The 55,358-nt window shown below is 63.4% G+C and carries 57 protein-coding genes (2 of these 57 running past the window's edge); 37 read left to right on the top strand and 20 right to left on the bottom strand.

The window, feature by feature from the left end:
* The 19 genes from rplX to MHM97_RS15540 form a co-directional block, all read left to right on the top strand.
* Positions 1-223, top strand: partial view of a 50S ribosomal protein L24 gene (rplX, locus tag MHM97_RS15630; RefSeq protein WP_239323296.1) — the 3' portion only. 83 nt of this gene lie to the left of the window's left edge; only the last 223 of its 306 coding nucleotides appear in the window; its start codon lies beyond the left edge, outside the window; the stop codon is at positions 221-223.
* Positions 223-786, top strand: a complete 564-nt coding sequence (rplE, locus tag MHM97_RS15625) for a 50S ribosomal protein L5 (protein ID WP_239323295.1) — start codon at positions 223-225, stop codon at positions 784-786. Before rplX ends, rplE begins: the two co-directional genes overlap by 1 nt.
* Before the next feature lie 19 nt (positions 787-805).
* Positions 806-1,111, top strand: coding sequence for a 30S ribosomal protein S14 (gene rpsN, locus MHM97_RS15620; RefSeq protein ID WP_239323294.1), 306 nt, complete (start codon positions 806-808; stop codon positions 1,109-1,111).
* A 12-nt stretch (positions 1,112-1,123) separates the two neighbouring features.
* Positions 1,124-1,516: a 30S ribosomal protein S8 gene (gene rpsH / locus MHM97_RS15615; protein WP_239323293.1), complete on the top strand. Its 393-nt coding sequence runs from the start codon at positions 1,124-1,126 to the stop codon at positions 1,514-1,516.
* Positions 1,517-1,531: 15 nt separating this feature from the next.
* A complete protein-coding gene (rplF, locus tag MHM97_RS15610; RefSeq protein WP_239323292.1) occupies positions 1,532-2,065 on the top strand; it encodes a 50S ribosomal protein L6 in 534 nt (177 codons plus the stop codon).
* 11 nt (positions 2,066-2,076) lie between these two features.
* On the top strand, positions 2,077-2,436 hold the full coding sequence (gene rplR / locus MHM97_RS15605; protein ID WP_239323291.1) for a 50S ribosomal protein L18: 360 nt from the start codon (positions 2,077-2,079) through the stop codon (positions 2,434-2,436).
* Positions 2,437-2,602: 166 nt separating this feature from the next.
* Entirely contained in the window at positions 2,603-3,181 is a 579-nt protein-coding gene (rpsE, locus tag MHM97_RS15600) for a 30S ribosomal protein S5 (RefSeq protein WP_239323290.1), read from the top strand.
* A 12-nt stretch (positions 3,182-3,193) separates the two neighbouring features.
* Positions 3,194-3,382 (top strand): 50S ribosomal protein L30, encoded by a 189-nt coding sequence (rpmD, locus tag MHM97_RS15595; RefSeq protein ID WP_239323289.1) that lies wholly within the window; start codon positions 3,194-3,196, stop codon positions 3,380-3,382.
* A 166-nt stretch (positions 3,383-3,548) separates the two neighbouring features.
* Positions 3,549-3,929, top strand: coding sequence for a COG4315 family predicted lipoprotein (locus MHM97_RS15590; RefSeq protein WP_239323288.1), 381 nt, complete (start codon positions 3,549-3,551; stop codon positions 3,927-3,929).
* Between the two features lie 265 nt (positions 3,930-4,194).
* Positions 4,195-4,410 carry a DUF1127 domain-containing protein gene (locus MHM97_RS15585; RefSeq protein WP_239323287.1) on the top strand — a complete coding sequence of 72 codons (216 nt, stop codon included), beginning with the start codon at positions 4,195-4,197 and terminating at the stop codon, positions 4,408-4,410.
* Positions 4,411-4,842: 432 nt separating this feature from the next.
* Positions 4,843-5,265 carry a hypothetical protein gene (locus tag MHM97_RS15580; RefSeq protein WP_239323286.1) on the top strand — a complete coding sequence of 141 codons (423 nt, stop codon included), beginning with the start codon at positions 4,843-4,845 and terminating at the stop codon, positions 5,263-5,265.
* Positions 5,266-5,645: 380 nt separating this feature from the next.
* Positions 5,646-6,116 carry a 50S ribosomal protein L15 gene (gene rplO, locus MHM97_RS15575; RefSeq protein WP_239323285.1) on the top strand — a complete coding sequence of 157 codons (471 nt, stop codon included), beginning with the start codon at positions 5,646-5,648 and terminating at the stop codon, positions 6,114-6,116.
* A 110-nt stretch (positions 6,117-6,226) separates the two neighbouring features.
* Positions 6,227-7,591: a preprotein translocase subunit SecY gene (gene secY / locus MHM97_RS15570; RefSeq protein ID WP_239323284.1), complete on the top strand. Its 1,365-nt coding sequence runs from the start codon at positions 6,227-6,229 to the stop codon at positions 7,589-7,591.
* Positions 7,588-8,169, top strand: coding sequence for an adenylate kinase (locus MHM97_RS15565; RefSeq protein ID WP_239323283.1), 582 nt, complete (start codon positions 7,588-7,590; stop codon positions 8,167-8,169). The genes secY and MHM97_RS15565 overlap by 4 nt, the downstream gene beginning before the upstream one ends.
* Positions 8,170-8,488: 319 nt before the next feature.
* The gene (gene rpsM / locus MHM97_RS15560; RefSeq protein ID WP_011537626.1) at positions 8,489-8,857 is read left to right on the top strand and encodes a 30S ribosomal protein S13; all 369 of its coding nucleotides are present in this window, start codon (positions 8,489-8,491) and stop codon (positions 8,855-8,857) included.
* Positions 8,858-8,872: 15 nt separating this feature from the next.
* Positions 8,873-9,262: a 30S ribosomal protein S11 gene (rpsK, locus tag MHM97_RS15555; RefSeq protein ID WP_239323282.1), complete on the top strand. Its 390-nt coding sequence runs from the start codon at positions 8,873-8,875 to the stop codon at positions 9,260-9,262.
* Positions 9,263-9,375: 113 nt separating this feature from the next.
* A complete protein-coding gene (locus tag MHM97_RS15550) occupies positions 9,376-10,392 on the top strand; it encodes a DNA-directed RNA polymerase subunit alpha (protein ID WP_005621805.1) in 1,017 nt (338 codons plus the stop codon).
* A gap of 183 nt (positions 10,393-10,575) precedes the next feature.
* Positions 10,576-11,001, top strand: a complete 426-nt coding sequence (gene rplQ, locus MHM97_RS15545) for a 50S ribosomal protein L17 (RefSeq protein WP_239323281.1) — start codon at positions 10,576-10,578, stop codon at positions 10,999-11,001.
* A gap of 135 nt (positions 11,002-11,136) precedes the next feature.
* Complete coding sequence (locus tag MHM97_RS15540) at positions 11,137-12,042, top strand: hypothetical protein (protein ID WP_239323280.1); 906 nt, start codon at positions 11,137-11,139, stop codon at positions 12,040-12,042.
* 23 nt (positions 12,043-12,065) lie between these two features.
* Here the strand turns inward: MHM97_RS15540 and MHM97_RS15535 are convergent, their stop codons facing one another.
* From MHM97_RS15535 to MHM97_RS15525, 3 genes are all read right to left on the bottom strand, one after another.
* Positions 12,066-12,404, bottom strand: a complete 339-nt coding sequence (locus MHM97_RS15535; RefSeq protein WP_239323279.1) for a zinc ribbon domain-containing protein YjdM — start codon at positions 12,402-12,404, stop codon at positions 12,066-12,068.
* A gap of 8 nt (positions 12,405-12,412) precedes the next feature.
* Positions 12,413-13,528, bottom strand: a complete 1,116-nt coding sequence (locus MHM97_RS15530) for a glycine cleavage T C-terminal barrel domain-containing protein (protein ID WP_239323278.1) — start codon at positions 13,526-13,528, stop codon at positions 12,413-12,415.
* 85 nt (positions 13,529-13,613) lie between these two features.
* A complete protein-coding gene (locus tag MHM97_RS15525) occupies positions 13,614-14,513 on the bottom strand; it encodes an NAD-dependent epimerase/dehydratase family protein (protein ID WP_239323277.1) in 900 nt (299 codons plus the stop codon).
* Between the two features lie 139 nt (positions 14,514-14,652).
* On the opposite strand from MHM97_RS15525, the gene MHM97_RS15520 reads away from it, so the two are divergent.
* Positions 14,653-15,306, top strand: coding sequence for a YitT family protein (locus MHM97_RS15520; protein WP_239323276.1), 654 nt, complete (start codon positions 14,653-14,655; stop codon positions 15,304-15,306).
* On the opposite strand, the gene MHM97_RS15515 is transcribed toward MHM97_RS15520, so the two are convergent.
* On the bottom strand, positions 15,293-16,690 hold the full coding sequence (locus MHM97_RS15515; protein ID WP_239323318.1) for an MATE family efflux transporter: 1,398 nt from the start codon (positions 16,688-16,690) through the stop codon (positions 15,293-15,295). The genes MHM97_RS15520 and MHM97_RS15515 overlap by 14 nt on opposite strands.
* Before the next feature lie 330 nt (positions 16,691-17,020).
* Here MHM97_RS15515 and MHM97_RS15510 point away from each other — a divergent pair, with 330 nt between their 5' ends.
* The 3 genes from MHM97_RS15510 to MHM97_RS15500 all read left to right on the top strand — a co-directional run bounded on the left by MHM97_RS15510 (position 17,021) and on the right by MHM97_RS15500 (position 21,040).
* A complete protein-coding gene (locus tag MHM97_RS15510) occupies positions 17,021-18,115 on the top strand; it encodes a 3-deoxy-7-phosphoheptulonate synthase (RefSeq protein WP_239323275.1) in 1,095 nt (364 codons plus the stop codon).
* A 191-nt stretch (positions 18,116-18,306) separates the two neighbouring features.
* Positions 18,307-19,704: a trypsin-like peptidase domain-containing protein gene (locus MHM97_RS15505; RefSeq protein WP_239323274.1), complete on the top strand. Its 1,398-nt coding sequence runs from the start codon at positions 18,307-18,309 to the stop codon at positions 19,702-19,704.
* A 4-nt stretch (positions 19,705-19,708) separates the two neighbouring features.
* Entirely contained in the window at positions 19,709-21,040 is a 1,332-nt protein-coding gene (locus MHM97_RS15500; RefSeq protein WP_239323273.1) for a replication-associated recombination protein A, read from the top strand.
* A gap of 65 nt (positions 21,041-21,105) precedes the next feature.
* Here the strand turns inward: MHM97_RS15500 and MHM97_RS15495 are convergent, their stop codons facing one another.
* Positions 21,106-22,485 (bottom strand): multicopper oxidase family protein, encoded by a 1,380-nt coding sequence (locus MHM97_RS15495; protein WP_239323272.1) that lies wholly within the window; start codon positions 22,483-22,485, stop codon positions 21,106-21,108.
* Between the two features lie 201 nt (positions 22,486-22,686).
* On the opposite strand from MHM97_RS15495, the gene crcB reads away from it, so the two are divergent.
* The 8 genes from crcB (at position 22,687) to MHM97_RS15455 (ending at position 30,434) form a co-directional block, all read left to right on the top strand.
* Complete coding sequence (gene crcB, locus MHM97_RS15490) at positions 22,687-23,067, top strand: fluoride efflux transporter CrcB (RefSeq protein WP_239323271.1); 381 nt, start codon at positions 22,687-22,689, stop codon at positions 23,065-23,067.
* Entirely contained in the window at positions 23,064-24,110 is a 1,047-nt protein-coding gene (locus tag MHM97_RS15485; RefSeq protein WP_126136200.1) for an RluA family pseudouridine synthase, read from the top strand. The genes crcB and MHM97_RS15485 overlap by 4 nt, the downstream gene beginning before the upstream one ends.
* A complete protein-coding gene (locus tag MHM97_RS15480) occupies positions 24,107-24,775 on the top strand; it encodes an HAD-IA family hydrolase (protein ID WP_239323270.1) in 669 nt (222 codons plus the stop codon). Before MHM97_RS15485 ends, MHM97_RS15480 begins: the two co-directional genes overlap by 4 nt.
* A gap of 42 nt (positions 24,776-24,817) precedes the next feature.
* On the top strand, positions 24,818-25,522 hold the full coding sequence (locus MHM97_RS15475; RefSeq protein WP_239323269.1) for an ATP12 family chaperone protein: 705 nt from the start codon (positions 24,818-24,820) through the stop codon (positions 25,520-25,522).
* Positions 25,523-25,900: 378 nt separating this feature from the next.
* Positions 25,901-26,917, top strand: coding sequence for an amino acid ABC transporter substrate-binding protein (locus MHM97_RS15470; RefSeq protein ID WP_239323268.1), 1,017 nt, complete (start codon positions 25,901-25,903; stop codon positions 26,915-26,917).
* A 135-nt stretch (positions 26,918-27,052) separates the two neighbouring features.
* Positions 27,053-28,321: an amino acid ABC transporter permease gene (locus MHM97_RS15465; RefSeq protein ID WP_239323267.1), complete on the top strand. Its 1,269-nt coding sequence runs from the start codon at positions 27,053-27,055 to the stop codon at positions 28,319-28,321.
* A gap of 1 nt (position 28,322) precedes the next feature.
* Entirely contained in the window at positions 28,323-29,630 is a 1,308-nt protein-coding gene (locus tag MHM97_RS15460) for an amino acid ABC transporter permease (RefSeq protein WP_239323266.1), read from the top strand.
* 12 nt (positions 29,631-29,642) lie between these two features.
* Entirely contained in the window at positions 29,643-30,434 is a 792-nt protein-coding gene (locus MHM97_RS15455) for an amino acid ABC transporter ATP-binding protein (RefSeq protein ID WP_065322992.1), read from the top strand.
* A gap of 237 nt (positions 30,435-30,671) precedes the next feature.
* Here the strand turns inward: MHM97_RS15455 and MHM97_RS15450 are convergent, their stop codons facing one another.
* From MHM97_RS15450 to argB, 4 genes are all read right to left on the bottom strand, one after another.
* Complete coding sequence (locus tag MHM97_RS15450; protein ID WP_239323265.1) at positions 30,672-31,097, bottom strand: GNAT family N-acetyltransferase; 426 nt, start codon at positions 31,095-31,097, stop codon at positions 30,672-30,674.
* 224 nt (positions 31,098-31,321) lie between these two features.
* On the bottom strand, positions 31,322-31,819 hold the full coding sequence (locus MHM97_RS15445) for a SixA phosphatase family protein (RefSeq protein ID WP_239323264.1): 498 nt from the start codon (positions 31,817-31,819) through the stop codon (positions 31,322-31,324).
* Complete coding sequence (locus MHM97_RS15440) at positions 31,816-32,517, bottom strand: ferredoxin (RefSeq protein WP_239323263.1); 702 nt, start codon at positions 32,515-32,517, stop codon at positions 31,816-31,818. The genes MHM97_RS15445 and MHM97_RS15440 overlap by 4 nt, the downstream gene beginning before the upstream one ends.
* Positions 32,518-32,599: 82 nt before the next feature.
* The gene (gene argB / locus MHM97_RS15435) at positions 32,600-33,460 is read right to left on the bottom strand and encodes an acetylglutamate kinase (RefSeq protein WP_239323262.1); all 861 of its coding nucleotides are present in this window, start codon (positions 33,458-33,460) and stop codon (positions 32,600-32,602) included.
* A gap of 175 nt (positions 33,461-33,635) precedes the next feature.
* Here argB and MHM97_RS15430 point away from each other — a divergent pair, with 175 nt between their 5' ends.
* Positions 33,636-34,367 carry an SDR family NAD(P)-dependent oxidoreductase gene (locus MHM97_RS15430; RefSeq protein ID WP_239323261.1) on the top strand — a complete coding sequence of 244 codons (732 nt, stop codon included), beginning with the start codon at positions 33,636-33,638 and terminating at the stop codon, positions 34,365-34,367.
* A gap of 46 nt (positions 34,368-34,413) precedes the next feature.
* On the opposite strand, the gene MHM97_RS15425 is transcribed toward MHM97_RS15430, so the two are convergent.
* From MHM97_RS15425 to MHM97_RS15400, 6 genes are all read right to left on the bottom strand, one after another.
* Positions 34,414-35,826 (bottom strand): PepSY-associated TM helix domain-containing protein, encoded by a 1,413-nt coding sequence (locus MHM97_RS15425; RefSeq protein ID WP_239323260.1) that lies wholly within the window; start codon positions 35,824-35,826, stop codon positions 34,414-34,416.
* A gap of 68 nt (positions 35,827-35,894) precedes the next feature.
* Complete coding sequence (locus MHM97_RS15420; protein WP_239323259.1) at positions 35,895-36,245, bottom strand: DUF2946 family protein; 351 nt, start codon at positions 36,243-36,245, stop codon at positions 35,895-35,897.
* 16 nt (positions 36,246-36,261) lie between these two features.
* Positions 36,262-36,912, bottom strand: coding sequence for a ribosome biogenesis GTP-binding protein YihA/YsxC (gene yihA, locus MHM97_RS15415; RefSeq protein ID WP_239323258.1), 651 nt, complete (start codon positions 36,910-36,912; stop codon positions 36,262-36,264).
* A complete protein-coding gene (locus MHM97_RS15410) occupies positions 36,912-37,649 on the bottom strand; it encodes an MOSC domain-containing protein (protein WP_255729732.1) in 738 nt (245 codons plus the stop codon). Before MHM97_RS15410 ends, yihA begins: the two co-directional genes overlap by 1 nt.
* Positions 37,646-39,478 (bottom strand): membrane protein insertase YidC, encoded by a 1,833-nt coding sequence (yidC, locus tag MHM97_RS15405; RefSeq protein WP_239323257.1) that lies wholly within the window; start codon positions 39,476-39,478, stop codon positions 37,646-37,648. The genes MHM97_RS15410 and yidC overlap by 4 nt, the downstream gene beginning before the upstream one ends.
* A gap of 153 nt (positions 39,479-39,631) precedes the next feature.
* The gene (locus tag MHM97_RS15400; protein WP_239323256.1) at positions 39,632-41,176 is read right to left on the bottom strand and encodes a putative bifunctional diguanylate cyclase/phosphodiesterase; all 1,545 of its coding nucleotides are present in this window, start codon (positions 41,174-41,176) and stop codon (positions 39,632-39,634) included.
* A gap of 407 nt (positions 41,177-41,583) precedes the next feature.
* On the opposite strand from MHM97_RS15400, the gene ttcA reads away from it, so the two are divergent.
* The 5 genes from ttcA (at position 41,584) to MHM97_RS15375 (ending at position 48,357) form a co-directional block, all read left to right on the top strand.
* Positions 41,584-42,495 (top strand): tRNA 2-thiocytidine(32) synthetase TtcA, encoded by a 912-nt coding sequence (gene ttcA / locus MHM97_RS15395; RefSeq protein ID WP_239323255.1) that lies wholly within the window; start codon positions 41,584-41,586, stop codon positions 42,493-42,495.
* Positions 42,496-42,740: 245 nt separating this feature from the next.
* Positions 42,741-43,295 carry an ImuA family protein gene (locus MHM97_RS15390; protein ID WP_239323254.1) on the top strand — a complete coding sequence of 185 codons (555 nt, stop codon included), beginning with the start codon at positions 42,741-42,743 and terminating at the stop codon, positions 43,293-43,295.
* The gene (locus MHM97_RS15385; protein ID WP_239323253.1) at positions 43,237-44,715 is read left to right on the top strand and encodes a Y-family DNA polymerase; all 1,479 of its coding nucleotides are present in this window, start codon (positions 43,237-43,239) and stop codon (positions 44,713-44,715) included. The genes MHM97_RS15390 and MHM97_RS15385 overlap by 59 nt, the downstream gene beginning before the upstream one ends.
* 47 nt (positions 44,716-44,762) lie before the next feature.
* The gene (locus MHM97_RS15380) at positions 44,763-48,083 is read left to right on the top strand and encodes an error-prone DNA polymerase (RefSeq protein ID WP_239323316.1); all 3,321 of its coding nucleotides are present in this window, start codon (positions 44,763-44,765) and stop codon (positions 48,081-48,083) included.
* A 16-nt stretch (positions 48,084-48,099) separates the two neighbouring features.
* A complete protein-coding gene (locus MHM97_RS15375) occupies positions 48,100-48,357 on the top strand; it encodes a hypothetical protein (RefSeq protein WP_239323252.1) in 258 nt (85 codons plus the stop codon).
* 11 nt (positions 48,358-48,368) lie between these two features.
* Here MHM97_RS15375 and MHM97_RS15370 read toward each other — a convergent pair whose 3' ends face one another.
* The 5 genes from MHM97_RS15370 to MHM97_RS15350 form a co-directional block, all read right to left on the bottom strand.
* On the bottom strand, positions 48,369-51,467 hold the full coding sequence (locus MHM97_RS15370; protein ID WP_239323251.1) for a Hint domain-containing protein: 3,099 nt from the start codon (positions 51,465-51,467) through the stop codon (positions 48,369-48,371).
* 251 nt (positions 51,468-51,718) lie between these two features.
* Positions 51,719-52,699 (bottom strand): ABC transporter ATP-binding protein, encoded by a 981-nt coding sequence (locus MHM97_RS15365; protein ID WP_239323250.1) that lies wholly within the window; start codon positions 52,697-52,699, stop codon positions 51,719-51,721.
* Positions 52,696-53,658, bottom strand: a complete 963-nt coding sequence (locus MHM97_RS15360) for an ABC transporter ATP-binding protein (RefSeq protein WP_239323249.1) — start codon at positions 53,656-53,658, stop codon at positions 52,696-52,698. The genes MHM97_RS15365 and MHM97_RS15360 overlap by 4 nt, the downstream gene beginning before the upstream one ends.
* 3 nt (positions 53,659-53,661) lie before the next feature.
* Entirely contained in the window at positions 53,662-54,594 is a 933-nt protein-coding gene (locus tag MHM97_RS15355) for an ABC transporter permease (RefSeq protein ID WP_239323248.1), read from the bottom strand.
* On the bottom strand, positions 54,591-55,358 hold the 3' portion of the coding sequence (locus MHM97_RS15350) for an ABC transporter permease subunit (protein WP_239323247.1). 162 nt of this gene lie beyond the right edge of the window; the window shows 768 of its 930 coding nt (coding positions 163-930); its start codon lies off the right edge, out of view — the gene reads right to left on this strand; its stop codon occupies positions 54,591-54,593. Before MHM97_RS15350 ends, MHM97_RS15355 begins: the two co-directional genes overlap by 4 nt.

The raw sequence follows: 55,358 nt of genomic DNA, 5'->3' as shown, positions 1-55,358 counted from the left end.
TGACCCCAAAGCCGGCAAAGCTGTCGTAGATGGCGTGAACATGGCCATCCGTCACACCCGTCAGACCCAGACGTCGCAAGGCGGCCGCCTGCCCAAGGCCCTGCCGATCGACCTGTCGAACCTGGCTCTGCTGGACTCCAACGGCAAAGCAACCCGCGTCGGCTTCCGCGAAGAAGACGGCAAGAAGGTGCGCTTTGCAAAAACCACCGGGGAGACTGTCTGATGCTTGACGATGCAACCTACACCCCGCGTCTGAAGACCCTCTACAAGGACACCATCCGTGGCGCCCTGAAAGAGGAATTCGGCTACAAGAACGAGATGCAGATCCCCAAGCTGGAGAAGATCGTTCTGAACATCGGCTGCGGCCGTGCAGCCGTCAAGGACAGCAAGAAGGCGAAATCGGCTCAGGAAGACCTGACCAAGATCGCCGGTCAGAAAGCGCTGACCACCGTTGCAAAGAACTCCATCGCTGGCTTCCGCGTTCGTGAAGGCATGCCGATGGGTGCAAAGGTGACCCTGCGTGGCGAGCGGATGTATGAATTCCTCGACCGTCTGATCACCATCGCGATGCCCCGGATCCGCGACTTCCGCGGTGTGTCCGGCACCTCTTTCGACGGTCGTGGCAACTACGCCATGGGCCTGAAAGAGCACATCGTGTTCCCGGAAATCGATTTCGACAAGATCGACGAATCCTGGGGCATGGACATCGTAATTGCCACCACCGCGAACACCGACGCGGAAGCTAAGGCGCTGTTGAAAGCTTTCAACATGCCCTTCAACAGCTGATCGCGGAGAGGAAGAGACCATGGCTAAAAAAGCAATGATCGAACGCGAAAAGAAGCGCGAGCGCCTGGTGGCCAAATACGCTGCCAAACGTGCCGAGCTCAAAGAGATCGCGAATGACGAATCCCGCCCGATGGAAGAGCGTTTCAAAGCGCGTCTGAAACTGGCGAAACTGCCGCGCAACTCGTCGGCAACCCGTCTGCATAACCGCTGCCAGCTGACCGGCCGTCCCCACGCTTACTATCGTAAGCTGAAGGTCAGCCGGATCGCTCTGCGGGACCTTGGCTCCAACGGCCAGATCCCCGGCATGGTGAAATCGAGCTGGTAAGGGAGAGACAATATGAACGATCCTATCGGCGATATGCTCACCCGTATCCGTAACTCTCAGCTGCGTGGCAAATCCACTGTCATGACTCCGGCGTCCAAACTGCGCGCCTGGGTTCTGGATGTGCTGCAGTCCGAGGGTTACATCCGCGGCTATGAGAAAGCGACTGATGAACGCGGCCATCCGGCGCTGGAAATCAGCCTCAAGTACTACGAAGGCGAACCTGTCATTCGCGAACTGAAGCGTGTCTCCACGCCCGGTCGTCGCGTGTACATGGGCGTCAATGACATTCCGCAGGTCCGTCAGGGCCTTGGCGTGTCGATTGTCTCCACCCCCAAAGGTGTGATGTCGGATGCAAATGCACGCGCGGCCAACGTCGGTGGCGAAGTGCTTTGCACCGTATTCTAAGGAGGCCTCAGCACAATGTCTCGTATTGGTAAGAAACCGGTCGAACTGCCCAGCGGCGTCTCCGCCAGCCTGTCCGGCCAGACCATCGAAGTGAAGGGCCCGAAAGGCGCCCAGACCTTCACCGCAACCGACGACGTCACCCTGACTGTCGAGGACAACCTGGTGAAAGTTGAGCCGCGCGGCAAATCCAAGCGCGCGCGCCAGCAGTGGGGCATGTCCCGCACCATGGTTGCCAACATGGTTCACGGCGTCACCCAGGGCTTCAAGAAAGAGCTTGAGATCCAGGGTGTTGGTTACCGGGCGCAGATGCAGGGCAACACCCTGAAGCTGAACCTCGGTTACAGCCACGACGTCGATTTCACTGCTCCGGAAGGTGTCACCATCACCGCACCGAAGCAGACCGAAGTCGTTGTGGAAGGTGCAGACGCACAAGTGGTGGGCGAAGTGGCGGCACAGATCCGCGACTGGCGTCGTCCCGAGCCCTACAAAGGCAAAGGCATCCGCTACAAGGGCGAATTCATCTTCCGCAAGGAAGGCAAGAAGAAGTAAGGACAAGCAAAATGGCAAACAGCAAACGTACCCTGTTTCTGAAGCGTCGTCTGCGCGTCCGGAACAAGCTTCGCAAGGTGAACGCAGGCCGTCTGCGTCTCTCCGTGCACCGCTCGAACAAGAACATCTCTGTTCAGCTGATCGACGACGTCAAAGGTGTGACCCTGGCCGCAGCCTCGACCCTGGAAAAGGATCTTGGTTTTGTGGGCAAGAACAACATCGAAGCGGCAACCAAAGTCGGTTCCGTGATCGCAGAGCGCGCGAAAGCCGCTGGCGTGAGCGAAGCCTACTTCGATCGTGGCGGTTTCCTGTACCACGGCAAAGTGAAGGCTCTGGCCGACGCGGCGCGTGAAGGTGGTCTGAAGATCTAAGGATCAACCGGGCGCCGCGCTGGCCGGGGCGCCCGACCGATTTTGACAGAGTGGATCACGTCAGTGGTCCCGATGATCCGGGAGCAGGTCCGCTGGCCCGCTCACCAGGATTGGAACATTTGACGGGGCGGTCTGACGTCCTCGTCACATCATGAAGGAATGCCAAATGGCAGAACGTGAAAACCGCCGCGGCAACCGCCGCGACCGTGAAGAGACACCGGAATTCGCAGATCGTCTGGTCGCGATCAACCGCGTGTCCAAAACCGTTAAGGGTGGTAAGCGCTTCGGCTTCGCCGCGCTCGTCGTCGTGGGTGACCAAAAAGGTCGCGTCGGCTTCGGCAAAGGCAAGGCCAAAGAGGTGCCCGAGGCGATCCGCAAGGCAACCGAGCAAGCCAAGCGCCAGATGATCCGCGTGCCGCTGAAAGAGGGTCGTACCCTGCACCACGACATGTACGGTCGCCACGGCGCCGGCAAGGTGGTCATGCGCACCGCTCCGGAAGGTACCGGGATCATCGCAGGTGGTCCGATGCGTGCCGTCTTCGAGATGCTGGGCATCAAGGACGTGGTTTCCAAGTCCGTTGGCTCTCAGAACCCTTACAACATGATCCGCGCCACCATCGACGGTCTGAAGAAAGAGCAGAGCCCCCGCGCTGTTGCTCAGCGTCGTGGCAAGAAAGTTGCGGACATCCTGCCCAAGCGGGACGAGGCTCCGGCCGAGTCCAGCCAAGTGGCTGAAGAAGCGTAAGGAACCTGATCCATGGCTAAAACCATCGTCGTGAAACAGATCGGCTCTCCGATCCGTCGCCCCGCCGACCAGCGCGCAACCCTGATCGGTCTGGGCCTGAACAAGATGCACAAGACCCGCGAGCTGGAGGACACCCCCTCCGTGCGCGGCATGATCAACAAGATCCCGCATCTGGTGGAAATCGTCGAAGAGCGCGGCTAAGCCTCTTTCGACCTTCCCAATAGAAGCGCCCTCGGAGTGATCCGGGGGCGTTTTTTATTGGCGGGGGGGGTGGCACAGAAAAAATTGCCGGTGGGGTGAATAGAAACCGTCGCCGGGGTGTTCTCCTTGTACCTGCACCGACGCAGGCACTTGACTGGAGAATGACATGATCCGCTTTGCCGCCCTCACCACCTGTTTTGCCCTCACCGCTGCCACCAGCGCCATTGCCGGCGACCACAGCGCCGCAGCCGTGCAGACCTCTGACGCCGGCTACCTGACCGATGCGCATGGGATGACGCTCTATTCCTTCGACAAGGATGCCGACGGCCAATCCAACTGCTATGGCGGCTGCGCCCAGAAATGGCCGCCGCTGGTGGTCGAGGCGGGCACCGACCTGCCCGAGGGGGCCTCGCTGGTGTCCCGCACGGACGGAAGCCAGCAGGTCGCCTTTGACGGCAAGCCGCTGTACCTCTGGGTCAATGACACGGCCCCGGGACAGACCAGCGGCGATGGTGTCGGCGGCGCCTGGCATATCGTGAAGCCGTAAGGCGCGGCTGATCCCGGCGCCTTCGCATGCCTGCGGAGGCGCTTTTTTGGGCAGTCCAATTGATGTGGCGCGGATTTGTGCAAAACATGTGAAAGTCGCGTTAACGACAACTGCGCTTACTATGCATCTGCGGCATAGCGGGTGTTCCGAACCGTCAGTTGTTAGCGCCAACGCCCTGCCTTATCTTCGCAGGTGTCAAAGGAATTGAACAGAGACACCAAGAGCCGCGGAAACCCGTCCCGGCTAGAGATAAGGAAAGACCACTATGGCACACGCACTGAACAGCACCGTTGCAACCCCCTCCGTCGTCGCCCGCCTGCGCGGCCTGGCAGAGAACGCCCGCACCAGCTGGGATCTCTACAAGGAGTACAAGCGGACCTACGAGGAGCTGGATGCGCTGACCGACCGCGACCTGGCCGACATCGGCATCCGCCGCTGCGACATCGCGGATCTGGCCCGGACCCACGTCTACGGCGCCTGAAGACATTCCCATACAGCGGCCGCGCCCTTCCTCCTCCCTCGGGGTGCATGCCGGCTGAACAGAACGCCTCCACATCGTGGGGGCGTTTTTGTTGCGCGACCGGCGCGCGCCCTGGTGAGGGGATCTTTGGGCGGATAGGGCATTGTGTTCGGCGAGTTGCGCAACTCGCGGGCCGGTGTGGCAAGCCGGACCCAACCTGGAACTGGGCTTTGGGGGTGACGCCCCGGAGCGCGAGGTCAGATATCTGGTCTTCTTGGAGGGTGACGCCTCCGATCCTCTTCCGATCCGGCGGCGCCGCCTTTCTCAACAACAGCGCCAGCGACACAGACACGACACATATCGATCCCATGCGCCGGTGGCGGTGCATCCGGGATCTACACCCGTGGCCGCGAGGGGGCACGGTCCACTCAGCCTGCCTGAGAGGGCTATGCAATGTTTCGCGCCCAACGCAGCCTGATTGCCCTGTTTTGTCTGACTCTGGCCGCAGGCTGCATGAGCGATGACATCAGCGGCTCTGATCAAATCGGGGATGTGCCGGAGGGGCGCACAGCACTGATGAGCGCGATTGACCCCGGACGCAGCACGAGTTCAGAGGTGATTGCTCTCTACAGGATGCCGGTGGCGAAAAATCCGCAGGGTGGGCGGACCATGCAGGCGAATGTCTCCAGCTATTCTGGCGCGTCGGGGTATAGCGCGGTGCAGTACACTGCCGATACCGAAGTGATCTACCGGGTGGAGATAGCGACCGTTTTGATGCGGCGGCGCAGAGATAGGTGCTGGAGGCGTGCAAGGGCAGCTCTGGCGCGGGGCGCTCCGCCATTTCAGGCACGCCTCCTGTGGCAAGCGCACCCCTGATGCCATGGCCGCCAAGGAGACCATCGAGCCCGGTCGGACACGAGCGTTTTTGGTGCAGCTCGGGTGCTATGACGATCATGCCTGGGGCTATGAGTTGGGGCGTCTTCTGGGCGAGGTCTCGGTGACGGGCGGCACGGTCAATGTGGCATCCGGCGCCAAGGAGACGGTCGCCATCACCAGCGCGATGAAGAAAACGCCCCGCGATATCGCGCGCTGCCTTGAGTCATCAGGCGGGCATCGGGTGAGGCCGCTCTTGATCCTGCGGGGTATCCCGTCTATACGCCCCCGGTGGCATCCCGCGCCACAGAATCAAAACCAAGAAATGCCGTGTCTGGCCCCATACGCTTCAGGGGGCCACTTCCGGCTTTAGGAGAAGCGATATGAAACTCAACGAACTGCGCGACAACCCAGGTGCAGCCCCGAAACGGACCCGCGTTGGCCGTGGTCCGGGTTCCGGCAAAGGTAAAATGGGTGGCCGCGGTATCAAAGGTCAGAAGTCCCGTTCCGGTGTGGCGATCAACGGCTACGAAGGTGGCCAGATGCCGCTCTACCAGCGTCTGCCCAAGCGTGGCTTCAACAAGCCCAACGCCAAGAAATACGCTGTTGTGAACCTCGGCCTGATCCAGAAATTCATCGACGCAGGCAAGCTCGACGCGGCTTCCGTGACCGAGGACAGCCTGGTGGCATCCGGTGTCGTGCGCCGCAAGCTGGACGGCATTCGCGTGCTGGCCAAGGGTGAATTCACCGCCAAGGCGACCATCGCCGTGACCGGTGCATCCAAAGCTGCCGTCGAGGCAGTTTCCAAGGCAGGCGGCGCCCTGACCGTGGCATCCGAGGCCGCAGCTGAGTAACGGCTTGTGAGCGGCGCGCAAGCCGCTTACATAAGTCATCAGTTTTCCTATACGCCGTCCGAGCCGGAAAACGGTTCCGGGCGGCGTTTTCGCAAGAAGAGACCTATTTCATGGTATCAGCAGCAGAACAAATGGCGGCGAACACCAGCTGGGCCGCGCTCGGCAAGGCCACTGATCTGCGCAACCGCATCCTGTTCACGATCGGACTTTTGATTGTCTATCGTCTGGGCACCTGGATTCCCGTGCCGGGAATCGACACCGATGCATTGCGCCAGTTCATGGATTCAGCGGGGCAGGGCATTGGCGGCATGGTGTCGATGTTCACCGGCGGCGCGCTTGGGCGCATGGGCATCTTTGCCCTCGGGATCATGCCCTATATTTCGGCCTCCATTATCGTGCAGTTGCTGACCTCCATGGTGCCCGCGCTCGAACAGCTGAAAAAAGAGGGCGAGCAGGGTCGCAAGAAGATCAACCAGTACACCCGCTACGGCACCGTGCTGCTGGCCACCGCACAGTCCTACGGTCTGGCCGCCTCGCTTGAGGCCGGCGACCTGGCGCTCGATCCCGGGCTGTACTTCCGTCTGGCCTGCATGATCACCCTGGTGGGCGGCACCATGTTCCTGATGTGGCTGGGTGAGCAGATCACCAACCGCGGCATCGGCAACGGCATCTCCCTGATCATCTTCGTCGGCATCATCGCCGAGGTTCCCGCCGCGATGGCGCAGTTCTTCGCCTCCGGTCGCTCCGGTGCGATCTCGCCGGCGGTCATCATCGCGGTGATCGTGATGGTGGTGGCTGTCATCATGTTCGTGGTGTTCATGGAGCGCGCCCTGCGCAAGATCCACATCCAGTACCCGCGTCGTCAGGTGGGCATGAAGGTCTATGACGGGGGCTCCTCGCACCTGCCGGTCAAGGTCAACCCGGCGGGCGTGATCCCGGCGATCTTTGCCTCCTCGCTGCTGCTCTTGCCGACCACGATCTCCACCTTCAGCCAGGGCTCTGCCACCAGCCCGGTGATGAGCTGGCTCTTGGCGAACTTCGGTCCCGGTCAGCCGCTCTATCTGCTGTTCTTTACCGCGATGATCGTGTTCTTTGCCTATTTCTACACCTTCAACGTCTCCTTCAAGCCGGATGACGTGGCGCAGAACCTGAAGAACCAGAACGGCTTTGTGCCCGGCATCCGTCCCGGCAAGAAGACTGCGGAATACATCGAATATGTGGTGAACCGCATCCTGGTTCTGGGCTCCGGCTACCTGGCGCTTGTCTGTCTGCTGCCCGAGGTCCTGCGCGCCAACTTTGCCATTCCGGTGTATTTTGGCGGCACCTCGGTGCTGATTGTGGTCTCCGTGACCATGGACACCATCCAGCAGGTTCAGAGCCATCTCCTCGCGCATCAATACGAAGGCCTCATCGAGAAGAGCCAGCTGCGCGGGCGCAACAAGAAACGCACCAAACGGGGGCCCGCACGTCGATGACCAATATCATTCTCCTGGGCCCGCCGGGCGCCGGCAAGGGTACGCAGGCCAGCCATCTGGTCGAAAGCCGCAACATGACCCAACTGTCCACCGGTGACATGCTGCGCGCGGCACAGTCCTCCGGCACGGAAATGGGCAAGAAGGTCGCGGCGATCATGGCCGAAGGCAAGCTGGTCACCGACCAGATCGTGATCGGCCTGATCCGCGAACGCCTGCAGGAAGGGTCCAAGGGCGGCTTCATCTTCGACGGCTTCCCGCGCACGCTGGCGCAGGCGGACGCGCTGGAGAAACTGCTGGCGGACATGGATCTGAAACTCGACGCGGTGATCGAGATGCAGGTCGATGACGAGGTGCTGGTCAAGCGCATCGTCAACCGCGCCGAGGAAGCCCGCGCCGCCGGCAAGGAAGCGCGCGCGGACGACAACGAGGAATCGGTCCGTATTCGCCTGATGGAATACTACAAGAAGACCTCGCCGCTGATCGGCTACTACTGGGCCAAGGGCAATCTGCAACGGCTGGACGGCATGGCCTCCATCGACGAGGTGCAGAAATCCATCGCCTGGATCCTGGGCGATTGATCCCCGCATCCAGCACGGAACGTTCTGACAACAGGCCGCCCCCGGGCGGCCTGCTTTGTAATCGGGCAGGGGGCAGGTCGCGGCAGAATATCGCGAAGCCCGCAGCCAGCCGCGCCGGATGCTGGTTTGAGGGTTGACCCATCCGCCAATTCCAAATACGAACCGACATCCCTGCTGGGAATCATTCCAGGCGGGCAATTTGCGTTGTCCACCTGACCACCTCGAGACATGCTGGACCCTCTGGCCTCACTGCCACGGTCAAGTGTTGTGAAAAAAGGTTCTGGAGTTACGGAACCGCAACCAAAAAGGAAAGTGACACGTGGCACGTATTGCCGGCGTTAACATCCCGACTGCCAAACGGGTTCCGATCGCCCTGACCTATATCACGGGTATCGGTCCTGCCTCCGCCAAAGCCATCTGCGAGGCCGTGAACATCGACGCAACCCGTCGTGTGAACGAACTCTCCGACGCAGAAGTTCTGGCCATCCGCGAGCACATCGACGCGACCTACACCGTCGAAGGTGACCTGCGTCGTGAAGTGCAGATGAACATCAAGCGCCTGATGGACCTGGGCTGCTACCGTGGCCTGCGCCACCGTCGCAACCTGCCGGTTCGTGGTCAGCGCACCCACACCAACGCTCGTACTCGCAAAGGCCCCGCAAAGGCCATTGCCGGTAAGAAGAAGTAAGGGAGGGTCTGACCAATGGCACGTGATAAAACCCGCGTTAAACGCAAGGAACGCAAGAACATCGCCTCCGGTGTTGCGCATGTGAATTCCTCGTTCAACAACACCAAGATCCTGATCTCCGACGTTCAGGGCAATGCGATCTCCTGGTCCTCCGCTGGCACCATGGGCTTCAAGGGCTCCCGTAAGTCCACGCCCTATGCTGCGCAGATGGCTGCCGAGGACGCAGGCCGCAAGGCACAGGATCACGGCGTAAAGACGCTTGAGGTCGAAGTTCAGGGCCCCGGTTCGGGTCGTGAATCCGCCCTGCGCGCGCTGGCCGCGATCGGCTTCAACATCACCAACATCCGTGATGTGACCCCGATCGCCCACAACGGCTGCCGCCCGCCGAAGCGCCGCCGCGTCTAAGCGACACCCAGAAAAACAGGGGCCTTGCCACGCGCAGGGCCCCCGTTCGTCATTAGAAACCTCGGGCGTCTGATCCTTTGGACATGGGGACCAGACAGGAATGGAGGGAACGCATGATCCATAAGAATTGGGCAGAATTGATCAAGCCCACGCAGCTTGAGGTGAAACCGGGCAACGACCCGGCACGTCAGGCAACGCTTGTGGCGGAACCGCTGGAGCGTGGCTTTGGTCTGACGCTCGGCAACGCACTGCGCCGCATCCTGATGAGCTCGCTGCAAGGCGCTGCCATCACATCCGTTCAGATCGACAACGTGCTGCACGAGTTTTCCTCCGTGGCCGGTGTTCGTGAAGACGTCACAGACATCATCCTGAACCTCAAGCAGGTGTCCCTGCGCATGGAAGTCGAAGGGCCCAAGCGCCTGTCGATCAATGCCAAGGGTCCGGCCGTCGTCACCGCAGGCGACATTGCCGAAACCGCTGGCATCGAGGTTCTGAACCGCGAGCACGTCATCTGCCACCTCGACGATGGTGCGGATCTGTTCATGGAGCTGACCGTCAACACCGGCAAAGGCTATGTCTCTGCCGACAAGAACAAGCCCGAGGACGCACCGATCGGTCTGATCCCGATCGACGCAATCTATTCCCCGGTCAAGAAGGTCTCCTACGACGTTCAGCCCACCCGTGAGGGCCAGGTGCTGGATTATGACAAGCTGACCCTCAAGGTTGACACCGACGGCTCCATCACGCCCGAGGACGCGCTGGCGTTTGCGGCCCGCATCCTGCAGGACCAGCTGTCGATCTTCGTGAACTTCGACGAGCCGGAATCCGCAGGCCGTCAGGACGAGGACGATGGTCTCGAGTTCAACCCGCTTCTGTTGAAGAAAGTGGACGAACTGGAACTGTCCGTACGTTCGGCAAACTGCCTCAAGAACGACAACATCGTCTATATCGGCGATCTGATCCAGAAAACCGAAGCCGAGATGCTCCGCACCCCGAACTTCGGCCGCAAGTCCTTGAACGAGATCAAGGAAGTGCTGTCTGGCATGGGTCTGCACCTCGGTATGGACGTCGAGGACTGGCCGCCGGACAACATCGAAGAGCTGGCCAAGAAATTCGAAGACAGCTTCTAAGCTGGACTTTCGATCCGGAGGGGGCTAAGGCCCCCTTCAAAATTCCCGGACCTGCCGGGGAATGAAGGCGAGAAAGGCTCCGGTGGAGCGTTTCGACCCTGAATGGGCCTTCCGCCCCAAGGTGAGCAGCCGACACGCATCAGCTGCCTGACAAAGCAAAACGCAAGTTAAAGGATATAGAAAATGCGTCACGCACGTGGTTATCGCCGCCTGAACCGTACTCACGAGCACCGTAAGGCCCTGTTCTCCAACATGGCTGGCTCGCTGATCGAACACGAACAGATCAAGACCACCCTTCCGAAAGCAAAGGAACTGCGTCCGATCATCGAAAAGATGATCACGCTGGCAAAGCGCGGCGACCTGCACGCCCGCCGTCAGGCCGCGTCCAAGCTGAAACAGGAAAAGGACGTCGCGAAACTGTTCGAAGTCCTGGGCCCGCGCTACAAGGATCGTCAGGGCGGTTACGTCCGCATCCTGAAAGCCGGTTTCCGTTACGGTGACATGGCACCGATGGCGATCATCGAATTCGTCGACCGCGACCTCAACGCCAAAGGCGCAGCCGACAAGGCCCGCCTGGCGGAGCTGGAAGCCGTCGAAGACGAAGAATAAGATCTCGCGGTCATCTGACCGACGGACTTTCCCCCGCTCTGGCAACAGGGCGGGGTTTTTCTTTGGGCTGCAGGCAAAACTGCGGCATACTCGCGGGCATTCACGTGTTGAGAGTTTGCCAGTGGGAGTTGTGTCATGCCCAAAGGGTTGGACAAGATAGAAGGTGATTTCAAAAAGCTGTTGCCCAAGCTGAAGCCATTGACCAAGGCGGATGCGCTGAAGCAGCTCAAATCCATTACCCTTGCGCTCAATACATGCTGGGATCGGGAGGACGACCTGCGCGCCGCACTCGCCGCCGCCCGCGAGAACGGCCACGCCGGCAAATCGGTGTCCGAGCTCGACAAGGACCGCGGCTTCAAATCCGCGCGGGTGCTGTGGGAAAAGGCAGTGGCGGCGCAGAAGAAAGAGCTGACCGCGCTGGCGCAGATGACCGTCGCCGCCAAGTCTGCGCAAAAGGACATCGACAGCCTCGCCAAGCTGACGGAAAAGGAGGCCAAGGCCGCCGCCAAGGGCTCTGCCGACAAGAAGGCCGCGGAGGCGCTGGCGGCGCGGCTGGGAGCGGCCGGAAAAGAGCTGGCCTCGGTGGTCAAATGTGAGGGCAAGCTGAAGCCAGCCGAAAAGTTCTATGCGCTTCAGTACAAGAAGATCCTCGACAAGATGATCAAGGACGCAGGCAAGGAGGCCACCGCGGAGGCCGATCTGCCCAAGCTGCTGGACGCGGCCCAACTGAAGCGCAACGGCGCCCGGATCAAGAAGCTGCTCGGCGAGATCCTTGCCGCGCACAAGAAAGGCAGCGCCCTCGCAGAAACCGATGCGCGGGGGGCCGAAGGCCAACTGAAGACCGGCGCCCGAAAACTGAAAGACCTGAAAAAACTGGTCGGAGATTATCAGAAGGCGCGCAAGAAATGCGTCAAGGACATCAAGGCGGCGGACAACAGCAAGACGCTGACCGATCTCCTCGACGGTTTTGACAAATCTCTGAAGCTTGCAGACCTCAAGATCCGGGAGCTGGCCAGCACGGTGGAAAAATCGACCGCCTGACGCCCCGGCCTATGCGATCCGCATCAGTCCGCCGCCTTTTTCACAAACTGGCTCTTGAGGCCCATCTGGCCGATGCCCGGCACCTTGCAATCAATGTCGTGATCGCCGTCAACAAGACGGATGCCGCGCACCTTGGTGCCGACTTTGACGACACTCGATGATCCCTTGACCTTGAGGTCCTTGATCACCGTCACCGTGTCGCCGTCGGTCAGGATGTTGCCGACACTGTCGCGCACCACGGCGGCGTCCTCTTCGGCGGTGGCGGACCATTCGTGGCCGCATTCCGGGCAGACCAGCAGCGCGTCCATCTCGTAGGTGTAGACGGAGGCACAGGCGGGGCAGGGGGGCAGGGTCTCGGGCATCAGCGGGCTCACTTGACAAAGGGGATGGGGTTCAGGGCGGCTGCATGGTGCCGCCCTTCAAGGCGCAGGTGCAGCCCGTCGGCGGCCTCGGCGAGATCCGCGCGGATCAGCGCGTGGCCGATGGTGGTGCCGAGGCGGGGGGAGTAGGCAAATTCGGTCACATGGCCCACCTGCGCGTCGCCCTGCCACAGTGGCACCGGACTGCCCGGCAGGGGCGGCGTGTCGGCGATGGTCAGACCAACCCGCTGGCGCGCGGGCGGTTCCGCCGCCAGGCGCGACAGGGCGGCGCGGCCGACAAAGTCATGCCCGCTGTCGAGGTCGATCAGCGGACCAAATCCCATCTCGAACGGCGTGGCGCGCGTGTCCTGCCAGCGCATGTCGGCGCCATAGGAAATCAGGCCGCTCTCCAGCCGTTCGATGTCGTTGGGAGCGCCGGGGCCGATGTCAAAGGGCACGCCCGCCGCCTTGACCCGATCCCAAAGGTCCAGCCCACGGCTGCGGTCTTGCAGGTAGAGTTCAAATCCGCCCTGCTTGGACCAGCCCGAGCGCGCCAGCACCAGCGGAATGCCGTCAAGCTCCGTCTGGCGGAAGCCGAAATAGCGCAGCTCGCGCACCCAGTCGCCGAACAGTGCGGCGGTGACATCGGCGGCCTTTGGCCCCTGGATCGCCAGCGGCGAGACATCGGGCTCGCGCACCTCCACCGCCCAGCCGCGCTCGCGCCCGATGGCGGCGGCCCAGAGGTGGATGTCGCTGTCGGCCACCGAGAGCCAATAGCGATCCTCCGAGAGCTTCAGCAGCACCGGGTCATTGATCAGCCAGCCGGCATGATCGCACAGGGGCACATAGCGTCCCTGACCGACCCTGGTCTTGGACAGGTCGCGTGGCGTCAGATATTGCGCCAGCCGTCCGGCGTCCGGTCCCTGCAACTCCACCTGCCGCTGTGCCGCCACGTCCCACATGGCGACACCATTGATGAGCCGGTCGTATTCGCCCGCCGGGTCGCCGAAATTGCCGGGAATATACATGTGATTGTAGACCGAAAACCCGCGCACCCCGTCGCGCACTGTGGCGTCGAAATAGGCGGATTTCCGGATGTTGGGTCCGATCGCGATCGAAAACGTCATGGGCACTCCCCGGGCATGGCACATCATCTGTGTCCTGCATTCCACCCGGGCAGCGCAAGCGCAAGGGGATTTGCCGCGTCCCGGCTCAGACCTCGCGCGGGTCGTCCAGATACATGCGCCAATTGTGCTGCGGATCAAAGCCCAGCATCCGTTCCGCCTTGCGGATCGAATAGAAGGTCTCGCGCGCGCCCATCTCCCGGGCGGGGACGCCCTCGTAATAATGGGTGATGATCTCCGAGGTGGAGAGGTTCACGGAATGATCGCGATTGGCGACGTTGAAGATCTGATACCCCAGCCCGTCCGCCTCGAGGCATTTCTGCACCATATGGCCCAGATCCCGGGCGTCGATATAGGCAAAGATATTGCGCCGCCGCATGTCCGGATCGGCCATATAGGCGGGGAAGTTCGCCTTGTACTCATGCGGCTCGATCACATTGTTGATGCGCAGCCCGTAGATGTCGGCGCCGGTACGGCGTTGAAAGCTCTGCGCGGCGTGCTCGTTGGCCACTTTGGACATGGCATAGGCGTCCTCGGGCACCACCGGGTGATCCTCGTCGATGGGCAGATACTCCGGCAGGCGCTCCCCGCCCGCAAAACAGATCCCGTAGGTGGTTTCCGAGGAGGCAAAGATCACCTTGTGCACGCCAGCCTTGAGCGCTGCGTCGATCACATTGTAGGTGCCCACCGTATTGATCCGGTAGCATTCGTTGTCCGAGGTCATCAGCAGGCGCGGCACGGCGGCAAAATGCACCACCGCGTCAAAGCGGGGCGGGCTGCGGTGGCTTTCCATCTCGTCATATCCGGCCCAGGCGTGCATCACGTCATGCATCTGGCCGGCATCGGTCATATCAGCGATGCGGTTGTCGACCCCCGGCAGGTCGAGCGGCTTGAGATCCACATTGACCACCCGATGCCCCTGCGCCAGCAGATAGGCGATGGCGTGACGTCCGGCCTTGCCGGAGCCGCCGGTGAACAGAATGCGCATTGTGAGCCTCCTCATTATCCTTGCGGGGGAGGATAGTGGTGATCCGGGCAAGGTCCAGTCGAAGATGTCGACATCTCGACCGTTGTTTTCTGCAATGCAGCGGCCTATCACGGAGGCACCCCATCACCGAGGATCCACCATGCGCAGCGCCGCCCCAAAGCCCCTGTTGACCGCCTTCGACCTGCAAGGTCTGGTTTTTGGCGTGGTGATGTGTTCGCTCGGCGTGGTGTTCCTCAAGGCTGCCGGGCTGGTGACCGGGCAGACCGCGGGCATCGCGCTGCTGCTCTCTTATGTGTTGCCGCTGGGGTTCGGGCCGCTGTTCTTTGCCATCGGCGTGCCGTTCCTGATCCTCGCCTGGACGAGACGCGGCGCGGTCTTTGCTCTGCGCACGGTGATGGTGGTTCTGGGGATCTCCGCCGGGGCGCAGATCCTGCCGCACTACCTGAGCTTTGATGCGCTGCACATCGGCGTTGCGGCGCTCTTGGGTGGGGCCTGCAGCGGGGCCGGGCTGATCGCGATCTTTCGCCACAATGCCTCTGCCGGTGGCATGACCATTCTCGGCATCATCATCGAGCACCGCACCGGGTTCAAGGCCGGCTGGTTCCAACTGGGCGTCGACGCCTGTGTCTTTGCCGCCTCGGCGCTGGTGCTGTCACCTGAACAGCTGATCTATTCCTTTATCGGCGCGATGATCACGAACCTCTGCATCGTGTGGAATTTCGACGTCGCCCAAAGCGGCACCGGGCGCCCCGGCTATGGGCGCGCCACGCCGAAAGAGCCTAGCGCCGACTGAAGGCAAGGATGATCTGTCGCGCCTGACGCTGGAACAGGCCGGGCCCTTTGGGGGCGCCACCGGTGGCCTCAACCTCGGCGATCACGCGCCGCGCAAGCCAGATTGCAAAAACCCCAAAGATCACACCGCCCACCGCCTGACCGATCAATGCGCCGGGGGCGCCATAAAGATGCACGCCGAGCCACACCAGCGGGATGGTCCCGATGGTATTGCGCCCCCAGTTCAGCCAGGTGGAGTTGAACGGGCGGCCAAGGTTGTTGAAGCTGGCATTGGCCACAAAGATCGCTCCGTTAAAGAAGAACGCCAGCGCAAGCGGGCCGCAAAACAGGTAGATCAGCGTGAGCGCGGTGCCGTCGGCGTCAAACAGTGCGTCAACATGCGTGCGCAGGGCAAACAGGATCGCCGTCATCACCGCCACAAAGATACCAGTGAACAGGAGCGCATCCCAAAACGCGCGCCGCACACGGGCAAAATTCCCCGCGCCGTAGTTCTGTCCGACAATTGGCCCCACGGCACCCGACAGCGCAAAGATGGTGCCAAAGGCCAGCGGCGACATCCGGGCGATAATCGCCATGCCCGCCACCGCATCCTCGCCAAACTCCGCCATGGCGCGGGTGACAAAGGCCTGTCCGACCGGGGTGGCCAGCTGCGTGAGAATCGCCGGAAATGAGATCGCAAAGATCGGCGCAAGCCCGGCGATAAACAGCGACAGCGGCGGGCGCTCCAACCCGCCGTGGTGGCGAAAGATCGGCCCCAAGGCAAAAACCGCAACCGCCACGCGCGAGGCCGCACTGGCAAGGGCCGCGCCGGTCAGTTCCAGATTGAGGCCAAAGATCAGGATCGGGTCCAGCACCGCATTGACCAGCCCTCCGGCAATGGTTGCCATCATGGCGCGGCGCGCATCGCCATGGGCGCGCAGGATCGCCCCTCCCGCCATCCCCATCAACAGCAGCGGCAAGGTCGGCACGATGATTTGCAGATAGTCCACCGCAAGATCATGCGCCCGTCCTCTGGCCCCCAGAAGCGACACCAGCGGCGAGAGGTAAATCCAGATCACCACGGCAAAGAGAGCCGAGAAGACCCCGCCCCATATCAAGGCGTTAGAGGCCTGCTGCCGGGCCAGGACATGATCCCCCGCGCCCAGGGCCCGCGCCACCAACGCACCTGCCGCAATGGCAATCCCGATGTTGAATGAGGTGGTGAAAAACAGGATCGCACCGGCATAGCCCACGGCCGCCGCCAGCTCTTCTTTGCCGAGCATGGCGATAAAGACCATGTCGATGAAATCCACCGCAAATACCGCCATCAAGCCCACCGAGGAGGTGAGCGACATCACCGTGATATGGCGCAGCAAATTGCCCTTGAGAAACTTGGCCTGTTGCATGTGCGGATCTCCGTCATCCTGGTTTTTGCGGAGCATCCGCTGGTCCTATCTAGTCACACGGCGCGCAGGTACAATCACCTTGCGCTGGCAAACAGCTGCGTTTGGGGATCGACAGGGGCGCGAATCTTCGCTAGCGTCCGGCGCATGACCCAACAGTTCGCCCAGTTCTGGTATTACTTTTATCCGCGCCACATGGCGGACGGAGGGTCTTCGCGTTTCTGAATTGAACTGACAGAAACACCAGAACACCGCACCAAACCGCCCCGGGACCAAGGGCGGTTTTTTGTTGTCCAGAGGTCCAGACGGGGCACCCGCCAAAGGAAAGCCCCGATGACAACGCTCTCTGCAACCCCGACAAATGACCTCCGGATTACCGATATGCAGGAATTGATCTGCCCCGAAGCCCTCGCGGTGAAACACCCACTGACCGATGCCGCGCGCGAGACCGTCCTGTCTGCACGCGCCAGCATTCAAAAGATCCTGCATGGAGCGGATGACCGGCTGGTCGTGGTGGTTGGCCCCTGTTCCATCCACGACCCGGAGGCCGCCCTGGACTACGCCCGCCGCCTCGCGCCGCTGCGCGCCGAGCTGGGCGATGAGCTGGAGATCGTGATGCGGGTCTACTTTGAAAAACCCCGCACCATTGCAGGCTGGAAGGGGCTGATCAACGACCCCAACCTCGACGGATCTTTCCGCATCAACAAGGGCTTGTCGATTGCTCGCAAACTCTGCCTTGACCTGAGCGAGATGGGCCTGCCGGTGGGGACCGAATTCCTCGATGCGGCGGTGCCGCAATACATCAGCGACCTGGTCAGCTGGGCCGCGATTGGCGCCCGCACCACCGAGAGCCAGATCCACCGCGAGATGGCCTCGGGCCTGAGCTGCCCGGTGGGGTTCAAGAACGGCACCCGCGGCAATGTGCAGATCGCCATCGACGCGGTGCGCTCTGCGGCCACACCGCATCATTTCATGGCGCTGGCGCCCTCGGGCCTTGCGGCGATTGCGGCCACCGCTGGCAACCCCGATTGCCATATCATCCTGCGCGGGGGCGGTGGCACCAACTATGACGCGGCCAGCATCGATGCCGCCTGCCAAAAGGCCGCAGCCGATGGCATCCGCCCGCAGGTCATGATCGACGCAAGCCATGCCAATTCCGCCAAAGACCCGGCCAAACAGCCCGAGGTGCTTGCGGATGTGGCCGGTCAGATGGCGCAGGGCGAGGCCCGCATCACCGGCATCATGATCGAGAGCCACCTCGAACACGGCCGTCAGGATCTGCCCAAGGACGGGGATCTGTCGGCCCTCACCTACGGTCAGTCGATCACCGACGGCTGCATCGGCTGGGAGGAAACCGAGGCCGAGCTGCGCAAACTGGCGCAGGCGGTCCAGACCCGCCGCACCCTCGGCGCGCGCCTTGCTGGCTGAGACCGGATCAAAACGAAACGGGGCGGTGCACTGCCGCCCCCCTTCATCTTCTAACCCAAAATATCCCGGGGTGAACTGACCGCAGGTCAGGAGGGGCAGCGCCCCTCAAGCCCCGGTTTTTCTGCACATGCTTGCAATCCCCTGCGCACCTTCGCATATCATCAGGACCAAAATAACGTCCCGGAGGCCCCATGATCCGCAGTCTTGCCCTTCCCCTGACCCTCGCTCTGGTGACCAGCCTGCCGCTTGCAGCGCAGGCAGAGACCAAAGTCCCGCAGAGCCAGACCGAGATTTCACTGGGGTTTGCGCCACTGGTCAAAGAGGCCGCACCGGCGGTTGTGAATATTTACGCCAAGATCATCCGACAGGACCGCGCCCGCAGCCCCTTTGCGGATGATCCGTTCTTTGATGATTTCTTTCGCCAGTTTGCCCAGCCGCGCCCAAGGGTGCAGAACTCGCTCGGTTCTGGCGTGATCCTCTCCGAGGATGGCATCGTGGTCTCAAACTATCACGTCGTGGGCGAGGCATCCGATATCCGCGTGGTGACCAATGATCGGCGCGAGTATCAGGCCGAGGTGATCCTTGCGGATCAGGCGTCCGATCTGGCGATCTTGCAGTTGAAGGACGCCGAAGGCTTGCCATTCCTTGGCCTGCGCAACAGCGATGAGGTCGAGGTGGGCGAGCTGACCCTAGCCATCGGCAACCCCTTTGGGGTGGGGCAGACGGTGTCCTCGGGCATTATCTCGGGCCTTGCGCGCACGGGCACTGGCGGCGGGCAGGGGTTTGGCTATTACATCCAGACCGACGCGCCGATCAATCCGGGCAACTCTGGTGGGGCCTTGATCGATGTGAATGGCGATCTCATTGGCATCAACACCCGCATCCTCAGCCGCTCGGGCGGCTCCAACGGCATTGGCTTTGCCATCCCGGCCAATCTGGTGCGCGAATTTGTGCGTCAGGCGCGTGAGGGCGAAGGCGAATTTCAGCGCCCGTGGGCAGGGATGACGGGCCAGCCGGTGGATTCCGATCTGGCCGAGGCGCTGGGCCTCGGGCAGGTGGATGGGATGCTGATCTCCGAGCTGCATCCGCAAAGCCCCTTTGTAGAGGCGGGTTTTGAGGTGGGCGATGTGGTGCTGGCCGTGGATGGCGAGCCGGTGAACTCGCCCTCCGAGATGGCCTTTCGCCTGTCGGTGGCGGAACTGGGCGGCACCAGCACGGTGACGCGGGTGCGTCAGGGCGACACCGAGACCGTTGAGGTGGCGCTGATGGAAGCGCCCAACTCTCCGGCTGCTGATCCGATCACGCTGAACGAGCAAACCCCGATGCCGGGGCTGGTGGTGGGGCAGGTGAACCCGCAGGTCATCACCAAGATGCAGCTGCCGCTGTCGACCGAAGGCGTGGTGGTGATGGACCCCGGCCCCTATGCCGGGCGCGGCGGCGTGCGCGCGGGGGATCTGTTGCTGGCCATCAATGGCGAGGAGATCACAGCGCCCGAAGATGTGGCGAACCTTTTGATGAACAGTGGCCGCTGGATGCGGCTGGATCTGCTGCGACAGGGCCAGCGCGTGTCGCTTCGGTTCCGGCTGTAAAGCGATGGCGGATCTGTTTGACAGCGGGGAGGCGGGCGCTCAGCGCGATCACGATGCGGCCAATGACGCTCCGCGCCCGCTCGCGGACCGGTTGCGGCCCCGCACGCTTGCCGAGGTGATCGGGCAGGAGCAGGTCTTGGGCGTAGAGGCACCGCTGGGGGTGATGCTGGCCTCCGGGGCGCTGTCGTCGCTGATCTTCTGGGGGCCGCCGGGGGTGGGCAAGACCACCATCGCGCGGCTGTTGGCGCAGGAGACGGATCTGCATTTTGTGCAGATCTCGGCCATTTTCACCGGTGTGCCGGACCTCAAGAAGGTGTTTGAGGCGGCCAAGATCCGGCGCCAGAACGGGCAAGGCACGCTGTTGTTCGTCGACGAGATCCACCGTTTCAACAAGGCGCAGCAGGACGGGTTCCTGCCGCATATGGAGGATGGCACCATCCTTTTGGTGGGGGCCACGACGGAAAACCCGAGCTTTGAGCTCAATGCCGCCGTGTTGTCGCGTTCGCAGGTTTTGGTGCTGGAACGTCTGAGCCTTGCGGATCTGGAGCGGCTGACGCAGCGCGCGGAACAGGCGCTGGAGCGCCGCTTGCCGCTGTTGCCCGAGGCGCGCGATGCGCTGCATCAGATGGCCGATGGCGACGGGCGGGCGCTCTTGAACCTGATCGAGCAGGTCGCGGCCTGGAAGGTGGAGCAGCCCCTGGGCCGGGAGGCGCTGGCGACGCGGCTGATGCGGCGTGCGGCGAAATACGACAAATCCGGCGATGAGCATTATAACCTTATCTCGGCGCTGCATAAATCGGTGCGCGGTTCGGACCCGGATGCGGCCCTTTATTGGTTTGCGCGGATGCTGGAGGGCGGCGAAGACCCCAAGTATCTGGCGCGGCGTCTGACCCGGATGGCGGTGGAGGACATTGCGCTTGCCGACCCGCAGGCGCAGGCGATCTGCCTGCAAGCCTGGGACGCCTATGAGCGGCTTGGCTCTCCGGAAGGGGAGTTGGCGCTGGCGCAGGCGGTGATCTACCTTGCGCTCGCGCCCAAGACCAACGCGGGCTACATGGCCTATAAGGCGGCGCGACGTCTGGCCAAGGAGACGGGGTCAGAGCCGCCGCCCAAGCATATCCTCAATGCGCCGACCAAGCTGATGGAACAGCAGGGCTATGGCAAAGGCTATGACTATGACCACAACGCCGAGGATGGGTTTTCAGGGCAGAACTACTTTCCCGACGGGGTGAGGCGGCCTGTGCTCTATCAGCCGGTGGAACGCGGGTTTGAGCGCGAGCTGCGCAAGCGCACGGAGTTCTTTGCCAAGAAGCGCATCCAGCGCCAGGGAGAGTGATTCAGGTTTTGCGGACAAAACCTGAAGGCCTCCGGCGGGGATATTTCGCTAAGAAGCGGAAAGGCTCAGGCGGTGACCCGCACCCATGTGCCCATGCCCGCGGCGTGATGCGACAGCATATGACAGTGAAACAGCCAATCACCCGGGTTATGGGCCTGAAAGGCGATCTCGCGGGTTTCTCCGCGCAGCATCAACAGCGTGTCGCGCAACGGGCCGAGCGTACCATCCGGCAGGACCTCGGAAAAATGCATGCCGTGCAGATGCATGGCGTGCGGGAACTGGGTGTCGTTGACTATGCGGATGCGGATGGTCTCCCCCAGGCTTGCCGTGATTAGCGGGTCAATCGGGCGGCCTGCGGTGCCGTTGAAGGACCAGAACTGGCCCAATTGCGCGAGGTCCTGGCCGGTGAGGTTTTCGCCTTTGAAATTGGCGTTTTGCAGCCACGCCATCGCGCCGCCTTCGGTGATCAGATCGACGCTGCGGGCTGAATTCAGATCGATGGGAAAGTCGGGATTGGGCGGTAGCGCAGCGGGCGCGGTGCGGCGGGTGCGGGTGCCGGATGTCACCGGAAAGCGGGCCAGCTCATAGCCGCCATCGCGCTCAAACTGGACGAGAAATGCGTCCTCGCCAGCCTTGGCAGTCACGTCGACAAACAGATCAATGCGCTGGGCGGGGGCGAGGACAAGCTGGTCTGGCAGCGGCATCGGCATGGCCAGTGGCATGCCGTCATAGGCCATCACCCAGCCCTCAAGCCCTTGTAGTCCGAGGGTGAAGATACGCGCATTGGCGCTGTTGATGAGGCGCAGGCGCAGGCGCTCGCCGGTTTTGACGGGGTGGTCCGCCACCATCTTGCCGTTGCACAAGAGCACGTTGCCCATGCGGCCCGCGTGCGACAGATCATGCGGGGCATTGAACGTGGTCTCGACTGCGGCCTCGGCCGTGACACGCAGGTCGTCGATCACCAGCGGCAGGTCCTGATCCACATCCGGCGCATCCGGTTCCTCGACGATCAACATGCCTTGCAGGCCGCGTTCGACCTGTTCCACCGATTGCGCGTGGGAATGGTACCAGTAGCTGCCCGCATCTGGCAGGGCGAAATCATAGGTGAAGGTCTCACCGGGCTGGATCGGGTCCTGCGTGACGCCGGGCACCCCGTCCATGGCGTTATCGATGCGGATGCCGTGCCAATGGAGGCTGGTGGGCTGCGGCAGGCGGTTTTCGACTTCGGCCACCAGCCGCGCGCCCTGTTTCAGGCGCAGGGTCTCGCCCGGCATGGTGCCGTTGACGCACCACAGATCCGTGGCCGGGTAGTTCGGCGGGGCGATCTGTTGCGATGCCGGTGCAAGCGTCAGGCGGTGCGGCGCCGCCTGTGCCAGCCGGGGCAGGGCGGGCAGCAGGGGCAGCGTGGCAAGGGTGCTGAGGAACTGGCGGCGGCTTGGTGTCATCGGCGGGGCTTTCTCTGGTTTTGCCGCAGAGGGTAGAGGGCGCAAGCGTGGGCGCAAAGACTTCCACCCACTGGAAGCTGACGCGTTTGTGAAAGGGCCCGGGGGCGCCGCAGGACTGCCGTCGCGCTCTGCATGCGGTGCAGAGCGGCCAATCGCGCGGAAAACTTGACATCCCCAGCCGCCCGCGCGAAGGGAGCGGGCATGTTGATAACCGTGTTGAATGTGGCGCTGGGCGGCGCGATCGGGGCAAGCTGCCGCTACCTCGTGGGGGTGGGCGTGCTGCGCATGCTCGGGCCGACCCCGTTTCCGCTGGGGGTGCTGGGGGTGAATATCCTTGGCTCTGCCCTGATGGGCGCCTTTGTGGTCCTGACGGCGCATAAGGGGCTGACGCATCTGTCGCCCTTTGTGATGACCGGCGTTCTGGGCGGTTTCACCACGTTTTCGGCCTTCTCGCTGGAGGCGGTTACCTTGTTCGAGCGCGGGGCCTACGGGCAGGCCGCGCTTTATATTGGCCTCTCCGCAGGCCTGTCTATTGCAGCCCTTGCCCTTGGCATGATGGCGGCCAGAGGAGTGCTGACATGAGCGGCGTGCAGATGATCACCGTCACCGAAGACGACGGCGGCCAGCGGATCGACCGCTGGTTGCGGCGGCTTTTCCCGCATGTAAACCAAGGCCGCATCGAGAAGATGTGCCGCAAGGGCGAGCTGCGTCTGGACGGGGGCCGTGTGAAGGCCAACACCCGCGTAGAGGCCGGACAAGTGGTGCGGGTGCCGCCGCTGGCCGAGAGCGACATGAAACCGGCCGAGGCGCGCCCGGTGAAGATCTCGGATGCCGACGCCAAGATGATTCGCGATTGCGTGGTCTACAAGGACGACGATGTTCTGGTGATCAACAAACCGGCGGGGCTGGCGGTGCAGGGTGGCTCTGGCACCACCAAACACGTCGATGGCCTCTCGGAAGCACTGCGTTTTGACGCCGAGGACAAGCCGCGGCTGGTGCATCGTCTGGATAAGGACACCTCCGGCCTGCTGGTGTTGGCGCGCAACCGCAAGGCGGCGCAGGGGCTGACCGCAGCCTTTCGCCACAAGAACACCCGCAAGATCTACTGGGCCTTGGTCGCAGGCGTGCCGACGCCCTACCTCGGCGAGATCAAGACCGGGTTGGTGAAGGCACCGGGGCACGGCAAATCCGGCGAGGGGGAAAAGATGATCCCGGTTGATCCGCGCGACGTGGATGCCACGCCCGGGGCCAAACGTGCGCATACCTATTATGCCACCCTCTACCGCGTGGCGAGCCGTGCGAGCTGGGTCGCGATGGAGCCTGTGACGGGCCGCACCCACCAGCTGCGGGCGCATATGGCGGGCATGGGGCATCCGATCATTGGCGATGGCAAATATGGCGGCTCCAGTCAGGAAAACCTCGGCGATGGCTGGGGCGCGCAAATCGGCGGTCTGATCTCGAAGAAACTGCACCTGCACGCGCGCCGTTTGCAGTTCGAACACCCCGTCACCGGCAAAGTGGTGACGGTAACCGCTGCGCTGCCGGATCATATGAAAGAGAGCTGGGACACCTTTGGCTGGACCGAGGATCTGGCCGCCGACGATCCCTTTGAGACGCTGTTTTGACCTCTGCGCTAAAGCTCATTCTGTTTGATGTGGACGGGACCCTGGTGGACAGTCAGGGGACGATCGTGTCTTGCATGAATGAGGCCTTTGCAGGGGCTGGGGTGGTGCCGCCCTCACGCGCGGCGATCCTGTCCATCGTGGGGCTGTCGCTGTCGCAGGCGATGACGCGTTTGGCGGCGGATCAGTCCGCGCAGGTTCAGGACGCGTTGGTCGAGGGCTACAAACAGGCCTATCAGGCGGCGCGGCTGCGCGAGGGCGCGGCGCATTCGCCGCTCTATCCCGGGGCGCGGGCGGCGCTGGATGCGCTGCATGCGGTGCCGGAGTACATCCTTGGTGTGGCCACCGGCAAATCCCAGCGCGGATTGGACGCGCTGATCGAGGGGCATGATCTGGGAATGTTCGTCACCCGTCAGGTGGCCGATCATCATCCCTCCAAGCCGCATCCGTCGATGATCCTCACGGCGATGTCGGAGACGGGCATCCCGCCTGCCGACACGGTGATGATTGGCGACACCACATTTGACATGGAGATGGGCCGCGCCGCCGGGGTGACGACCATCGGCGTGGACTGGGGCTACCATGCGGCTGCGCATCTGGGGGCGGATCACCTGCTGGCGGAGTTTGCCGCGCTGCCGGATCTGTTGCGCCGGATCTGGCCGGACTGAGCCTGCCGCGACCACGCCCGAGACGAAGAAGGACGGACCGAGATGAGTGAATGGAAACAGAAGCGATTCTGGAAAGAGGTGAGCGTCGAGGAAGACGGCGCGGGTTTTGCCGTGGCGCTGGACGGGCGGCGCGTGAAAACACCGGCAAAAACCGCGCTGGTGGTGCCGACCCGGGCGCTGGCTGAGGCGATTGCCGCAGAGTGGGACGCGCAGGAAGACCAGATCGACCCGCTGTCGATGCCCAACACGCGGTCGGCCAATGCGGCGATCGACAAGGTGGCGGTACAGTTTGCCGAGGTCGCCGATATGCTGGCGGAATACGGCGACAGCGATCTGTTGTGCTACCGCGCCGAAAGCCCCGAGGGGCTGGTCGCCCGTCAGAGCGAATCTTGGGATGCGGCGCTGGATTGGGCCGAGGCTGCGCTGGGCGCACGCCTGCTGCCGCGCGCTGGCATCCTGCATGCGCCGCAAGACGGGGCTGCGCTGGAGGTGCTGCGCAAACGGGTGCATCAAATGACGCCGTTTCAGCTCGCGGCGTTTCACGATCTGGTGGGGTTGACCGGCTCCTTGATCCTGGGGTTCGCCACGGCTGCGAACTGGCGCTCCTTGGATGAGATCTGGGAAATCTCGCGCATCGACGAGCGCTGGCAAGAGGAGCTCTGGGGCCCGGATGACGAGGCGCAGGCGATCGAGGCGCAGAAGAAACAAGCCTTTGTGCACGCCGCCGGTTTCTACGCGCGGGTTTGATTCCCGGCGCCAGTCCCGGCTCCATTCCCGGCCACAAACCGGCGCAAGGCGGCGCGAAGCAACGGGTTTGTGGCCATGGCGGGGCGTCAGGCCGGAAAATCTCCGCGCAACAATCCTGCTATAAATCCGGCCCTGGCGAAGTTTGTCGCATTCCTCACCGCAATATTCGCAAAGTTAGCGCCCAAAATAAAGCAGCGCCCCGGGGCTCAGGGTGAAAAGCCCATTGAAACCGGTGATCCTACCCTTGACGTTCGTTGATGAATCCGCCCAAACTCGGCATCGAAAACGGGGGCGAACCCTGTTTCAAACAGCCCGCACCGTGACGGGTGGGCTATAAAGAACCACCAAACTCAGGTGGATAGTCAGGAAGAGGTAAACATGAACACATCCGTATTCTTTGGCGCGCTGACCGTGGCCGGTCTCGCAGCCGGTGCAGCCGCTGCCGGCACGCTGGACGACGTCAAGGCACGTGACAAGCTGAACTGCGGCGTCACCACCGGTCTCGTCGGGTTCGCAGCGCCGAATGCAAACGGCGAATGGGAAGGCTTCGACGTCGCGGTCTGCCGCGCTGTCGCCGCTGCCGTGCTGGGCGATTCGAGCAAGATCGAATTCGTTCCGACCACCGGCAAGACCCGCTTCACCGCGCTGGCGTCGGGCGAAATCGACATGCTGGCCCGCAACACCACCTGGACCTTCAGCCGCGACGTCGACCTGAAGTTCGAATTCGTCGGCGTGAACTACTACGACGGTCAGGGCTTCATGGTGCCCAAGGAGCTGGGCGTGTCCTCCGCGAAGGAACTGGACGGCGCCACCGTCTGCATCCAGACCGGCACCACCACCGAGCTGAACCTGGCGGACTTCTTCCGCTCCAACAACATCAGCTACGAGCCGGTTCCGATCGAAACCAACGCCGAAGCGCAGCAGCAGTATCTGGCTGGCGCCTGTGACGTCTACACCACCGACGCGTCCGGCCTGGCGGCCACCCGCGCGACCTTCGACGATCCGACCGCGCATGCGATTCTGCCGGAGATCATCTCCAAAGAGCCGCTCGGCCCGCTGGTCCGCCACGGCGACCACGAGTGGGGTGACGTTGTGCGCTGGACCCTCAACGCGATGGTCGCGGCAGAGGAACTGGGCGTGACTTCCGCCAACCTCTCCGAGATGGCGTCCGGCACCGACAACCCGGAAATCAACCGTCTGCTCGGCACCGAAGGCAACCTGGGCGAGATGCTCGGCCTGGACGCCGACTGGGCCGCAAAAGCCCTGTCCGTGGGCGGCAACTACGGTGAGGTCTTTGCCAAGAACATCGGTGAAGACACTCCGATCGGTCTCGCACGTGGCCTGAACGCCCAGTGGACCGATGGTGGCCTGCTCTACGCACCGCCGTTCCGTTAAGTTTAGCAACCGGAAAGGGCGCGGGGGATACCTCGCGCCCTTTTCCAAAGTTTATAACGAATTCTGCGGCCAGACACAGAGCGGGGCAAACCTCGCCGGGATGACTGGAACCGCAGGCCTCGGGGATCCCTACATATGTCGATTTTGACTGACCCGCCGAAAGAGAGTTTTCGGCCGTCGATGCTGATTTACGACACCCGTTACCGGTCAATGACCATTCAGGTCATTGCCTTGATCGGGTTTCTCATCCTGGTGGGATGGCTTATCAGCAATACTGCACAAAACTTGGCCGAACTGGGCAAAGAACCCAGCTTTGGCTTCCTGTCCGAGCCAGCCGGCTATGACATCAACCAGCGATTGCTGGACTACGACAACCAGAACAGCCATTTCCGCGCTGCCCTGATCGGGCTGCTGAATACCTTGCTGGTGGCGTTTCTGGGCTGCATCACCGCGACAATCCTGGGTGTGATCATCGGCGTTCTGCGCCTGTCCTCCAACTGGCTCATCGCGCGGTTGATGACCATTTACGTGGAAATGTTCCGCAACGTGCCGGTGCTCTTGTGGATTGTGTTCATCATGGCGATCCTGATCGAGTCGCTCCCCGCGCCGCGGGACTTCAGAGGGGACACGCCTGAAGCGACGATGAACGTCTTTGACAGCGTGGCGGTGACCAACCGCGGGGTCTACGTGCCCGAACCGCTGTTCCACAATTCGCTCGGCAATATCCATTTGTTTGGCGATGCGGCCGTGCGGTTTGATATCTCGCTCGATCTGGTGGCCTTTCTGATCGTGCTGGGGGGTAGCCTGTTTGCCTCCACCAAGATCCGGATCTGGGCCGACAAGACACAGGAGGCGACGGGGCTTCGGCCAACAACCTGGCATATGCGCAGCGCCGTGGTGATCCTGCCTTCGCTGCTGCTGCTGGTGCTTCTGGGTTTCCACCTCGGATACCCTGCGCTGAAAGGGTTCAATTTCCAGGGTGGCATTCATATGCGCAACTCCCTGATTGCCCTGTGGCTGGCACTGTCGCTCTACACGGCTGCGTTCATTGCGGAAATTGTCCGTGCGGGGATTCTCGCGATCTCCAAGGGGCAGACCGAGGCGGCCTCCGCCCTCGGGTTGCGCCCGAAGCGGATCATGAACCTGGTGGTTCTGCCGCAGGCACTGCGCGTCATTATCCCGCCGCTGATCTCCAACTATCTGAACCTGACCAAGAACTCCTCGCTCGCGATCGCTGTGGGCTACATGGATCTGACCGGGACCCTGATGGGGATCACCATGAACCAGACCGGGCGTGAGCTGGAAACCGTGATGCTGGGCATGCTCGTCTATCTGACGATCAGCCTTGTGATCTCTGGCTTCATGAACTGGTACAACAATCGCGTCAAACTGGTGGAGCGGTAAGATGAGTGACATTTCGTTCGTTCGCAGGGAAATGCTTCCGCCGAAAGATCCGCCGGCCAGCGAAGTCGGGGTGGTTGGCTGGATCCGGGCCAATCTGTTTTCCGGTTGGCTCAACTCGGTGCTGACCATTGCCTCGCTCTACTTCATCATTCGGGTGCTTATGGGGCTGCTGGGCTGGGCTGTCGTGCCCACTTGGTCTGCCACCTCGCTGACCGAATGCCGATCGATCTTTGAGGAACTGGGCCGGCACGGACATAATGCCGGTGCGTGTTGGGGGGTGATCTCCGAACGCTGGAACCAGCTGTTGTTCGGGTTCTACCCGCGCGAGTTGCAGTGGCGACCTGTGCTGGACTTCCTGCTACTCGGGGTGGCGCTGGCGCCGGTATTGTTCTCCGATAAGGTGCCGGCAAAGCTGATCTACTTCACCGCCATCTACCCGTTCGTGATGCCCTGGTTGTTGTGGGGGGGCACGATCTGGACGCCGGTGGCCGTCGCGCTTGGTTTTGTGATTGCCTATGCCATCTTCAAGATGCTGGCAGAGAAGACCTCGGAGCTCATCGCGATGATCGCCTCGGTGGTCGTGGCGTTGGTTTGGTGGCTGTTTCTGGCATCGCTGTTCTCGTCTGCCCTGGCAGCGGTGATCCCGCTGGCACTGGAGCCGGTGGAGTCGCGTCAGTTCGGGGGCTTCATGCTGTCGATCACGATCGGTGTTGTGGCCATTGGCCTGTCCTTGCCGATCGGGATCGTGCTGGCGCTGGGGCGTCAGTCGGACCTCTTGATCGTGAAGACGCTCTGCGTGGGCTTTATCGAGTTCATCCGCGGCGTGCCGCTGATCACGCTGTTGTTCGTGGCCTCGACGCTTCTGAACATCTTCATGCCGCCGGGGACCAACTTTGACATCATCATGCGGGTCTTCATCATGGTGACGCTCTTCGCTTCCGCCTATATGGCTGAGGTGATCCGGGGCGGTCTCGCGGCGCTGCCAAAAGGTCAGTACGAGGGAGCCGACAGTCTGGGCCTAAACTACTGGCAGGCGCAGCGGCTGATCATCATGCCGCAGGCGTTGAAGATCTCCATTCCGGGCATCGTCTCCACCTTCATCGGCGTTTTCAAGGACACCACCCTTGTGTCGGTCATCGGTTTGTTTGACCCGCTGAACCTGACAAACGCCATCCGTGCTGACGCGGACTGGAATGGTCTTGTGTGGGAGCTTTACGGCTTCATCGCGCTGCTGTTCTTCGTCTTTTGCTTCGGCATGTCCCGCTATTCCATGTATCTGGAGCGCAAACTCCAGACTGGCCACCGTTAAGGAGTTCAACATATGTCTGAACTTGCTCTCGACCGAGAAATCGACCGCTCCAAGATGAAAGTCTCGGATGAGGTCGCCATCCAGATCACCGATATGAACAAGTGGTACGGCGCGTTTCACGTGCTGCGCGACATCAACCTGACGGTGAACCAAGGCGAACGTATCGTCATCGCGGGGCCTTCGGGCTCCGGCAAATCCACCCTGATCCGCTGCCTCAATGCGCTCGAAGAGCATCAGGCGGGCAAGATCCTGGTGGATGGCACGGAATTGTCGAATGATCTGAAGAACATCGACAAGATCCGCTCCGAGGTTGGCATGGTGTTCCAGCACTTCAACCTGTTCCCGCATCTGACCATTCTGGAAAACTGCACGCTGGCCCCGATCTGGGTGCGCAAGACGCCCAAGAAAGAGGCCGAAGAGCGCGCGATGCATTTCCTGGAAAAGGTGAAGATCCCCGAGCAGGCCGACAAATACCCCGGCCAGCTGTCCGGTGGTCAGCAGCAGCGGGTGGCGATCGCACGAAGCTTGTGCATGATGCCGCGGATCATGCTGTTTGACGAGCCGACCTCGGCGCTGGATCCGGAGATGATCAAGGAGGTGCTCGACACCATGATCGAGCTGGCCGAAGAAGGCATGACCATGCTCTGCGTGACGCACGAGATGGGCTTTGCCCGTCAGGTGGCGAACCGGGTGATCTTTATGGATGCCGGTCAGATCGTGGAGCAAAACGAGCCGGAAGAGTTCTTCAACAACCCGCAGAGCGAACGCACCAAGCTGTTCCTCAGCCAGATCCTCGGTCACTGAGACCTGTTGTCAAATTGAGAAAAGGCCGGGCGATGCCCGGCCTTTTCGCTTGTTTATGGGGTGTGAGGGGGCGCTGCCCCCTTTTGGGCCCTGCGGGCCCGACCCCCGAGATATTTGCAAAAAGCTGAAGGCAGAGCGGGATCGCGCCGCGTCAGCGGCGCGCCCGGCCCAACGGGCGATATCGCATTTCAATGGGATGGAGACGGGCGGGAGCGCCCCCCGCCCGTTTGCGTGTTGTTAGCGTGAAAGATGCATCACGATTTCAGGTTGATCGAAGAAGGCGTTGAGCCGTTCTTCCCCGGCCAGAAAACCATAGGCCTTGTAGAAACCGCGTGCCTGGTGGTTGGCGGCAAAGACACAGAGTTCCAGTTCCGCGCGGGTGTGCAGCGCGTGATCCAGCAGCGCGCGTCCGTAGCCCTTGCCCTGATGCGCAGGCAGCACAAAAAGGCCGCCGACCTCATTGCCAAGGAGGGCGATAAAGCCTGCGGGCGTGTCATCTGCGTCAATCATCCAGGTTTCCGCGAGATCCAGAAACTGGTCACGGATCATGGTTTCGGCCTGTGCGACCAGGGCTTCGCTCAGGAAGGGATGCGCGATGGCGTTGGCCTCGCGCCAGATGTGGAGAACCGTCGGCTTGTCCGACGGAGAATAGGGTCTGATCATGGTCAGGAATATCCCGTAGAGGGCCGCCTTTCAGCGGCAGATTTGATAGATGGATTGCGCAAGTCAAAAGCGGCGGCTCCGACGGCCACCTTTGCGTTTTGTATCTTGCGGCACTGGCGCCCATGCGCCGGCATCAACGGGACATCAAATCTCCTGTGTCGGTGGGAGGGTGGTAGCGCAGTGTCTGTCGATGTGCAAGTACACCCTCCTGCCTTTGCCGAGGCTCACTCCCCCAGCAGTTCGCGCGGGACCACGAAGTCGATCACCTTGCCGCTGGCAGGCTGCATCTCGGCCCAATGCGCAATGTCGAACTCGACCATCAGCGTGGCGCCGGTCGGGTAGTCGTCAAAGCGCGAGTGGGGCGGGGGGTGTTTCACGATCTCATGGGCAAATTCCATCAGCCCGGGGTTGTGACCGAGCAGCAGCACCTGCGGCTGCGTTGCCTCGCGCAGCACATCATAGAGGATCTCTGGCGTGGCGTGATACAGGCGTTCGGTAAAGGTCGCCGGGGCGGCCAGCTCCATCAACTCGTAGGTTTCGCGGGTGCGTTGCGCCGAGGAGGACAGAACCTGGGCCGGCTGCAGCGCCTGGTCGCGCAGCCAGTTCCCCAGGGCGCCCGCAGAGCGGCGACCGCGTTTGTTGAGCGGGCGGGCGTGATCGCTTGGGGCGTCGGTGTTCCAGGCGGATTTGGCGTGGCGGGTCAGAAACAGGGTACAGGTCATGGGTGGTGAAAATACCTCATGTGGTGGGCAGTCTGCGCAGGCGGGCGCCCGGCACCGTCACTGAGCGGGCAGGCCCGGCGCGCGATACAGCCCGATGCCATGCACTCCGTTCCCTGCGGTGTGTCCAGGTGATCGTGACAGGCTGCCAGTTTGTAGGGGCCGCCGTCAACCAGTGCGTGTACCGGGCAGGCGGAAAGACAGGGGCGATCCGCGCAGTCCACACAGGGGGACGTTGTGCGCGCAGGCGCGGGGATGTCGAGTATCTTATCAAAATGCAGTGCTCCGCGGTAGGAAATCAGCATGCCGACCTCATCATGCACCAGCATCTGCGACGGGGATGTGAAAGCGCGCCCCGAGGCCAGTGCCCAGGCCACAAACGGGGTATAGGGCGGACCGCCAAAGGGATAATACGCCACCGCGCGATAGCGATCCGCCAGAGCCCCGATGGTCCGACGCGAATAGCTATCAACCGGATCGGGCGTGCCGTCCTGGCCCTCTGGCGCTGCGGTGAGGCAGGTCCAGAAGTCTGGAGCGGTGCCGATCAGGATCAGCGTGCCCGTCTCAAGCTGGGGCACAGGCACACGGTGCGGGTGAACACCGCCATAGATCATCAGGCCCAGTGGGCGCAGGTCGCTGGCAAGCTGTTCATAGATCCGCTTTGAACGGGTCGGGGTCGGGGTCGGGGTCGGAAGCGTCATGTCCCCAGAGAAGCCGCGAACCGTGCGCCGGGCAAGCCCGTCGGCGACATACGGCAGGCCGCTGCGGACGCTCCCAGGCGAATCAGTCGCGGATCATCGAGCCCGCGCCGTGGTCGGTGAACAGCTCCAGCAACACCGCGTTGGGCACGCGGCCATCGACGATGGTACAGGCGCGGACACCGCCGCGCACGGCGGCCAGCGCCGTCTCGGTCTTGGGGATCATGCCGCCGGCGATCACGCCTGCGGCGGTCATCGCCTCAACATCGGTGGCCTTGAGTTCGGTAACCACCACGCCCTCGGCATTTTTGACACCCGCCACATCGGTCAGCAGCAACAGCCGGTCGGCCTTGAGCGCGGCGGCGACGGCACCGGCGGCGGTGTCGCCGTTGATGTTAAACGTCTCGCCCGCGCGGCCCGCACCGATGGGGGCGATCACGGGGATGAATTCCTTTTCAAAGAGGTTCCGCAGCATGTCGGCGTTGACCTCGGACGGGGTGCCAACAAAACCAAGCGCCGGGTCGGTCATCTCGCAGGTGATGAGATTGGCGTCCTTGCCCGAGAGGCCAATCCCCTTGCCGCCCTGAGCGTTGATCGCCTGCACGATGCGTTTGTTGACCATGCCGGAGAGCACCATCTCCACCACTTCCATGGTGGCGGTGTCGGTCACGCGTTTGCCGTTCACGAACTCGGATTGGATCTGCAATTTGTCGAGCAGCGAGTTGATCATCGGCCCGCCGCCATGCACGATCACCGGGTTGACGCCGACCTGGCGCAAGAGCACCACATCGCGGGCAAAGCTTTCCATGCCCTCGTCGCTGCCCATGGCGTGACCGCCGAGCTTGATGACCACGATGGCGTCGTCATAGCGCTGCAGATAGGGCAGGGCGCTCGAGAGGGTTTCGGCAGTGGCAATCCAGTCGCGGTTCATGTCTCTGGTCTTCATCGCTGTCAGGTCCTGAGGCGGCCCGGGGCGCGGGCGCGGGGTGTCACAAGGGTGTTACGCATTTCCGGTGCCCCTGCCAAGGGAGGATCTGGGTCGGGGGCCCCGCGTCCCATTGCAGATGCCGTTGCCGGTGCTACTGTTGCGGGTGCAGCATCAGCCCGCGAGAGGACATTCCATGCGTCGCAAAACCCTGCTTCTGACCGGCGCCAGCCGGGGCATCGGCCATGCTACCGTGCGCCGGTTCAATGCCGAGGGCTGGCGGGTGATCACCTGTTCGCGCCAACCTTTCCCCAAGGAGTGTCCCTGGGGTGGGGGCGAGGAAAACCATGTGCAGCTGGATCTGTCGGACCCTTCGGACACCATCAACGCGGTTGGTGTCATTCAGGAGCGGCTGGAGGATGGCAAGCTGGATGCGCTGGTGAACAACGCCGGGATTTCGCCCAAGGGACCCGATGGCGAACGCCTGAGCACGCTCAACACCGATTTGATGGACTGGGCCAAGGTGTTTCACGTCAACTTCTTTGCCTCGGTGGTGCTGGCGCGCGGTTTGCGGGAGGAACTGGCGGCCGCCAAGGGCGCGGTGGTCAATGTGACCTCGATCGCGGGCAGCCGGGTGCATCCTTTTGCGGGCGCGGCCTATGCGACCTCCAAGGCGGCGCTGGCGGCGCTGACGCGCGAGATGGCGCATGACTTCGGGCCGATGGGCGTGCGGGTCAATGCGATCGCACCCGGCGAGGTGGAGACCTCGATCCTCAGCCCCGGCACCGACAAGATCGTGGAAAAACTGCCGCTGCGCAGATTGGGCCAGCCCTCTGAGGTGGCGGATGCGATCTATTTCCTGTGCTCCGAACAGAGCAGCTATATTTCCGGCACCGAGATCGAGGTGAACGGCGCGCAACACGTCTGAGCGGAGCGGGATTGGCCCGGCCTTGCGCGCAAAGCCGGGCCGAGGGTCAGCTGACCACGCGTTTGAGGCGGGGCAGGTTCGACAGGATCAGCACATCCAGTGCCAGCACCGCCAAGAGCGTCAGACCCACCAGCGGGAAGGCCAATGAGGCAAAGAGCCCGATCAGTACGGCGCCTTTCCAGAACGGCAGATCCTGCGGCACTGGCGGCGCGGCAAGACGGCCTGCGCGCGAGGGGCGCCGTTTGAGCCACATCACCACGCCCGACACACAGACGAAGATCACCGAGAGGCAGAACACCGTGTTCAGCACGATGTTCCAAAGCCCCATGTCGCCCTCGTGAAAGGCAATACCCACCGCCATGGACTTTCCGGCCAGCGAGTAGTCGGAGAATCTCACATCGGCGAGGATCTTGCCGGTGAACTGATCGACATGGACGGTGCGGTCGCACGTCGGGCAGGCGCTGTCGTTGCTCATGCTGTCCTGGTTGATCGTGTAGACGCCGGTGTCATTACCGGGAAACACAATGCGAAAACGACCCTCGTAGCCCAGCGTGCGCGCCAGCGCGTAGATGCTGTCACCGGTCACAGCACTGCCGTCGGGCAGGCCCGTGATCCCGGCGTCAGAGCCGGATTCGGGCATCGGGGTCTGCTCCAGCGCCCAAGGCGTGTCCTTCATGGCGCCATGGTTCATATGGTCGGCGTGGGTGCTGTCCGAGAGCGGTACGGCCTCCCATTTCTGCGCCGGGAAGGTGGACCATGCCTGTACAAAGCGCTCGCCCCAGATCCCGGCCCAGGACAGGCCGGACACCAGAAACACCACCAAGATAAGCGAGATATAGACGCCGATCACCGCATGAAGGCTTTTCCACAGAGCGCGGCCTTTGGCGCGCAGGCGCGGCACAAAGGCAGAGGTCCAGTCGCCGCGGGGCCACCACAGATAAAGCCCGGTCAGTACCAGAACGATGGCGAGACCTGCGGCGATCTCGATGAAGCGATCGCCGGTGTCGCCGATCAGCAATGTGCCGTGAATGTCGGAGAGGAAGTCATACCAGCCCGCGCGGCGGTCCCATGTCTCCACAACCTCGGCGGTGTAGGGATCAACGGCGACCATGCGCATGCCGCCCTCGGTGGCGACGCGCACCACGGCGGCGCGATCTGCGGCCTTGGGGCCGATCCATTCAACACGCGTTGCGCCGGGAATGGCATCCACGGCCGCTTGGGTCTGGACTTCGATGGGCTGCACGGTCTCGCCGACAGGCACGGCGACATACTCGCCGTCACGCCCATCGAAGACCGAGATATACATCATCGCAAGGCCGGTGAGCGCCAGCATGATGAGGAAGGGGATCACGTAGAGGCCCGCATAGAAATGCCAGCGCCATGCGGCGAAATAGAATTTTTGCGACAGATTCGGGGTGGCGGGACGGCTATCCGCGCCAGCGGTTTGGCTGAGTGCCATTGTGGGAGTTCTCCATACCAGTAAAGCCGCGACAAAGCGCGGTGTAATCAGGGTGATTTTGCGAAGGATCAGGAGAGAGCGGGCGGGCCGCGGGCATCATAGCGCCAGTGAAACCCGGCGGTGTGATGAGTGAAAGGGGCGCGGAACCACAGGTCCCGCTCCGGCCCCATCAGGGGCAGGGGCAGTTGCGTGGCTGTATGGGCCGCCAGCTGTGGCTGGGCGGCGAGGGGACAATTGCGGCTGGCGCTTTCGTCCTCCTCGTGGGCGGGCGCGTCATCGCCAAGCTCGACCCACATCTCTTGCGGCCCGTCGCCGGTACAAAGCACCAGCAGCACCTTGCCCCCTTGGGCGGTCACAGGCATCCAGCCCGCCGGGATCAACCCGGCGATCAGGATGGCCAGCAGGCCCAGATATGGCACAAGGCGGCGCAGGGGCTTAGTCCAGATGCGCGATGATGGAGCGCAGGGTGGCGATGCCGTCACCTTTTTCCGAGGAGGTCAGCACGATCTCGGGATAGGCGGCGGGGTGTTTGGAGAGCGCCTCGCGCACCTGATCGAGGATCTTGGCGCGGTCTTTCTCCTTCACCTTGTCGGCCTTGGTCATCACCACCTGAAAGGTCACGGCAGAGGTATCCAGAAGCTTCATGATCTCCTCGTCGACCTTTTTGACACCGTGACGGGTGTCGATCAGCACAAAGGCGCGGCGCAGGGTCTGGCGACCGGAGAGATACTGTTTCAGCAGGCGCTGCCATTTCTCCACCACCGCCAGCGGCGCATTGGCGTAGCCATAGCCGGGCAGGTCAACGAGATAGAGCTCGGGCCCCTGGGTGAAGAAGTTGATCTCCTGCGTGCGCCCCGGCGTGTTTGAGGCGCGTGCCAGCCCCTTGGTGCCCGTGAGCGCGTTGATCAGCGAGGATTTCCCAACGTTCGAACGCCCGGCAAAGCAGACCTCGATCCGATCCGCGGGGGGCAGGCCGGACATGGCCACCACGCCCTTGAGGAACTCGGACTGGCCGGCAAAGAGCTTGCGCCCGGTTTCTGCGGCGATCTCGTCGGGGGCTTCGGCGAGGGGGAAGGGAAGCTGCATCACAGAACCTCTAGGCAGTCGGAGAGCGCGATGTTGCCACCGCTCAGGACTTTGGCGCGGATGCCAAAATCGGTGTGGCCCCAATGCGCGCGCAGTGCCTTCAGCGTGTTGGCATCGCGTTCGCCGCTTTCGGGGTTGGTCTCGGTGGCGCGGCAGCGGGTGATGCGATCCACCACTTCCAGCCGGGTGGAGCCGATTTTCAGCTCCCGTCCCACCCAGTCGAACTCTTCAAAAGGGGCGGTGCCGTCGATCCAGAGATTGCCGCGAAAGCGGCGCGGGTCGAGGTCTTGTTCCAAGGCATCACCCAGCGCCTTTAGCGAGGTCAGCGACAGGATCGAGACGGCAGAGAATTTCGCATCCGCCATGCCGCCCGCAGGGGCCTTGATCAGGCTGTGGGGCTGGGGGCGTTCGGCCGGGTAGATCGGCAACAGCCAGTCCAGAAGCCGCGCACCATCGGTGGCCGGATCAAGGGTGATCTCGCCCTGTTTGGGATGGCGCAGAGTGATCTGATCGCCGTGGGATTCGGAGGTGATCGCCATCAGCTCGGGGCCGAAACAGCCACGGGCAAAGTTCCGGCAGGGCTGCCACGTGCCGGTATCCTCGGATGTGCCGGTCAGCACCGCCCAGGCCCGATCCAAAGGCATAGGCCCGCCTGTTTCCAAGCGGACCTCTGTCAGTGGTTCGGCCCCGATCCCCTTGATCGGGTGCCGCCACATCTGCCTGACAGTTGCTGTCATTTCTTTTCGGCCTTCTCGGCTTTGTCCTTGCGCTTGAAGCTCGACCTGATGTTGCCGAAGACGTCCGGCGTATAGCCGTGCGAGCGCATGATCAGGTATTGCTGGGTAAAGGTGATCACGTTGTTGGTGATCCAGTAGACCACGAGGCCCGAGGCAAAACCACCCAGCATGAACATGAAGACCCAAGGCATCCAGGCAAAGATCATCGCCTGGGTTTCATCCGTGGGCGCCGGGTTCAGTTTCTGCTGCACCCACATGGAAACCCCGAGCAGGATTGGCAGGATGCCGATGAAGACCAGCGCCAGGATCGAATCCGGTGTCGGCGCGCCCCATGGCAGCAGGCCAAAGAGGTTGTAGAGCGAGGTCGGGTCGGGCGCGGAGAGATCCTGGAACGGGCCAAAGAAGGCCGAATGGCGCAGCTCCAGCGTCACGAAGATCACCTTGTAGAGCGAGAAGAAGATCGGGATCTGGATCAGGATCGGCAGACAGCCCGCGGCCGGGTTGACCTTCTCGCGCTTGTAAAGCTCCATCATCTCCTTTTGCATCTTCTGACGGTCATCACCGGCGCGTTCGCGCAGCTTTTCCATCTCGGGCTGCAATTCCTTCATCCGCGCCATGGAGGCGTAGGATTTATAGGCCAGCGGGAAAACGAGGATCTTCAGCAGGAAGGTGAGCGCGATGATCGCGACACCCATGTTGCCGATGGCGGCATTGAGCCAGTGCAGCACGGCAAAGATCGGCTTGGTGAAGAAGAAGAACCAGCCCCAGTCGATCGAGTCGAGGAAGCCTGCGATGCCGCCACGTTCGTATTCGCGGATGGTGGCCCATTCCTTGGCACCGGCAAAGAGCTGGGTGCTGGCGGCGGTGCTTTCGCCTGCCGCAAGCGTCACGGTCGGCAGTACGACGTCGGTTTGGTAGATGTCGCGGCGTTCGTCATATTTCGCGATCGCGCGGAAGGCGTCGCCCGGCGCCGGGATCAGGGTCGACATCCAGTAGTGGCCGGTGAAGCCGATCCAGCCATTTTCGGTGACCGGGGTGACCTGCGCACGCGATCCATCGCGCGGGTCGGGGTCGAAATCGGTCATGTCGTCATAGTCGATCTCGGCCAGTTCCCCGTCGGCCATGCCAACCACGCCTTCGTGCAGGACAAAGAAGTTCTCGAGGTTTGAAGGTTCGCCGTGGCGGGCCAAGGTGCCGTAGGGGGCCAGGGCGACGGTGTCGCCGGAGGTATTGGTGACCGACTGGGTGATCGAGAACATGTAGTCCTCGTCAATGGCGATCTCGCGCGAGAAGGTGAGGCCGTTGCCGTTGTCCCAGGTGAGGGTCACCGGGGTTTCGGGCGTCAGCGTCGCGCCCTCCTCGGCCTGCCAGCGGGTGTTGGCGGTGGGGACGTCCTCGATGCCGAGACCGGTGCCGGGGGCCCAGCCATAAAGCGCGTAATAGGCATTGGCCTGACCGGCGGGGGACAGCAGCGTCACGATGGGCGAATCGTCGTCCAGGGTTTCGCGGTAGTCCTTGAGGCGCAGATCGTCGATGCGCCCGCCGGTGAGGGAGATGGAGCCCTCGACCCGCGGGGTGTTGATCGTCAGGCGCGGGGTGTCTTCGACGGCCTCGGGTTCGGCGGCGGCCGCGTCGACCTCGCCGGTGGCCGCACCGGCACTGGGCGCGGCCGCGGGGGCAGAGGTGTCACCCGGTGTCGGCGTGGTCTCGGTGACTTGGGTGGCGGGCTGCGGGGCCTCCTCCGGGGGCGGGAAGAAGAAATACCAGCCGAGGATCACCAGGAAACTCAAAGCGGTTGCGAGCAGTAGATTCTTGTTCTGATCGTCCATCTGGACAGCCACCTCATGCATGCAAAGACAGGGTGTGGTTCAACAGAGGTCGGTCCAGAAGGTCAAGGGAAATCCGGGCAGCCAGCGCATCACTGGCGGCGGAAATCCCAAAAAACACAGGGAATCAGAGAACAGAAGCGGCTGTGGCCGGGGTCAATGGCGCTGACGACCGATCAGCGGCGCATCCTGCAGCTTGGCCTCGTGGGTGACCACCCAGTCGAGGGTCTGGTCGAAGGGCATGGGGCGGCCAATGCCAAACCCCTGCACGTGATCGCAGCCCAATTGCGCCAGCAGCGCGTGTTCGCCCACGGTCTCCACCCCCTCGGCGAGGGTTTGCAGCTCCAGCCGTTCCGCCATGGTGAGGATGGCGGCAATGAGCTTTTGCTGTTCCGGGTCGTGGTCCGATTTGGTCACGAAGGAGCGGTCGATCTTGATCCGGGAGACACGGAAACGGCGCACCGAGGCGATCGAGGCGTGACCGGTGCCAAAATCATCGAGATCGATATGGCAGCCCAGTTCGCCCAGAGCCTTGATGTTGCGGGCCACAACCTCGTCGGGCTGGTCGGTCATCACCGTTTCCAGCACCTCGATCGTCAGCCGCTCGGGACGCAGGCCAAAGCGATCCAGCTCCCAGCGGATCCGGTTGACCAGCGCCGGGTCGCGCAGCTCATCGGTGGCGAAGTTGACGCCCACCGACGGCACGTTGAGCCCCGCCGCGTCCCAGGCCTTGATCGCGGTCAGCGCCTGCTGGACCATCTGCTGGCTGAGTTTTTGCAGCAATCCGGCCTGTTCCAGGGCGGGCAGGAAGGAGGAGGGCGGGATCATGCCCTTGACCGGGTGGCACCAGCGCGCCAGGGCCTCAAACCCGGAGACGCGGCCGGTGTCGGTGCTGATCTGCGGTTGGAACCAGGCCTGGATCATGCCGTTTTCCAGCGCCATGGCCGCGTCTTCCAGCAGGTTGTCGGTCCGGTTCAGGTGCACATGGGTGTCGTTGGAGAAGGCCCGGATGCTGGAGGGGCCGACGCTGATCGCCTCGTCCAGGGCGGCAACGGCGCATTCGATCCAGCCGTTGGCAGCACCCTTGGGGGCACGGTGGCGTTGGCAGATGCCGATCGAGCAGGACACGAACAGCGAGGTGCCATCCACGGCCACAGGCTCTTCCACCGCGACCTGGAGACGACCGGCAAGCTGGATGCACAGCTCCAGATCCAGTTGCATGACCGGCGCGAGGCAAATGGCAAAGCGGTTGCGTCCCAAACGCGCGACGGTATCGCGGTGGCGCAGCGTCGCGGTGATGCGTTCGCCGATCCGCTGCATCACGATGTCACCGGCGTCCTGGCCATGCGCGGCAATCAGGTCGTCGTGGTCGTCGATCTCCAGCACCATCAGCGCCGATTTCAGGCCGCTGTCCTCGGTGCGGTGATAGATGGATTTGACCCGCGCCTGGAACCCGTCGGCCAGAATCATCCCGGTCAGGGCGTCGCGTCCGGGGGCGGGGGCCTTGTCGCGCATGAGGCTGCCCAGAACGGCAAACATCAGCGGCAACCCGAGGGCGGCCACCAGCAGCGCGGTTTCGCCGCCGAACCAGAAGGCCCCCAGCGTCAGCGCAGGCAGAAAGGCGAGCATTGGCGGGCCAAACACCACTTGCGAGAACCCGTCTCTGACCCGCTGTAGGAGACGTGAATTCGGTAGTTTCATAGCTGTAAGACCTTTCGACTTCGCCGGTGGTGCCTGCTCAGACTAGATCTTGGGTCTGACCGGAGAGTTAACGCGGATGTGAGTTTCCACCGGTTTCACGTCCGGCAGCCGGTTTTTTCGGGGCCATCCGCTGCGCGCGGCGTGAATTCGGATCGGAATGTGTCAGCCGGTGGGCAGCAGGGTGGCCGGCCCGGCCGCGGGGCGGATTGATTCCCCCGGGCCGGCCGCGAGACAGGCGCGCTGATGCGCCTTTGGCGTTTTTCAGCATGGCGCGCGCGGGGCGCGGGGCTTTCAGTGCCGCTCCGGAGGCCCTGATCCGACACCACGGGCGCCAACGGTCCGTTTCCCGCAACAGCAGGTGCGAGAAAGGCTTCCCGCCGCCAGCCGTTTGCCGTATTCACCCGGCCATGACCAATGACCTAGATGACATCCACCCGATCTTTCAGGGTGCGCCACAGACGACGGAATTCCGCAAACTGCGCAAGCGGATCATACGGTCCGTGCGCGAAGCCGTTGAGCAATACGGCATGGTGGACCGCAGCGAGGCCCGCTGGCTGGTGTGCCTGTCCGGCGGCAAGGATTCCTATACGCTGCTGGCCGTGCTCATCGAGTTGAAGTGGCGCGGGCTGCTGCCGGTGGACCTGCTGGCCTGCAACCTCGATCAGGGGCAGCCGGGCTTTCCGGCGACGGTGCTGCCGGAGTTCCTGGAGAAAGTGGGCGTGCCGCATCGGATCGAATATCAGGACACCTATTCGATCGTCATGGACAAGGTGCCGCAGGGCCGCACCTATTGCGCGCTCTGCTCGCGGCTGCGGCGCGGCAACCTCTATCGCATCGCCCGCGAGGAAGGCTGCTCGGCGGTTGTTCTGGGTCATCACCGCGACGACATCCTCGAAACCTTCTTTATGAATCTCTTCCACGGCGGCCGGCTGGCGACCATGCCGCCCAAGCTGGTCAACGAGGAGGGCGACCTGTTCGTCCTGCGCCCGCTGGCCCATGTGGCCGAGGCCGATTGCGAGAAATTCGCCCGCGCCATGAACTACCCGATCATCCCCTGTGATCTCTGCGGCAGTCAGGACGGGTTGCAGCGCCAGCAGGTCAAGCAGATCCTGGATGGCTGGGAAAAGAACAGCCCCGGCCGCCGCCAGGTGATGTTCAAGGCGCTGACCAATATCCGCCCGTCGCATATGATGGACCCGAAGCTCTGGGACTTTGCCGGGCTTGCGCTCCAGGAGGGGGCGGCCCTGTCGCAGCCGACCGCCGCCGCAGAGCCGGATGAAATCCCGGACCTGACACCGCCGCACGGCGTGGACCTGTAGAGCGCGCGGCCTTGGGTCGCGGGACCGATACCGGCGGACACGCGGAGGCGTAGTGCTGATCCGGTCACGGGCGCCGCTATCAACACCTTGAAAAATAAGGGTATATTCCGAGGCGCCATCTTTGCGCTCCGGATTGATTGCTGCGCGGGGATGTGCCTGTCAGCGGCCCGCGCGAGGTCGGGGGGGACGGTCCGTCCGGTGATAGCAGGATTTTCAAATCGGCCTTCGAATGCTAAATCTGGCGTATGAGTGATCTTGATCCCCGTGTCTTTCCGCCTGCCAAAACCCGCACGCATGAGGTCTGCGGCCCGGGGGCCTATACCTTTGCCTTTGCGCTTGCGGCGCGGCTGGGCGGGCATTGCATGTGGGTGCGCGGCGGATGGGACTCGACCGAGATCAACCCCAATGGCTTTGCCGATTTCATCGCGCCCGAGGACCTGACGGTCTGCCGCACCAAGGACCAGCTGCAGACCCTGGCCGTCGCCGAAGAGGCGTTGCGTGCAGGGGCGGTCTCGCTGGTCGTGATGAGGTTGAACAAACCCCTGGGGCTGACCGAAGGGCGGCGGTTGCAGCTTGCGGCGCGGGATGGGCGCGCCACCGGGCTGGCCCTGATCCCGGAGGGGATGGGCAGCAATGCCGCCGAAACCCGCTGGCGCTGCACCCCGGTGTTCGATCCCGGGGACTCGACTCTGCAACGATGGGAGATTATCAAGAACAAATCGGGAACATTAGGTGTCTGGCATGTTCGATGGGATGCAGCGTCGCGTCGTTTCATTATGGTTTCCCCGGCTGGCGAGTGACCGGGTTCTGCGGGGCTGTTCGTTTGAGGGCCCCTTTGCCCTCACCCTCAAACAAAGCAATGCCAATCGCCTCTATTGCCTGAATGCGGTGGCGGAGGCGCAGGGGTTGCATCGGGGCATGTCCCATTCCGATGCCCGGGCCTTTTGCCCGGATCTGAAAACCGCCGTCGCGGTCCCGCCGGAGGATCAGCGATTCCTGCATGCGCTGTGCCGCTGGGCCAAGCGGTATTGCCCCTGGGTCGGGCTGGAGGGCCAGGACGGTCTGGTGCTGGATGTCAGCGGTTCTGCGCATCTTTTGGGGGGCGAGGCGCAGATGCTGCGGGATATGCGCGCACGGTTGCTGCGGGCGGGGCTGACGGTGCGGGCGGGGGTGGCGGATACGCGCGGCGCGGCCTGGGCGCTGGCGCATCACGACGAGGGGATCGCCGCCCCCGGAGAGATGCTGCCGGCGCTGCGGGCCCTGCCGGTGGCGGCCCTGCGGCTGGATGCGGGCACCGCAACGGCGCTGGCGCGGCTGGGGCTGCGCACGATCGGCGATCTTGCCGATGCGCCGCGCGCGCCGCTGACCCGGCGGTTCGGGCCCGAGGTGCTGATGCGGCTGGATCAGGCGCTGGGGCAGCAGCCCGAAGAGATCACGCCGCTGGCGGATCCGCCCCACTACGGCGTGCGCCTGACCTTGCCGGAGCCCATCGGCCTTGTCGATGATGTGCGGGCCGGGGTGCAGCGGCTGCTGACCCAGCTTTGTGCCAAGCTGAAGGCGCAGCAGGCGGGGGCGCGCAAGCTTTGTGTCACGTTGCGCCGGGTCGATCAGGATCACCAGCAGGTGGAACTGCGCCTGGCCCGCCCGCTGCGTGACGCGCAGCGCATCCTGCCCCTGTTCGAACGCGGGCTGGCGGAGGTGGATGCGGGCTTTGGCATCGATCAGCTGCGGCTGGAGGCGACGCAGGTCGAAGCGCTGCCGGCCGAGCAGGTCACCCATGTCGGCTCCGGGCAGGCAGGGCAGCTGGAGGATCTTGTCACCCGCATCGGCACCCGGATCGGGTTGGAGAATATTCAACGGTTCCTGCCTGCCGACAGCCATATCCCGGAGCGCAGCTTTATCGTGGCGCCGGCCGCCTATTCGGAGCCGGCGGGGGGCTGGTCCCGGCTCACCCCGCGCCCGCTGTGCCTGTTTCCCCCCGAACCCATCGCAGGGCAGGGGCCGGAGCCGCCCGCCCGTTTTCGCTGGCGGCGGATGTCGCTGACCACGGGGCGTGCCACGGGACCCGAACGCATCGCCCCGGAATGGTGGCTGGAGGATGACAACTGGCGGTCGGGCCTGCGCGACTACTGGCAGGTGGAGACCGTGCAGGGGCGGCGGCTCTGGCTGTTCTACACGCCGCAGAACCCCGGATGGTTTGTACAGGGAGAGTTCGCATGACCCAGACCGACCCCACGCCGCCGACGACGCCCACGACCCCGGCGCTGATGCCGGGGCAGGGCTATGCCGAATTGTGTACCACCAGCAATTTCACCTTTCTGACCGGGGCCTCGCACCCGGAAGAGCTGGTCCTGCGCGCCGCCGAGCTGGGCCTCTCGGCGATTGCCATCACGGACCGGAACTCCCTGGCCGGCGTGGTGCGGGCGTGGAGCGCGTTGAAAGAGCTGAAACGGGAGGCCGGCACCGCTGTGGAAATCCGCTCCCAGCACCGTGTCGACCCCTCCTCCCGGCAGAAAAAGGGACCGGCCGCCCCGCTGGCGGCGCCCGCGGCCGCAACGCCGCTGCCAAAGCTGATCGTGGGGTGCCGGCTGGTCCTGCGCGACAGTGCGGTGGACTGGGTTGCGCTGCCCCGGGACCGGGCGGCCTACGAGCGCCTGACCCGGTTGCTGACCCTGGGCAAGCGCCGTGCGGACAAGGGAGACTGCGAGCTCTATGCCCGGGACCTGCATGCGGCCTGCAAGGGGATGATCCTGATCGCCTTGCCGCAGCAGCGGGTGCAGGACGCGGTGCCGGATATTCAGCACATGCGGCGGCATTTTCCCAATCACGTGTTCCTGGGGGCCGCGCCCCGGTATGACGGCAGCGACCAGGCCTATCTGGCTGCCTGTTCCACGGTTGCGCAAAAGGCCTGTGCGCCGATGGTGGCGGTGGGGGATGTGCTGATGCACCGGGCCAGCCGCCGGCAATTGGCCGATGTGCTGACCTGCATGCGCGAACATATCACCATTGACGAGATCGGCACCCGCGCCCTGCCCAACGGGGAGCGCCGCCTGAAGGGGGAGGCGGATATGGCGCGGCTGTTTCGCAATCATCTGGGCGCGGTGCGCCGCAGCCTGGAGATCGCGGCCCGGTGCAGCTTTGATCTGGGGGAGCTGTCTTATGAATATCCGCATGAAGAGGCCGACGGCGAAACCCCGCACGCCCGCCTGGAGCGGCTGGTGCGCGACGGGCTGGTGCGGCGCTATCCCGGGGGCGCGCCGGATCGGGCGATCCGGTTGATGGAAAAGGAACTGGCCGTGGTCCGGGAGCTGAACTTTCCGGCCTATTTCCTGACGGTGCATGACATCGTGCAATTCGCCCGGTCACGCGGGATCCTGTGTCAGGGGCGCGGCTCGGCGGCCAATTCCATTCTGTGCTACCTGCTGGGCATCACCGATGTCAGCCCCGACATGATCGCCATGGTCTTTGAACGGTTCGTGTCCAAGCATCGCGGGGAGCCGCCGGATATCGATGTCGATTTCGAGCACGAGCGGCGCGAAGAGGTGATCCAGTGGATCTACGAGAAATATGGCCGGGACCGGGCGGGGCTGTGCGCCACCGTGATCCATTTCCGCACCCGCGCGGCGATCCGCGAGGTGGGCAAGGTGATGGGCCTGTCGCAGGATGTCACCGCCGGGCTGTCCGGTCAGATCTGGGGCATGAGCAACGGCGGCGTCGATCCGGACCGCATCCGCGAGCTGGGTCTTGATCCGCAGGACCGCCGGCTGATGCAGACCCTGCGGCTGATTGGCGAGATCATCGGCTTTCCCCGCCATCTCTCGCAGCATGTGGGGGGCTTTGTGATCACGCGCGGGCGGTTGGATGAGCTTGCGCCCATCGAGAATGCGGCGATGGAAGATCGCACGGTGATCTGCTGGGACAAGGATGACATCGACGCGCTGGGCATCCTCAAGGTGGATGTGCTGGGGCTGGGGATGCTCAGCTGCATTCAAAAGGCATTTGCCCTGATGCAGCAGCACGAGCATGTCACACAGAGTATCGCCTCGGTCCCGCAGGAGGACCCGGCCACGTATGACATGTTGTGCCGGGCGGATGCGGTGGGGGTCTTTCAGGTGGAAAGCCGGGCGCAGATGAATTTCCTGCCCCGGATGCAGCCCCGCAAATTCTACGATCTGGTGATCGAGGTGGCGATCGTGCGCCCCGGTCCCATTCAGGGCGACATGGTGCAGCCCTACATCCGGCGGCGCAACGGGCTGGAGCAGCCCGATCCCTTTGGGCCAGCGCTGGAGGAGGTGACGCGGCGCACCCTGGGGGTGCCGCTCTTTCAGGAGCAGGCGCTGCAGATCGCGGTGGTCGGCGCGGGGTTCTCGGCCGAGGAGGCCGATTATCTGCGCCGGTCGCTGGCCTCGTTCCGGCGCATGGGCACCATCGGTCTGTATCGGGACAAGTTCATCGCGGGCATGCTGGCAAACGGCTATCCCCAGGAGGTGGCCGAACGCTGTTTTGGTCAGATCGAGGGCTTCGCCGATTACGGGTTTCCCGAAAGCCATGCGGCGGCCTTTGCCATGCTGGCCTATGTGTCGGCCTGGCTGAAATGTCATCATCCCGCCATCTTTGCCTGTGCCCTGCTGAACTCCCAGCCCATGGGGTTTTATGCCCCGGCCCAGATCGTGCGGGACGCCCGCGAGCATGGCGTGGAGATCCGCCCGATCTGTGTGAACCACTCCGCATGGGACAACACGCTGGAACGCCGCCCCGATGGCGCCCTGGCCCTGCGGCTGGGATTTCGCCAGATCAAGGGCTTCAAGCAGGAAGAGGCGGATTGGATCGTGGCGGCACGCGGCAATGGCTATACCACGCCGGAGGCCCTGTGGCTGCGGGCGGGGCTGCGCCCGGATGTGCTGACGCGGCTGGCCGAAGCGGATGCGTTTTGCAGCATGGACCTGACCCGCCGCGATGCGCTGTGGCAGGTCAAGGCGATCCGCAGCAAGACCCCCTTGCCGCTGTTTGACGACCCGATCGACGGGGAGGTGGTCCGGGAACCGTCCGTCGCCCTGCCCAGCATGCATCTGGGCGAAGAGGTGGTCGAGGATTATGTCTCCACCCGCCTGTCGCTGCGCGCCCATCCGATGGAGCTGTTGCGGCCCGGCATGACCGGCCTCACCCCGCATAATGCGCTTGTGGACCGGCCTCTGGGACAGTGCACGGTGTGCGGGCTGGTCATCACCCGCCAGCGCCCCGGCACCGCATCGGGGGTGATCTTCCTGACGCTTGAGGATGAAACAGGGGTCAGCAATGTGGTGGTCTGGCCCAAGGTCTATGAGCAGTTCCGGCGTATTGTCATGGGCGGGCGGCTGTTGCAGGTGCGCGGGACGGTGCAACGCGAAGGCATTGTCGTGCATGTGATCGCGCAGGATATTCGCGACCTGTCCCACAAGCTCTATGATCTGGGGCATCCCATGCCGGAGGCCCTCAGCACCGAGGGCCCCCGGGCCGATGACACGCCCAAGCAGTCCCGCTATCCCGCCCGCGCCATGCATCCGCGCGATCAGGCCAAGAAGCTCTTTCCAAGCCGGGATTTCCACTAGCGGGACCATGCATCCGGTGTTTGAAAACCAGCTCAGGAGCTTTAGCGGCGCGCGGCTGCGCGGCACGTCGCAGGTCACGCGCATGTATTGCCGCCTGGATGCGCCGAACGTAATCCCCTGGGCCCTGTCGGAGCTGGACTTCGAGGGGCTGCGCGCGGATCTGGTCCGCGAAGGGATGATTGACGGCGCAAACTGGACGTCACCGGATGCCGCCGAGATCGCGGCGGATCTGGCGCGATATGGCGAGGTCTACGATCTGGCGCATCCCTTCTGAGGGCGCTCGGGTCAGGCGCTGCGGCGGGCGTGATCCGCGGGCAGCGGGAAGCGGTGTTTTACATCCTTGCGCCGCAGGTCCGTGCGGGCCAGGTCACCATACCCCTGCGCGACGATTTTGCGCCCGGGGGCACCGCGGCTGGCAAGGGCGGGCAGCAGCTCCGGAAACAGGTCGAAGAGCTCTCGGCGATCCTGCGAAGACAGGCTGCGCAGGGCCTCGGGGCCGGGCCAGAAGGTTTCGCTGGCGCATCCGTCGGCAAAGATGACCTGGTGATCTTCGGTCAGCAGGTGGATGTAGCAGGTGGGCCGCAAGCTGTTGTCGACCTGCACGTGATCCGGATCCATGTCCTGCAACAGGCGGGCACGGGCAAAGGCCTCCGGGGGGGCCGCTTGGGCGGCTGCGGGCAGCACGAAGCGATGCTGGGGCGAGACCCGCAGCGGGCGTTGCGTGCCGACCAGCCCGCCCGGGCGCAGCAGGACGGGGCGCAGATGCGGCTGGCGCAGCAGATCCATGCGCGACAACAGGCGCCGCCCGGTCCAGACAACGGGCTGAAGGCCGTTGTCCGCGGTCTGTATCAGGTCCCCGACGCGGATCTGTTCCACGGGTTTGACCCCATGTGCCGTCTGGATCAGCGCCCCCGGCGTGTAGCAGGGGATGCCGGCGGCAAACAGCTGCGCATGGGTGGTCATCTGGCTCGGGTCCACCCCTTCCAGCACCAGTTGCTCACCGTCGGGGAAGGTCAGCAGCGCATTGCCGAACCCGTCATCCGAGGTGGTCACGTCGATGGTCTGCACCGCGCCATCAGCCCCGGAGCCGCCGGTCAGCTCCGACACATCGAGCTGGTCGTTGTAGAACCCGTCGGTGTCATCGTCGTTGAGGTCGAAATCGGTGATGGTATCGGTGCCGCCTGACGCCGTCAGGGCGATCTCGTCATCGCCCAGCCCGCCGGTAAAGCGGTCATCGCCCTGGCCGCCTTGCAGCGTGTCATTGCCGTCGCCCGCGTCGATGTCGACCCCGACGCTGTCATTGCGGGCGTCGACCACGTCGTCCTGATCCGTCAGCACCAGCTGCTCGATCTCGGAGAACTGGATGGTATCGGTCCCGTCGGTGATAAAGCCGGATTCGTCTCCGGTATAGGTCACCGTGACCGGGCCGGTCATGTAGGAGAGATCGACCACGTCGAGGTCATTGCCGGCCTCGCCCCCCACGACGGTGTCATTGCCGAAGTTGTCCTCGATCCGGAAAGTGTCGGCATCCGCCTCACCATACATCTCGTCCGCGCCGCTGCCGCCGACCAGAAGGTCGTCGTCATTGCCGCCGTACATGGTATCGTTGCCGGTGCCGCCCTCCAGCGTGTCATTGCCGTCGGTGGCGACGATGCTGTCGTTGCCGGTGCCGCCGACAAGGCTGTCATCGCCGGAAGAGTTGCGCAGGGTGTCGTCGCCATCGCCGCCGAAGAGGGTATCATTGCCGATGCCGGTGGTCAGGCTGTCATTGCCGCCGCCGCCATAGATGAGGTCGTCGCCGTCGCCGCCGGAAATGGTATCGCCATCATCGCCCCCGTCGATGGTGTCATTGCCGCTGCCGCCTTCCATGTAGTCGGCGCCGATGCCGCCATACATCTCGTCATGTCCGTCCTCGCCGAACATGCTGTCATCGCCGTCGCCGCCGTCCATGCTGTCGTCGTCGACGCCGGCATACATGGTGTCGTTGCCCTCGTCGCCCTCCAGCGTGTCATTGCCTTCGGTGGCCACGATGCTGTCGTCGCCGACACCGCCCACGAGGCTGTCATCGCCGGCGGAGTTGTGCAGCGTGTCATTGCCTTCGCCGCCCAGAAGCGTGTCGTTGCCGAGGCCGGTCGACAGGCTGTCATCGCCTTCGCCGCCGTCGATGAGGTCATCGCCATCGCCGCCGGACATGGTGTCGCCGCCGAGCCCGCCGATCAGCGTGTCGGCGCCGAGACCGCCGGTCAGGATGTCGTCCCCCTCGCCGCCATCGATGCTGTCGTCGCCTTCGCCGCCGTCCAGCAGGTCGTTGCCGCCTTCGCCAAAGATCAGATCGGAGCCGAGACCGCCCAGCAGGGTGTCGTTGCCCGCGTCGATCGGCGTGTAGACCGCATCTTCGATCAGATCGCCCGAGAGCGTGAAACCGGAGGGCGTGTTGCGGGCCTCCAGCGTGAAATTGATCGAGCTGCGCCCGTCGAATTCGGCCGAGAACCAGGCGTCCTCGTCATCGGGATTATTGGCTTCGGTGCCGGCGGCGCGCACGGTGCTGCCATCCTGGGTCACGTTCAGCGAGCTGTCGGAGGAGGTGCCAAAGGCGTTGAAATCATCCGCGTCCAGCGTCACCGCTTCGACGTCCCAGGCGTCATAGTTCTGGTCGAGATCGTTGAAGGTGGCGGTGGAGTTCAGCTCGAGCGCCTCGCCGGTGGTGGGGTCAAAGAACTCCAGCCGGAATTCGGCGGTGTCGCCGGTGCCGTACCCGTCCATCAGGATTTCTGCGCCCCGGTCCCCGGAGAGGTCGATGCTCATATAGGGGTCGGAAGAGCTGACCAGCACAAGGCGGCCCCAGACCGAGGTGCCGTCGTCGAGAAAGGCGACATCGCGATAGACTGCGGAATCCCCGGCCACCGCATGATTGCCGCTGTAGGTCTGGCTGACCAGGTTGTCGATGTTCAGCACCAGCGGGGTGGCATCCTGGCCGGTGTTGCCGTCCGTGTCCCCCATCAGCGTATCGTTGCCATCGCCGCCATCGACGCTGTCATGGCCGCGCCCGCCCAGCACGGCATCCGCGTCACCAGAGCCGGTCAGATTGTCGTCGGTGTCGCCACCAAGCAGCAATTTATACAGCCCGTTGCCGTTTCCAGTCCCGTTGCCCACGCCATAGGCATTGCCGTTGCCCTGCGCGCCAAGGCCCAGACCGACAAGGACGTTTTCGATCAGGCCGCCGCCGTCCTCATCCTCCTCGTCTTCTTCCTCTTCTTCCTCCTCGGGAATGAAGTCGGGATCCCAGGGATCCAGATCTTCGGGGTCAAACCCGTGCGGAATCGTGACGTCCGAGGACTCCGGATCGTTGCTCTGGGGGGCGTCGGAATGGTCTGTCGCGGGCATGAACGTGGCACTTTCAACTGAATGCGCCCCCAACAGGGATTTGAGCGAAGAGGGCAGCGGATCAACTGGAAACCTGCCAAAAGGGTCAGAAAAGAAACGTTAAATACCGAGATCAAAATAGGGCAAAGTTTAATGGCCTCCGGATCGGGACCGGAGGCCATCGTTCTGGACCTGCTGACAGAGCCGGGGACAGTGTCGAAGACTGGCCGGTGATCGTGCAGCGGGCTGGGCCGGGAACTGGGCCGGCGGCCTCAGACCTCTTCCAGCAGGCAGGCGACCTGGGCGCTGTCGGTGCCCTTCAGGGCGGGGCGGGTGCTGCGGCAGGCGTCGATGCGTTTGGGGCAGCGGGACTGGAACAGGCAGCCCTGCGGCAGCGCCAGCGGGCTGGGCAGATCGCCATCCAGCACCTGCGGCGTGGTTTTGACACGCGGATCGGGCACCGGCACCGCCGACAGCAGCGCCTGGCTGTAGGGGTGGCGCGGATGGTCCACGACCTCGCCAGCCGGGGCCTTTTCCATCACGCCGCCCAGATAGAGCACCAGCACATCATCCGAGATATGCCGCACCACGCCCAGATCATGCGCCACAAAGATCAGGGTCAGGCCCATCTCGGCTTGCAGATCCTTCAGGAGGTTGATGACCTGCGCCTGGATCGACACATCCAGCGCCGAGACCGGCTCGTCACAGAGCAGGATCTGCGGCGCCGAGACCAGCGCCCGGGCGATGCCGATCCGCTGACACTGGCCGCCGGAGAACTCATGCGGGAAGCGGTTGAAGTTGCGCTCCGGGATGCCGACGCGATCCAGAATGTCACGGGTCGCCTGCTTGCGCTCCTGGGCCGAGAATTCCGGGCGGAAATAGGCCAGCGGTTCGGAGACGATGTCGCGGATGGTCATGCGCGGGTTCAGGGATGCGATCGGGTCCTGAAAGATCATCTGCATCCGCTTGCGCAGGTCCTGGAGGCTGGCCCGGTTCTGGTAGTCCACCACAGTGCCGTCCAGCCGGACAGTGCCGCCCGAGGGCGCGACAAGCCCGGCGATGGCGCGGATCAGGGTGGATTTGCCACAGCCCGACTCGCCCACGATGCCCAGCGTCTGGCCGCGATGCAGATCGAAGCTGACGCCATTCACCGCATGCAGGCTGTTTGCCGGTGACCACGGCCATTTCTTGCCCTGATTGATGGCGAAGGTGACCCGCAGGTCGTCAACAGAAAGGATCGGGGTCTGGGTCATGTCAGCTCCTCCACGGGGCGGATGCAGGCGCGTTTCCGGCTGCGCCCCTCCAGCGGGGGCAGGGTCTGGTGACAGGCGTCCACCGCATCGCCGCAACGGGGGGCGAAGGGGCAGGCGGCCGGCGGGCGGGTCTGGTTTGGCGGACTGCCGGGAATGGCCGCCAGCGCGCCGGTGGCCTCGTGAATGTTCGGCACCGCCCTGAGCAGGCCACGGGTGTAGGGATGCCCGGGCGCATCGAACAGGTCGAGCGTCGGCGCTGCCTCCATCACCCGGCCCCCATAGAGCACCAGCGTGTCCTCGCAGAACCCCGCCACCACGCCGAGGTCATGGGTAATCAGCATCACCGCAGTGCCCAGATCGCGCTGGATCTCGTCCAGAAGCGCCATGATCTGCGCCTGCACGGTGACATCGAGCGCGGTTGTCGGCTCATCCGCGAGGATCAGCCTGGGTTTGCAGATCAGCGCCATGGCGATGACGATCCGCTGCCGCATGCCGCCCGAAAACTCGTGCGGATAGGCGGTCAGGCGGTTCTTGGCATCGGGGATCTGCACCGCCTCCATCACCTCCAGCACGCGTTTGCGCGCATCGCGGCGCGAGAGGCCCTCGTGCTGTTCCACCACCTCGCCGAGCTGGCGCTCGATCCGCATGTAGGGATTGAGCGAGCTCATCGGGTCCTGGAAGATCATGCCGATGTCCTTGGCGCGGATCCTGTTCAGCGCCGCATTGGGCAGGGTCAGCAGGTTCTGACCCTCGTAGAGGATCTCGCCCGTGGCCTCGGCGTTGTTGGCCAGCAGCCCCATGATCGACATGGCGATCTGGGATTTGCCGGAGCCGCTCTCGCCCACCACGGCCAGTTTCTGACCTTTGGCGATGTCGAAGCTGACGTCATTGACCGCATGGACATGACCGTCGCCGGTGCGGAAGCGGATGTTCAGATTGTTTACGGACAGAAGGCTCATGTCTCAGCGGTCCTTCGGGTCGAGGGCGTCACGGAGACCGTCGCCGATGTAATAGAGAGAGACCTGCGCGATCACGAAGAAGGCCGCCGGGAAGGCGAGCTGCCAGAGCGTGCCAAAGGTCATGGTGCGCGCCCCTTCGGAGATCAGCGCCCCCCAGGAGGTATTGGGCTCCTGGATGCCGACGCCGAGGAAGGAGACGAGGCTTTCCATCATGATGACCTCGGGGATGACGATCGAGGTGTAGATCACGATCACCCAGAGGATATTGGGCATCAGGTGTTTGAAGATGATGGTGAAATCGCTCATCCCCAGCATCCGCGCCGCATCCACGAATTCGCGGTTCTTCAGCATCATCACCTGACCCCGCACGATCAGCAGGCCTGCGGTCCAGTTCACCAGGATGATCACCAGGATCATCTGCGTCAGCGAGCGGCCAAAGAAGGCCTGCCAGACCACGAAGAAGATGATGTAGGGGATCGACAGCCAGATGGTGTAGGCGCCCATGATGATCTGGTCGGTGCGGCCGCCGAAATAGCCCGCCGTGGCGCCGAGGATGGAGCCGAGGATCACCGAAGCGGTGCCCGCGAGAAAGCCCACCAGCAGCGAGGTCCGGCTGCCCTGCACGACGCGGGCATAGAGGTCGCGGCCCAGCTCGTCGACGCCGAAGAAATGGCCGTTGGCCAGGGCCGGGCCGCCTTCGGTCTTGATCTTGCCGAGGACGTTCCAGTCGATTTCCTCGTAATTCCATTGCGCGATGGTATGGCCGAAGATGGCAAAGAGCACCAGCAGCACCAGCATCACCACGGAGCCGACCGCCATGCGGTTCTTCAGGAACCGGCGCCGGGCATCGGCCCAGAACGAGCGGGAGACGATCATCTCCTCGGCTGCGGCCTCGGCATAGGCGGCAGAGTTCATCTGTTTCTTGGCAGTGGTCACAGCTTGCTCCGCACTTTCGGGTCGATCCAGGCATAGGCGAGGTCGAGCAACAGGTTCAGGGTGAAGGTCAGCACGGAATAGAGGATCGCGAGCCCCAGCAGCATCGAGTAGTCGCGGCTGTAGGCGCCGTCGATGAAGTCCTGCCCGATACCGCCGGTGGAAAAGAACACGTCGATGAAGACCGATCCGGTGATCATGTAGACAAAAACCGGCCCCATGTAGGTCAGCGTCGGCAGCAGCGCCGGTTTCAGCGCGTGGCGAATGATGATGGTGCGTTCCGGCAGCCCCTTGGCGCGGGCGGTGCGGATGAAGGGGGAGTTCATCACCTCAAGGAAGGAGCCACGGGTCAACCGCGCGACCCCGGCCATGTAGGAGGTGCCCAAAGCCACGGCAGGCATGATGATGTATTCCCATTGGCCGCCGTTCCAGCCACCGCCGGGCAGCAGACCCCACCAGAGGGTGAACAACAGGACCATCAGCGGCGCGAGCACGAAGTTGGGAAAGATCTGGGAAAAGATCGCCAGCCCGGTCATCGCGTAATCCCAGAAGGAGTTGTGACGCAGGGCGGCGATGATCCCCAGCGGGATGCCGCAGACCAGCACAAAGACCGCGGACCAGAACCCGTAGGTCAGCGTGACCGGGAAGCCGCCCGCGATCACGTCGTTCACCGTGCGGTCCTTCTGGCTGAAGGAGGGGCCGAAGTCGAAATGGAGGACGATGTTCTTGATATAGGTCCAGAGCTGCACATGGAGCGGCTGGTCCAT

The organism is Epibacterium sp. Ofav1-8 (genome assembly GCF_022348185.1).
Taxonomy (GTDB): domain Bacteria; phylum Pseudomonadota; class Alphaproteobacteria; order Rhodobacterales; family Rhodobacteraceae; genus Epibacterium.
This window is presented reverse-complemented; position numbering and strand designations above follow the sequence as displayed.

Bases quoted from the DNA above. Each gene is read 5' to 3' on its own strand.
- MHM97_RS15440 (WP_239323263.1), bottom strand. From the start codon at position 32,517: ATGACGCTTCCGACCCCGACCCCGACCCCGACCCGTTCAAAGCGGATC.
- MHM97_RS15465 (WP_239323267.1), top strand. From the start codon at position 27,053: ATGTCGATTTTGACTGACCCGCCGAAAGAGAGTTTTCGGCCGTCGATG.
- MHM97_RS15370 (WP_239323251.1), bottom strand. From the start codon at position 51,467: ATGCCCGCGACAGACCATTCCGACGCCCCCCAGAGCAACGATCCGGAG.
- secY (WP_239323284.1), top strand. From the start codon at position 6,227: ATGGTATCAGCAGCAGAACAAATGGCGGCGAACACCAGCTGGGCCGCG.
- MHM97_RS15460 (WP_239323266.1), top strand. From the start codon at position 28,323: ATGAGTGACATTTCGTTCGTTCGCAGGGAAATGCTTCCGCCGAAAGAT.
- rpsH (WP_239323293.1), top strand. From the start codon at position 1,124: ATGAACGATCCTATCGGCGATATGCTCACCCGTATCCGTAACTCTCAG.
- MHM97_RS15505 (WP_239323274.1), top strand. From the start codon at position 18,307: ATGATCCGCAGTCTTGCCCTTCCCCTGACCCTCGCTCTGGTGACCAGC.
- yihA (WP_239323258.1), bottom strand. From the start codon at position 36,912: ATGCAGCTTCCCTTCCCCCTCGCCGAAGCCCCCGACGAGATCGCCGCA.
- MHM97_RS15470 (WP_239323268.1), top strand. From the start codon at position 25,901: ATGAACACATCCGTATTCTTTGGCGCGCTGACCGTGGCCGGTCTCGCA.
- MHM97_RS15540 (WP_239323280.1), top strand. From the start codon at position 11,137: ATGCCCAAAGGGTTGGACAAGATAGAAGGTGATTTCAAAAAGCTGTTG.
- MHM97_RS15585 (WP_239323287.1), top strand. From the start codon at position 4,195: ATGGCACACGCACTGAACAGCACCGTTGCAACCCCCTCCGTCGTCGCC.
- rplR (WP_239323291.1), top strand. From the start codon at position 2,077: ATGGCAAACAGCAAACGTACCCTGTTTCTGAAGCGTCGTCTGCGCGTC.
- MHM97_RS15535 (WP_239323279.1), bottom strand. From the start codon at position 12,404: ATGCCCGAGACCCTGCCCCCCTGCCCCGCCTGTGCCTCCGTCTACACC.
- MHM97_RS15455 (WP_065322992.1), top strand. From the start codon at position 29,643: ATGTCTGAACTTGCTCTCGACCGAGAAATCGACCGCTCCAAGATGAAA.
- argB (WP_239323262.1), bottom strand. From the start codon at position 33,460: ATGAAGACCAGAGACATGAACCGCGACTGGATTGCCACTGCCGAAACC.
- MHM97_RS15380 (WP_239323316.1), top strand. From the start codon at position 44,763: ATGCCGGGGCAGGGCTATGCCGAATTGTGTACCACCAGCAATTTCACC.
- rplQ (WP_239323281.1), top strand. From the start codon at position 10,576: ATGCGTCACGCACGTGGTTATCGCCGCCTGAACCGTACTCACGAGCAC.
- MHM97_RS15360 (WP_239323249.1), bottom strand. From the start codon at position 53,658: ATGAGCCTTCTGTCCGTAAACAATCTGAACATCCGCTTCCGCACCGGC.
- MHM97_RS15400 (WP_239323256.1), bottom strand. From the start codon at position 41,176: ATGAAACTACCGAATTCACGTCTCCTACAGCGGGTCAGAGACGGGTTC.
- MHM97_RS15430 (WP_239323261.1), top strand. From the start codon at position 33,636: ATGCGTCGCAAAACCCTGCTTCTGACCGGCGCCAGCCGGGGCATCGGC.
- MHM97_RS15385 (WP_239323253.1), top strand. From the start codon at position 43,237: ATGTTCGATGGGATGCAGCGTCGCGTCGTTTCATTATGGTTTCCCCGG.
- MHM97_RS15485 (WP_126136200.1), top strand. From the start codon at position 23,064: ATGAGCGGCGTGCAGATGATCACCGTCACCGAAGACGACGGCGGCCAG.
- MHM97_RS15475 (WP_239323269.1), top strand. From the start codon at position 24,818: ATGAGTGAATGGAAACAGAAGCGATTCTGGAAAGAGGTGAGCGTCGAG.
- MHM97_RS15530 (WP_239323278.1), bottom strand. From the start codon at position 13,528: ATGACGTTTTCGATCGCGATCGGACCCAACATCCGGAAATCCGCCTAT.
- rpsE (WP_239323290.1), top strand. From the start codon at position 2,603: ATGGCAGAACGTGAAAACCGCCGCGGCAACCGCCGCGACCGTGAAGAG.
- rplO (WP_239323285.1), top strand. From the start codon at position 5,646: ATGAAACTCAACGAACTGCGCGACAACCCAGGTGCAGCCCCGAAACGG.
- MHM97_RS15550 (WP_005621805.1), top strand. From the start codon at position 9,376: ATGATCCATAAGAATTGGGCAGAATTGATCAAGCCCACGCAGCTTGAG.
- yidC (WP_239323257.1), bottom strand. From the start codon at position 39,478: ATGGACGATCAGAACAAGAATCTACTGCTCGCAACCGCTTTGAGTTTC.
- rpsN (WP_239323294.1), top strand. From the start codon at position 806: ATGGCTAAAAAAGCAATGATCGAACGCGAAAAGAAGCGCGAGCGCCTG.
- rplF (WP_239323292.1), top strand. From the start codon at position 1,532: ATGTCTCGTATTGGTAAGAAACCGGTCGAACTGCCCAGCGGCGTCTCC.
- MHM97_RS15390 (WP_239323254.1), top strand. From the start codon at position 42,741: ATGAGTGATCTTGATCCCCGTGTCTTTCCGCCTGCCAAAACCCGCACG.
- rplE (WP_239323295.1), top strand. From the start codon at position 223: ATGCTTGACGATGCAACCTACACCCCGCGTCTGAAGACCCTCTACAAG.
- MHM97_RS15525 (WP_239323277.1), bottom strand. From the start codon at position 14,513: ATGCGCATTCTGTTCACCGGCGGCTCCGGCAAGGCCGGACGTCACGCC.
- ttcA (WP_239323255.1), top strand. From the start codon at position 41,584: ATGACCAATGACCTAGATGACATCCACCCGATCTTTCAGGGTGCGCCA.
- crcB (WP_239323271.1), top strand. From the start codon at position 22,687: ATGTTGATAACCGTGTTGAATGTGGCGCTGGGCGGCGCGATCGGGGCA.
- MHM97_RS15495 (WP_239323272.1), bottom strand. From the start codon at position 22,485: ATGACACCAAGCCGCCGCCAGTTCCTCAGCACCCTTGCCACGCTGCCC.
- MHM97_RS15365 (WP_239323250.1), bottom strand. From the start codon at position 52,699: ATGACCCAGACCCCGATCCTTTCTGTTGACGACCTGCGGGTCACCTTC.
- MHM97_RS15580 (WP_239323286.1), top strand. From the start codon at position 4,843: ATGTTTCGCGCCCAACGCAGCCTGATTGCCCTGTTTTGTCTGACTCTG.
- MHM97_RS15520 (WP_239323276.1), top strand. From the start codon at position 14,653: ATGCGCAGCGCCGCCCCAAAGCCCCTGTTGACCGCCTTCGACCTGCAA.
- rpsK (WP_239323282.1), top strand. From the start codon at position 8,873: ATGGCACGTGATAAAACCCGCGTTAAACGCAAGGAACGCAAGAACATC.
- MHM97_RS15515 (WP_239323318.1), bottom strand. From the start codon at position 16,690: ATGCAACAGGCCAAGTTTCTCAAGGGCAATTTGCTGCGCCATATCACG.
- MHM97_RS15590 (WP_239323288.1), top strand. From the start codon at position 3,549: ATGATCCGCTTTGCCGCCCTCACCACCTGTTTTGCCCTCACCGCTGCC.
- MHM97_RS15410 (WP_255729732.1), bottom strand. From the start codon at position 37,649: ATGACAGCAACTGTCAGGCAGATGTGGCGGCACCCGATCAAGGGGATC.
- rpmD (WP_239323289.1), top strand. From the start codon at position 3,194: ATGGCTAAAACCATCGTCGTGAAACAGATCGGCTCTCCGATCCGTCGC.
- MHM97_RS15450 (WP_239323265.1), bottom strand. From the start codon at position 31,097: ATGATCAGACCCTATTCTCCGTCGGACAAGCCGACGGTTCTCCACATC.
- MHM97_RS15510 (WP_239323275.1), top strand. From the start codon at position 17,021: ATGACAACGCTCTCTGCAACCCCGACAAATGACCTCCGGATTACCGAT.
- MHM97_RS15445 (WP_239323264.1), bottom strand. From the start codon at position 31,819: ATGACCTGTACCCTGTTTCTGACCCGCCACGCCAAATCCGCCTGGAAC.
- MHM97_RS15565 (WP_239323283.1), top strand. From the start codon at position 7,588: ATGACCAATATCATTCTCCTGGGCCCGCCGGGCGCCGGCAAGGGTACG.
- MHM97_RS15500 (WP_239323273.1), top strand. From the start codon at position 19,709: ATGGCGGATCTGTTTGACAGCGGGGAGGCGGGCGCTCAGCGCGATCAC.
- MHM97_RS15425 (WP_239323260.1), bottom strand. From the start codon at position 35,826: ATGGCACTCAGCCAAACCGCTGGCGCGGATAGCCGTCCCGCCACCCCG.